Raw genomic sequence first — 57,457 nt, forward strand, 5'->3', positions numbered from 1 at the left:
TGGACTTGTGAAATGCAGACCACTTCAGCAAGAGGTGAAGTGGATCCTCATTCCGCTAAAATGACAAAAGCTGGTCTAAGAGGGGTGAAGCGGATCCTGGTTCCGCTAAAAGTACAAAATCAATGGAATATGGGGTTAAAAAAGGCAAATAACGGAATGACGATCCGAAGCTAAGCTCGAAACAAGGGATTTGTCACAAATAACGGAATGAGGATCCGTCTGGTCAGCTATGTGTGTGCTAGTTCCGCTTAGTGTTCCTTTCTGTAATATACTAATCCAGTTGTCTGGAATAGCGTAAGGAAACTTGTTTCTCTCCGGTGTCGGTAATTGAATTTTTTTCCTTTTGATACAGAAAGCCTCTTGCCTCATAAAAAGGGATACCCCGCTGATTTTCGTCCTGCACCGATACCCATTGCTCAGTTGCGCCACTGTCAATTTGCTGTTTCGTAAATACTTCCAGAAGACGTTTTCCTATTCCTTTATATCGATACGTCTCATCTACATAAAGGACAAATATCTCTCCCACATTAGGACCGGTCATAGCGCCACCAATTACTCCGACAGCTTCTGAGTTGAATAGTGCTACATGTGAATAAAGCCCGGCTTTTATGTCATGATAAACTTTTTCATGGTTATACCAAAAATCAACATTTTTCGTTTGGTACTCTTGGCTTAACTTTCCTTCTACTGTCTGTTTCCATCCCGCTGCACATATATCAGCAATTGCCGCTGTATACGTTGTATTTGCTTTTACGATTGATTGATTCAATATTCTACACCTCGATATTTAACATAAAATTATTCTAACATATAGCCCATAACAAATTATCAAAGAATTAATCGATTTTTTAAACATTTATTTATCTATAATTCTAGATAAGGAGGATGGAAGGAGGGAGTCGTCATATTGCCGCGCGGTTTCTTAAGATTGCAGCAGTATACTCTGTCTTAGGAGTTTGTTTAGGGCTTACAATGGGCATTACAGAAAATTTTAGTTTCACTTCTGTTCATGCACATTTAAATTTGTTAGGTTGGGTGTCACTCGCTTTATTCGGCAGTTAAGAAAGTATAAATACTTTCTTACTGCATAAGTGCAACTAAGGCTTGGCGATAAGCCAAGTTTTCTAAGAATTATTTATTATTGTTTTCCAAAGGCTGGTGAGACGAAAGTTAGCAACAATTCATTTTTGGCTGCATAATATCGGTTTACCACTCATGCAAGGTACACTCTTTATTATGCTATTAACATCTAACCATTCAATCATAGTTTTAACGATAATTAGATCTATTATGATTGTAGTCGGTGCGATTCTGTTTTTAATTAATGTATTTAAGAATGTAGGCTAAGAAAACATAAAAATTGCTCATTTATTAGTAAATAATCGTTCTTTTATTGAACGATTATTTTTTATAGAAAAAATTACAGAATTACTTATTTACTTTCCTGTATAATACAGTTTATTATCATATAAAGTTGTCTTTTAAAACGCAAGGAGACTTTCTAATGAATAAATTTTCAAAATTATTTAAAGTAAGTTACCTATCTACAATTAGACTAATCGTCTTGTTCTATTTGATAGCAGTTATATTTTCGATGTTATTACTGAGTATTCCTTTCTTTCATAATGAAGGTGTGGATTTAACGTTTATTGATATTTTGTTTACTTCTGTAAGTGCTGTCAGTGTTACAGGACTCACAGTTGTTTCAACTGCGGATACGTTTAATGCTGCTGGAAGTATTGCGCTTTCTGTAGTATTGCAGTTTGGCGGGATTGGGATAATGACCTTAGGAACTTTTATTTGGATTCTTCTCGGGAAAAAAGTTGGCCTAAGAGGTAGACAACTCATTCAGATTGACCAAAACCAAACAACTTTAGGAGGGCTCGTTCAATTATTGTTAAAAATCCTTAAGATTGTATTACTAATTGAATTAATAGGTACTATTATATTAAGTACATACTTTCTATCTTACTTTGACACATGGCAAGAAGCATTATTACAAGGATTTTTCGGTGCAGTTAGTGCTACGACGAATGCTGGTTTTGATATAACTGGCTCATCGCTTGTTCCTTTTGCTAATGACTATTTCGTTCAATTTATCAATATTATTTTATTAACCTTAGGGGCAATTGGATTCCCGGTATTACTGGAACTACAGGATTTTATAAGAGGAGATTATCATGAACGTAACCCAAAACATAGTTTCTCTTTATTTTCAAAACTTACCACGGTAACGTTCTTTGCACTTATCTTAGCCGGGTGGCTATTAATTTTAATTTTAGAACATAATTCATTGTTCTTTGCGGATAAAAGCTGGCATGAAAGAATATTTTATAGTCTATTTCAGTCGGTTACGACCAGAAATGGTGGTCTGGCAACAATGGATGTAAATGAATTTACTTCCCCGACTCTTATAATGATGTGCGTGTTAATGTTTATTGGTGCATCTCCAAGTAGTGTAGGAGGAGGTATTAGAACAACGACATTCGCTATAATGCTGTTAGCAATTTATAATTACGCTAAAGGAAGAACGAGTATTAAAGTGTTTGGGCGGGAGCTTGATAATGAAGAGGTCATACGTTCTTTTATTGTTATCACAACTGCAGCAATGTTATGTATAACTGCTATTATAGTATTGAATTATGTTGAACCCTTTCCATTGCTTTCAATTGCTTTTGAGGTCTCCTCAGCATTTGGAACTACCGGACTGTCAATGGGAATTACTCCTGATTTAAGTAATGCTGGTAAGGGTATAATTATTTTTCTAATGTTTGTAGGTAGGATTGGTATATTCTCATTTTTATTCCTTATTAGAGGAAAGGTAACAAAAGATAAATTCCATTATCCTAAGGAAAAAGTGATTATAGGATAGACTTTTTAAAAATCCTGGCAAAATTAAGGTGTAATTGATAGCGCCAGTTTCACTAAAACAAATATGTAACTTTTTTCATTTAAATACCGTCTGTGTTTTAAAGAGAAAAGGGGTGGTCAGGATTAGATATATATTCCGCGTTATCATGATTATTAGTATCAGTATCTTAATTACAGCCTGCAGCAATGAAGTGGGGGACAGTGAATCGAGTAGTGATCGAGCCAATGTGAATACGGAAGAGAAGTCGTCCCAGGAAAACAGCAGTGTTTCAAGTGGCGGTGATGATGCTATAAGTGAGGATGGCGGATCTCAAGAGGAAGATGCAGCATCCCAAAATGGGGAAGCCGGTGATGTAAATCGAAAAATAATTTATACAGCTAATCTCAGTATCGAAGTGAAGAATTATCAACAGGCAATAAATGATATTCAGAACCAGGTATCAAATCGTGGTGGTTATATTGTGGAATCAAACATGCATGGTGGCTCTGAAGATGGATCAACAAATGGACGGATAACAGCACGGATTCCCCAGGAGCAGTTTCGAGAATTTGTTCAATTAGTGGAAGACGGCAGCAGTGAGGTTTTGGAAAGTTCTATTTCCGGGCAGGACGTGACCGAGGAATACATAGACTTGGAGTCACGATTAAAATCAAAACGCGTTGTCGAGAAACGGTTACTTTCATTTATGGAGAAAGCAGAAAAGACAGAAGACCTCTTAACTATTTCAGATGATTTGGCTAAAACTCAAGGAGAGATTGAAGAAATAACAGGTCGAATGAATTATCTGCAAAATAAAGCCGACTTAGCAACGGTAACGATCCATATTCAAGAAAAAAATGTAACCATATCTAGTATTAATGAGGAAGATTTAAATACCTGGGAAAAAACAAAGCAACAGTTCATGAAAAGTATCAACGTACTTATATCAGCCTTCTCAAGTCTGGTCGTCTTCTTTATAGGAAATTTACCAGTACTCATTATCCTTGGTGCTGTTGGGCTGGCAATATTTTTTATTATTAAGAGAAGAAAGAGAAGCAGTCGGGAAGATTAATCAGTTATTTACCAAGGTGCAATTCCAATTGAATTGTACCTTTTTTAATCGTATTGTTATTCTATAAGGGTGGTGGCCAATTGGTTAATTTAGAAGAAAAAATCTCATATTTAAAAAATGCAAAAGCTATTGTGGAACTGAATAAAGGATTCTCGCATGACAAAAAATATGTAGTTGATAATAAATATCTTATCAGGATTTTTCCAATTAAGGATCAAGAAAGTAGAAAGATAGAATTTAATACATTAAATAAGCTAGCAGGATTTTCTAATTATGTGCCAAAAGGCTTCGAATTTGAATCCCTTATAAATGAAGGAATCGTATACATGGTCCTTGACTACCTGCCAGGTGCAGATGCTGAGGTGACACTGAAATACTTAACGGAACAGGAGCAATACGCTGCGGGATTTCACGCAGGTGAAGAATTATCTAAACTGCATCAATTTTCAGCGCCTGTAAATTATCCGTCCTGGTATTCTGTTAAAAGAGAAAAGAACAATAGATACCTCGAGCAGCTAAAGGAAATTAATCTAGATGAAAATATCATGGAAATGCTTACAATATATATAGAGAAGAATGAACATTTGATGAAGGACAGACCCAATACATTTCAGCATGATGATTTCCACCCTGCAAATCTCTTAATACAGGGTAAAACTTTTTCCGGAATCATCGATTTTCAACGGATGGATTGGGGAGATCCGATTCATGACTTACATAAGCTAGGATTTTTTTCAAAAAGAATTAGTATCGCTTTTACCAGAGGAATTATTGACGGGTATCGTACCAATACTGGCATTAATGAATCATTCTGGCAGTTATATGCTTTGTATAGTGCAATGCATATTGTCTCAGCGCTTGTTTGGGGGAAGAAACTTGGCAGTGAAAACTATGAAAGAATGCTGGCTTACTCATTAGATGTGATAGAAGATCATGATCATTTCAGACAATGTATTCCAAATTGGTATAAGTGAATTAAAATTTTGAAAAATAAATGGTACAATTGAAATAATAGTTTACTACTGGAGGGTAACGATGAAAATAAAAATAACGAGTGTTTTTGTGGAGGATCAGGAGAAAGCGTTGAGGTTTTATACGGATGTTTTGGGTTTTGTGAAAAAAACAGATACGCCAGCCGGAGATTTTAAATGGATTACTGTTGTTTCACCAGAAGAACCAGACTCAGTTGAATTGCTTTTAGAACCAAATGATAATCCAGCTGCAAAAACATACCAAAAAGCGATTTATAATGAGGGAACACCAACGACATCCTTTGCGGTAGATGATATTCAGCAAGAATACGAGCGGTTGAAAAAACGCGGTGTAGAATTCACAGCAGAACCAACAGAAATGGGACCTGTAACTTTTGCGATTTTTGATGATACATGCGGAAACCTAATTCAGATTTCTCAAGAAAAATAATACAAAACGGATGCGAGGAGAATTTATTATGAAGCTTTTTGAAGAACTACAGCAGGTGCTGGCGGCTGACCGAGTTACCATGAATGATACAATTTTGGATCAACACAGTTCAGATGAATCTTACCATAAACCACATTCACCTGACATTGTCGTTTTTCCGGAAAGTGCCGATGAAATGAGTAATATTATGAAACTAGCAAACAAGTATAAAATGCCTGTCACCCCATTTGGACTGGGTTCAAGCCTGGAAGGTAATGCTATCCCATATGAGGGTGGAATAAGCGTTGACTTCTCATTAATGAACAAAGTCCTTGAAGTACGACAAGATGACTTTCTAGTAAAGGTACAGCCTGGTGTTACAAGGTCCCAGCTTGATAAAGAGCTGAAAAAGTATGGACTGTTTTTCTCAGTTGACCCAGGTGCAGATGCTACATTAGGCGGAATGGCAGCAACAAATGCCAGCGGTACAACTGCAGTTAGATATGGGATCATGCGGGATCAGGTTCGTGATATGGAAGTTGTGCTTGCTGACGGAACAGTGATCCATACAGGAAACATGGCTGCAAAATCATCGTCAGGTTATCATTTGAATGGTCTATTTGTTGGTTCGGAAGGGACACTAGGATGTTTTACCGAATTAACGTTAAAAGTTATCGGTATTCCCGAGCATATTATGGCTGCCCGAGCAGAATTTGGGAGTGTCGATGATGCTGTTAACGGGGTGATTGCTATATTACAGGCAGGAATTCCTGTTGCAAGAGTTGAACTGGTCGATGAGCAGTCAATTAAACAGATGAATCATTTTAGTGACACCAATTACAATGAAGTACCTACTTTATTCCTGGAGTTTCACGGTAACGAGGCAGGCTTACAGCAAGATGTTGAATTTATGAAGGAAATTGTTGAGGATATTAACTGTCAAAAAATAGAGTTTGAGTCAGATACAGCTGCTAGAAATCAGCTATGGGAAGCCCGCCATAATGCTGCATACGCATATATTCATGGTCATCCGGGTAGAAAGCAGATGGTAACGGATGTCTGTGTTCCAATCTCTGAACTGGCCGGAGCTGTTAAAGATGCCAGAGAAGCCGTCGATGAATCCGGTCTTTCTGGCGGTATCGTTGGGCATGTCGGGGATGGGAATTATCATATTCTATTAATGATAGATGTCGATGATCCGGCAGAAATTGAAAAGGCTAATGTCGTAAATGAACGAATTGTTGATTATGCACTTGCAAGAGGTGGGACATGTACCGGTGAGCACGGTGTCGGCACAGGCAAACAAAAATACCAAGCAAGAGAACATGGTGAATCACTCGTTGTCATGCAAAAAATCAAACAAGCTCTTGATCCTGGTGGAGTGTTGAATCCTGGTAAAATAGTATAACGATATAGCTGTTTTATCGACTGGATATGGAGGATATCCCCTTATCCAATCAATCAAAAATTACCCGCTTCGACCTGAACATGAGTCGAGGCGGTTTTTTAGATATTTGGCGCCAATCATCCAAAATGCAGTTGCAGACTGAAATGGATCCGTATCTTATGCAGCAGATTATCGAGCGACAACGGACCCACTCGAGCGAAAAGGCCTCAAAGTCGAGCGGAAACGGACCAAAGTCGAGCGGAAACGCCCCCAAGTCGAGCGGAAAGGCCCCAAAGTCGAGCGACAACGGACCCAGTTCGAGCGACAACGCCTCAAAGTCGAGCGGAGATTAGACAATCGGAATAAATTATAGCTATATGTACTGTGTTTTAGATGTACAGCTTCTTTTTAAGTGGAAAGGATTTTTGATAAGCTTAAGGCTAACTTAATAATTAGCGAGTGATTCTATGATTTATCCTTACTTAATGATGGTTTTTGTTGTCATCTTCTATGCAGGAAATATTCTTCTGGGGAAAGCTATTAATGAACTGCCACCTTTCACAATTGCGTTTTTTCGGTTGATAGTAGCTTTTATGATCATTTTACCTTTTGGTTTAAAGAAGACTTGGACGTATCGCTTTAAAATGTGGGAATATAAAAAGCCATTTGTAATTATGACTTTAACAGGAATTACGTTCTTCAATACATTTATCTATGGCGCATTACAATTTACCACGTCAACAAATGTATCAGTGCTTGAAACGGTTATACCAGTTGTGACGGTCGTATTAAGTGCTGTACTTTTAAAAGAAAAGCTGTGGAACATACAAAAGGCTGGAGTCATATTATCCCTTGTCGGTGCTGTTTGGGTAGTTATGGACGGGAAGATATTTCAGTTGGTTGAAATGAGCTGGAATGTTGGAGACGGCATCATGATTGGAGCAATTGGCTGCTGGGCAGTCTATTCAATTACTGTAAAAGAATACATGCATCTATTTCCACAAAATGCTGCACTTCTAGTAATGAGTGGAATATCAATTATAGTCCTGTTCCCTTTTGTTGTTGCAGAGTGGATTATAACAGGGATACCTTCTTCCTTGTTGACACCTATGAATCTAAGCAGTCTAGTGTATCTTGGTATATTTCCATCTTTCTTCGCATTAATTTTCTATAATCGTGCAGTAAGAATACTTGGCGCATCACAGGCTTCCGTATTTTTGAACTTTTTGCCGATTGTTACCATGATTGGTGCCTATTTTTGGCTAGGTGAATCCATTACAATAATGAAAATTATTGGAGCTGTGGCGGTAATAAGTGGTGTAATCCTGACAACAAAAAGCAAATGATCTACTTCAACATGTCAATGATTAAGGAAATACTGTGTCCCATTACGATGTATATTTAAAAGTTTATCTAGTTGCTGGCTGCATTTTATTGTTTTATAATGTGCCAATCCATATTTCATACCAAGCTGAATCATTTCATCCTTTTTCATTGATATTGCTTCGATTAAATTATAGCGGAGTACTTCTTCTACCTGAATCATTATATTTACTTCCTTTCATTTATATTACAACTATATAGTAAATTAGTCTCGAACACATAAAAATTATTATGCCAATTTCCCTATCGGATATCAATAGTTTCAACAAAAGAAGTCATAACCTTACAAAATACGACATAATTATTATTTTATAGTAAAATAAAGATAATAAATTTAACCATTAGGAGGAATTTGGATGACATTACTAGATGAAATTTTGACACATAATGAAAAGTTTGTAGAAAACAAAGAATATGAAAAATATCAAAAAGGAAAGTTTCCCAACAAAAAACTCGTTATACTCTCGTGTATGGATACACGTTTGGTTGAACTGCTTCCGAAGTCGATGAATGTAGGCAACGGTGATGTGAAGATAGTTAAAAATGCTGGTGCGCTTATATCACATCCGTTTGGGAGCATCATGAGAAGTATTCTTGTTGGGGTTTATGAGCTTAAGGCTGATGAGGTATGTGTTGTGGGTCACCATGATTGCGGCATGTCCAGTTTGAAATCAGAGAGTATTATGAGCAAGATGACTGAGCGTGGCATAAGTGAAGAAAGATTGGACACACTGCAAAATGCCGGAGTGGATTTGAAACAATTTTTAAAGGGGTTTGATAGTGTCGAGGACAGTGTAAGGCAAAGTGTCTCAACAATTCAGAACCATCCTTTAATACCTAAGGATGTACCTGTTCACGGATTAGTAATTAATCCTGACACAGGGAAATTAGACGTTGTTTCTAAGGGTTATTAAATTGATAATTAACAAAAGAGTGTGGTGTACCTATTGGGTATGCCACATTTTTAAGTTCACTTACAAAAAATGAGCTTTTTGGGGCAAACTATAAATAACAGGACTTTTTGACAGGGGGTGAAATCATGATCTTAAATGGAAACATAATTTCTGGCGAGTTTGATGATTTAACAAATGAGTTTGTTTTACAAAGAATTAAACATTTTTCAACGGAGTCAATTATTAAAGAAAATCAATTAAACGACCTTTCTGAATATCTGAATAACCATAAACATGAAGCTAATGGACAAATTCTTACATTATATGACCAAATGCTTGTTCCGTTGAGTCGGAAGGAAATCATACACTTCCTAGAGGATCTGGATAAAGTAAGAGCTTTATATCATTAGATTTATAAGACAATTTTATTACATTTATTTACGAGTATTGGAGAAAATATTAACGAGGAGGTGTGAATTATGTCTAATCCATTTGAAGCAGTTTGGAACACACTGAAAACGTCAATGGATAATATGAATGAACCAAAATCCCCTCTGAATATAGTTGAAGCAGGTGACTGCTGGAAATACCTTACAATTATGGAAGAATTCATTCGTTATGAAGAATCTGGGTTAAACACAACAGCAGATGATGAGGTAAAAGAAATGCTCTTAGGATGTCATTAAATTGTGTGAATCCCAGGTGAAAAAATTAAGTAAGTTTATGAAAGAAGAGGGAATTCCGTTACCTGATGTGACGTCATCAAAACCAAATTCAGAACCGAACGAAATTCCTTTAGGAGTGAAGTTGACAGATAATGAAATTACAAATGGCGTTGCATTTAAGCTAGTAACATGTATGCAATCCTGTGCTAAAGGACAAGCGGATTCACTTAGAAGTGATATTGGTATGATATGGCTTGATTTTTATACAGATTGGATAACGTTTGGAACAACTTTAAAGACACTTATGCGTAAGCGTGGATGGATTAAAGTACCACCTTATTATTATCCACCAGGTTCTCCAAAACAATAGGGTTAAAAACCAACTCGAATGTATTAATTGAAATAATCATTGAGAGTGATTGAGGTTTAAATCAGTCCTCAATCAATAGGTATAGAAACTATCAAGCAGTATAGTAGGACTGTTTGACATTAAAATGTTCATTTAATAGATCATCAAGTTGTTGGCTGCATTCTATAGTGCGTTTATTAGCCAGTCCGTATTTCATACCTAATTCAATCATCTCTTTCTTTTTCATTAAAATCTCCTTAGGCAAATTATTTCGAGTTGGTTCAACTAATGCAATCATTTATCTTCTCCCTCTCTAGCGATTAAATAGTTAGGTCAAAAGTCTTAACACACAACGAAATCTATTATGACTACTTTTATAAAAATATTCAATAGATTCTACAAAGGAAGTCAAAAGTTTACATAATACGACAAAAAGAATAGATTAATAGAATATTTTTCGAGTAGGGGTGCTACTCGAATGTTAATGATCATCCTTCTTCCAGGTTGTCTCATCACCACTGACAGGACAGGCCGGGAAATTCTCATCCTCATTTAATTTTGCCTTTTCCCCGGATTGACATATATACTCCCCTTTTTCAGGTACACCTTGACCAGTTCGATACTCGCGATAATTTTTATCCATTGTCTATACCTCCAATACACTTTTCCTTTATCCTTAATATGTACGAAAGTTATATCATTAATCACCATCCTGAAACTATTTTAAATTGGCATCCGTCAAATGTTCGAATTACAGAGGCAGATTGGAGAAGCGGGGATTATGGATGAAAACAGAAATGAAATCATACTAGAGGAAATTATGGTTGAGTATGGAAATGACTTGGTACGACTGGCATTCAACTATGTAAAAGATAAAGAAACCGCTAAGGATGTTGTTCAAAACAGCTTCATTAAGTGTTATAAAAATCTGGATGATTTTCGTAATGAATCATCGCTAAAAACATGGCTATACCGTATTACTATTAATGAATCAAAGGATTACTTAAGAAGTTGGCATCATCGAAAGGTTCAAGCAAAAAGCTTTGTACAAGAAACTGCAAAATCAATCTTGCCGTCAGCTGAGGATAAAGTAATCAAGGAATCTGAAAATCAGGAAATTAGGCAACTTATTTTTTCTCTTCCCAAAAGTTATCGTGAAGTCATTTTTCTTTATTACTATAAGTCCCTAATTATGGACGAAATAGTGGAAGTTACTGGTCTTAACATAAGTACTGTAAAGACAAGGCTTAGAAGAGGAAAGCAAAAACTTAAAATAATGATGGAGGAGGCAAGTATTTATGAAGAATAAGAAGTTCGTTAAAGAACTGTTTGCCTACTTGGATGACGAAGAACTGAACTTTACGAAACAGGATCGGGAGGAAACTATAACCAAAATCCAAAAGAAGCATAATAGGAAAAGCAATTTCAAAGGCCTTTTTCAATCGATTGGACCAGTAACAGCAACTTTTCTAGTTATTATATTATCCATAGGTGTGTTATTACCCATTATCTATTCTGGGGATGAAAATGGTGATAACCAATTAGCATCACAGCAAAATAATAACTCTTTTTCTGTTTTACTGATGGGAGAAGAACCAAGAAGTAGAACTAGTTTAAACATACTACTAGCTTACAATAGCGATGATGAGAGTATGAAGGTTGTACCTGTCCCACGTGATACGTATGTCTCAATACTGGATGCGCAAGGCGAAACAATTAAAAAGGATAAATTATTACACGCAGGGGCATATGGTGCAGGACCTAAAACAGTAATGGCAACAGTTTCTCAGTTATTTGACATTCCTATTAATTATTATGCGACTATTCCAGCAGAAAACCTTGCCAAATCATTAGGCCTCACTAAAAATGACACCAATAGGAATAACTTCATGCACGAAGTAAAGGAAAATTTATCAATTTCCAAAATCAAAGAACTTGTGAAACAAAGCGAAACGAACATGACCAAAGATCAATTCAACATACTCGATAGTGATTCCACATCAGTTGAAATTATTGATTTGAGAGAAGGTTATAATGAAAAAATGATTGATGAAACTTATTATGTGGAGATTGAGGAAGAAAAGTTAGCCGAAACATCTAACGTGTTGCAAGAACACTTAGAATAACTGGAGGGTCAAAAAATCCTCCCATTTTAGTACAATAAAGAAAGCAAGCCTGTTAAAACAGACTTGCTTTTATCTATAAATCACAGCAGATTATCCGCGTCTTCCGCCTCTGCCACCTCGTTTTGATTCGGTACTGCGTTTTAGTGTATATAAATTTTCTTCACTACTCTTTAAAAAACGAGCCATTTTATCTTCAAAATTATCTTTTGATTTGAAATTTCCTTTTGGACCGGAATTTCTGTTACTTCCCTGGCGTGATGGGCGCTTAGAGTAAGATGAGGTTTGTCCTTCGGGTTTATCTATTGCTTTTTTGATGGACAAGGCAGTTTTTCCGTCCTTCTCACTAATCACTTTTACTTCAATTTGGTCTCCTACTGTGAGGTGGTCGTGAACATCTTTTACATAGCTATCCGCTACCTCACTAATATGCACGAGACCTGTTGTACCTCCAGGAATTTCTACAAATGCTCCAAAATTGGTGATGCCTGTTACTTTACCTTGTACCTTGCTGCCTACTTCAATTGACAAAAAAGTTCCCCCTAAATATTATTAAAACCAACTAATTATAACAAATTAAAGAAATAATAGCAATAAGCGTGTATAATGAACATAGTCAGATTTTGAATATGATAGCTCTCCTTAGAGAATCCTATATATAAGTCGGATAATACGAAAAAACGAGGGTTAGTACATGAGTAAACGTAATTTTGAGGATTATAATTTAAGTGACACAATTAAACGAGCGCTAGATGTTCTTAAATACGAAAATCCTACTGAAGTCCAACGTGAAGTAATACCAAGAGCAATGGAAAATGAAGATCTTGTCGTGAAATCACAAACAGGCACTGGTAAAACCGCATCCTTTGGTATACCTATTTGCCAAATGATTGAATGGGAAGAAAAAAATCCACAAGCCATTATTCTTACACCAACCAGGGAACTTGCAGTGCAGGTTCGCGAAGACGTAACAAACATAGGAAGGTTCAAACGGATCAAAGCTGCAGCGGTTTATGGAAAAGAACCTTTTGCCAGACAAAAAGAGGAATTGAAACAAAAAACACATGTAGTGGTTGGTACACCCGGACGAGTAATGGATCATATCGAAAGAGGGACACTTGCTTTAGATCAAATAAATTACCTCATAATAGATGAAGCAGATGAAATGCTAAATATGGGTTTTATTAACGAAGTAGAATCGATTATAAAAGAACTTCCTGCAAATAGAGCGACGATGGTGTTTTCAGCTACATTGCCAAAAGATGTTGAGAATCTTTGCTATAAATATATGAAGAATCCTACCCATATTGATATTGAAGATACCGGTATAACAACGAGTACTATTCAGCATAAACTAATTGAAGTGAAAAATGAAGAAAAAATTTCACTGCTAAAAGATGTAACGGTTGTTGAGAACCCAGATAGCTGCATCATTTTTTGCAGAACAAAAGAACACGTTGATATTGTCTTTACTGAATTAGATCAGGCCAATTATCCCTGTCAAAGACTTCATGGTGGGTTAGAACAAGACGATCGATTTGCAGTAATGGAAGGATTCAAAACGGGCGAATTCCGATATCTTGTGGCAACTGATGTAGCTGCTAGGGGAATCGATATCGACAATGTGACGCTTGTGATTAACTATGATGTCCCAATGGAAAAAGAGAGCTACGTTCATCGAACAGGAAGAACAGGTCGTGTCGGTAATAAAGGAAAAGCGATTACGTTTGCAAATCCTAATGAAGGAAAAAAACTTAATTCTATTGAAAGATACATTGGATTTGAGATACCTGTAATAGAGGCACCTAACCGTCAGGAAGTTGCAAGCACACAAGCCACTTTTGATGAGAAACTTAGTGGTCGCCGGATTGTTAAAAATAATAAAACAGAACGAATCAACAAAGATATCATGAAGCTTCACTTTAACGGTGGCAAAAAGAAGAAGATTCGTGCGGTAGATTTCGTTGGAACAATAGCTAAAATTCCTGGTGTATCAGCAGATGACATCGGGATTATAACAATTAAGGATAGTTTATCATATGTTGATATTCTTAATGGCAAAGGTTCAGTTGTTCTGCAAGCCATGGAGAATACGACAATTAAAGGGAAGAAGTTAAAAGTTAGCAAGGCAATCAAATAAAGTGCTAAATGAAAAAGTAATTGCTTATCATTAAATGAGGGCAGTTACTTTTTTTATTAAGGCAGGCACAATTTCATCGCCGATACAAGAACGTCCTGTTCGTCGAAGGAACAGTCTGAAGATCCCACGTACTGAGTACATTTTGCTCGCAAGAAGGCTGGGGCGTTCACCATGGAAAATTTCTGCTCAAATAGCGTGAAACAGTCACTCATCGAGGTTATGAGAACGCGAACGCTGTTCAAATAGCATGAAAAGTGTCTTCATCGAGGTTACGAGAACGCGAACGCTTTCCAAATAGCATGAAACGTGTCTTCATCGTTGTTATGAGAACACTTATCATGAAACATGTCTTCATCTGAGTTATGAGAACGCGGTAAAGTATTTTTCCGCATTGTGTCACAGTATTTCACGCAGTTATGAAATTAAACCAACTTTCATCCTGGATAAGTGTAACTATGATATCCACCACAAGTCTTGAAGAGTGCCAAGTTTCTAATCAACATCAATCTTTTTGAATACAGCCATTATTAAAAAGCTTATCTATACAATCAATTAGTTGTCTGTCATTATTAATGTCAGGAGTAAACTAAGGAGTTAATCAACATGTATTTGTCGAGAATACTAAGGCTATCAATTTTCTTGTATGGCATATTACACTTTGTCACGTTTTTTGTGGACAGCGAATTATTGGCTGATTTGCAGGCATTAAGCGGACTTCTAATATTGGTGTTTGCAGGGATAAATCTGACATTAAAACAATTTAAATTACCACTATTTCTTTTTCTGACAGGCTTAATCACCATTACGCTTGCCGGAGATTCGTTCTTTGAAAATATACAGAATGGTCTACTACAAATGAGCAGTATTATTGGACTATTAATTATTGTGCCAATGATTGGCTGGGTATTACGAGAAGAGCCATATATTGAAGAAATCATTGGTTTAGCACACAGAATGCTTGATACAAGTCGTAAATTTTACTTTGGAATGATCTTCTTCACTCATATTATTTCATATTTTTTATTATTTGGGTCAATCCCGCTTATGTATCGATTCGTTGATGACATTCTGAAAAATCAACAGGGCGAAGCATGGGAAAATTTTAAAGGGACAGCACTTTTGCGTGCTTTTGCACTGTCAACGTTATGGATAATCAGCATCCCAAGTTTCACTTTTGCTGTCGAGGCGTTGAACGCTTCGTTATGGGTAACCATTTTGCAAGGATTCGTGGTGACGGTTTGCGCCATTGCGATGGCTGTGATTTTTTCATATTTCGATGAGAAACGTTATGGTGTGAATTTAACATCTGAGATAAAAACAGAAATTGATAAGGTAGTCAGCCATTCTTCTAATAGAAAACAGCAAATTCGTAATTCTTTAGAATTCACTTTTCTGTTCATAACATTATTTGGCTCAATTTTTATATTATATGAAGTTCTTTCAATCCCGCTGATGGTACTTATTCCACTGGTTATTATTGTATGGACCAGTATTTATTTCATGATTAAAAAAAGCCCGATCAAACTGTTTAGGCAAACAACTGAATATTATAGAGAGGGGCTTGTTAGCCAGGGGTATCAATTCAGTATAATGCTGGCTGCTGGCGTAATGATATTGGGGATAAATCAAACCGGTCTTGGGGCGAATTTTATCGAAATGATCTATAACCTGCAGGAAATTATACCATTCTTTAATATGTTATATTTCCTTCCGTTTATCGTTATAATTCTTGGATTTATGGGGCTTGGTCCATTGACCGTAATGGTTTTAGTTGCAGGGATATTGGAAAGTATCTCACTTCCTTATCCGCCAGAATTGGTTGTCCTGTCGATAACTTCCGGAAGTGCTATTTCGATACTTCTTTCACCGTTAATTATGCCAGTTATTATATTGAGTGGTACGAATGGATTAAGCGGTTATAAAAATGGAATTAAGTTTAATCTGAAGTATGCAATTGCTTTATATGTGATGGTGCAGATTTATGTACAATTTGTCGTATATAATCTTTAGAATGGAGATCTGTAAATGAAAATTATTGTAGTAGCGGATACGCATATGCCCGGAAAAGGTAAACAGCTGCCATCCCGGCTTATTAAAGAATTAGAAAGTGCTGAATTGATTATTCATGCTGGCGATTGGAAATCGATGGAGGTTCACAGCATGCTCACTAAGTATGCAGAGGTGGAAGGTGTTTATGGAAATGTCGATGGTGACGATATAAAAGAAAACTTTGCTCTCAAGGAAATAATTGACGTGGCCGGACATAAAATCGGAGTAACCCACGGGCATGGGGATAAAAAGTCAACAGAAAAGCGGGCTATTGAAGCCTTTGAAGGTGAGGCTATGGATGTCATCATTTATGGCCATTCGCATATTCCAATGCTGAAGTACTTTAAGAAGACGCTATTATTCAATCCTGGATCGCCAACGGATAAACGGACACTCCCATATTATTCATTTGGAATCCTTGAAATCGATCAGGAGGTACGGTCTGAGATTATTTTTTTCAGTGATAAAAGCTAGTATATTATTTTGTTAAGATTATGGACAGTTAAATGGCTGTGAAGGAGGTCAAATGATGAAATGGATTCGACGTCTATTTATCGTTATTGCACTAATTATTCTTATTCCTGATATTATCATGTTAACAGCATCGACGTTTGATCGTGACATCCCAAAAGATATTCAAAAGCAGGTAGATAGTGGAGATGCAAAAATGATTGACCTGGACGAAGAAGTAACAATAGGTCAGGATGAAATTAGATTTAAACATCTTATACTTTCAGATGATGAAACAACATTAATATATGAAGTACATACGGAGGAATCAGGTTGGTCTTTTCCGAGTGGGGCCATCGATTTAATGGATGGGAAAGGAAACAGCTATAACGCTAGCAGCGGTTCATCGTCCGGTCAATCATGGGGAGAATTTATAATACATACATATAAGCCTTTAAAAGATGATGTCGATACGATTATAGCTGATTTTAGATGGTACGATAAATCTTTCCAAACGGAGTTTTCGTTAAACCAGGAGGATCATTAATATGACAAAAATTAACAAAAAGGCAATCACCGAATGGATTCTCGCTGCTCTTTTGATTTTCCTCATAGTTAGTGAATCTCCGTATCTAAACTACTATCATCTTTCTCCCATAAAAGCACATGAGCAGTCTGAGCGAACCTATTACTATGGACCATCCAAAGTTGTAGAAGATATCGACCTTGGAGATGTTCATATTTATCTTGGAAAATATAAAGATTGGTTTTCAGCGAATATGGTTGTGAGGCATGCCGGAATCTTCTGGCGCCCTGGTAGTGGAGTCGGAGGTGATGAAATTAAACAGGATCAGGACATAACCCATTCATGGGCAGGCTCAACGATTAAAGAAGATTATATGCTAATGAGATTTTATGGGATAGTAACAAATCCAGAAATTGCCGAGGTTGAGTTAGACGTTGTGGAAGGATATGACCGAGCAGAAAAAGTTAGTGAAGATCAAATTCGAACGTTTTCATATGAATTAGAGAATCATCGCATGTTCTTATTTCATTGGAATGAGCAGAAACATGAATATAGAAGGCTTTCGCTAAGAGGAATAGATGAGAGTGGTAATGTTGTTTATGAGAAGGATTTGAATTGATAGATTGTGAGAGACTCTGTTGAGAGAGGGATTTTATGAGGAGATTGTTGCTAGCTTTATTACTATTAAGCATCCCAGTTTTAATGGTGGGATGTAATAGTGATTCGGATGAAAGTACAGACGGAAATGACATAGGAAATCCTGATGCTGAACAGTTATTAGCTGCTAACAAGGATGCTGATATCTTTGCGACAATTGATGTTGTTTATATAAACGCTGAAAACGTTAGCTGGGTTAATGAACTGGAATTAAGTTTAGGTGATGAATACTTTGAAATTACAAAGCAATCGACAACTCCAAAGGAATTTGAAAGTGGTACAGCATCAAAGCTGCCGGTAGGAACAAAAATATATAACCCCGCAAAGGAAAATGGACCAATATTAATTGCGGTGATTAAGGGTAAGAAGATACCGTATTTAGGTGTTATTGAAGGTTAATATTTTTCCATTTGTAAGCCAATAAATTAATGGAAGAGGTTATGTTAGCTTTCAATTATGCTATGCTTTAATTCAATAAAAAATTGGAGGTTTTAGCAATGATAATATTCGTATAATTAGGAATACAGTTTGATATTATTTGTTATGTTCAAGCGATTCCTATTCTTAACTAGTAATAACATTAAAAATATACGTAATTTTGGAGGAATAGCTATGAACATAAATTTAAATTTAAAAAAGGTAATCTCAGATATTCAAAGTAAGGTTGATTTCTCAGGAGCGGTATATGTTAAGGACAAGGATAAGGTTTTAGTTGATGAAAGCTATGGGTTCGCTAATCGATCTGATCAATTAGAAAATAACTCCATGACTCGCTTTGGTATAGCATCTGGATGTAAGCTCTTTACTGCAATAGCGATTTGTCAACTAGTCGAAGAAGGTAAACTTTCATTTAAATCTAAGTTAAGCGATTGTCTTGCTATAGACTTTAAGCATTTCGATGATAAAGTTACAGTCCACCATATACTGACCCATACTTCGGGAATACCGGACTATTTTGATGAGGAAGTAATGGAGAATTTTGAGGAGTTGTGGGTTAAAAATCCTATGTATCACATACGTAAGTTAAGCGATTTTTTGCCGTTATTTCAAAATGAGTCAATGAAATTTCCAGCAGGAGAAAAATTTCATTACAATAATGCGGGTTATATTTTGCTAGGATTGATAGTGGAACAGGCTAGTAAATTGGAATTCTCTGAATATGTTCAGAAATACATTTTCAGTAAAGCTAACATGAAGAACTCAGGATATTTTTCCTTTGATTCTCTACCATCAAACACTGCCTTAGGCTATATCGATAACCCTGATGGAACCTGGAAAACAAATATTTATTCCCTGCCTGTAAAAGGTGGTTCAGATGGTGGCGCATATGTGACGGTTGATGATATGACTAAGCTATGGGAAGCGCTTCTGAATTATCAACTATTAAATGAATCGAACACAAAAAAGCTTTTATCAGCTCATGCACAAGTCAATGAAAGTAGCTTCTATGGTTATGGAACATGGATTAAAAAACGGGCGGAAAACAATGTCATTAAGTACCATGTGATGGGCTATGACCCTGGTGTCAGCTTTCATTCTGCCTATTATCCTGACTCATCAGTTAAGGTTGTTGTTTGTTCTAATAAGTCAGATGGGGCATTTGATATAATGAGTGGAATTGAAGAAGCATTACAAAGCACTAATACCTTGTAAACACAGAAATTCCTGCTAAGTGAGTAGGGGGTCATTTTTGGGAGAAAAAGCTTAAGGGGTTCAGAACCTGGATCCTCGTTCCGTTATTTGTCTTATTAACCCACATAATCCATTGATTTTGTACCTTTAGCGGAACCAGGATCCGATTTATCCCTTTTGGAACAGTTTTCTTCCATTTAACGGAATGAGGATCCACATTGCTTAGCCTGCCGGATCCTCATTCCTCTATTCCCTGCAATCCCTCGTTTGTAAATTCTGTACCCTTAACTCGTATGCGATTTTCTGCCTCCTGCTGAAACCGCTACTATCGGCAAGGGTCTTTTTTTAAGCAGTTAAGAAAGCATAATACTTTACTCTTTCACCGCCATAAAGGTTTAACGAAGGCCAAGTTCCCTAATAATCTGGGAGATTTTATTCAGGAAGGAAGGTTATTCAATTATTTTGTCGAAATCTAATTTGATGAATCTTATAGAAAGGAGAAAAGTTATTGAGCTTTAATCCAAAATTGGAACTAACTCAAAATGAAAAAGTCCAACTTAGAAGAGCAAAAATAAAGATAAGTGAAGTACATACGTATAGTGGAGAAGAATTAGCGCAAATTTTAGGTATTTCAGATGATAGAGCGCGAACTGTTAAAGCATTGGCTGAATTTCAGAAAGTGCCTTCTATTGGTTATGAACTAGCTGAGAAACTAGTACACCGCTTAGACATTTATTCCTTAAAAGAATTAAAAGATCAAAATGGTGCTGAGCTATTGGATGAATTGGAACAACGATTAGGTGTATGGACGGATCCTTGTGTCGAAGATCAAATTCGCTGTGTTGTATACTTTGCGAATGATCCAAGCAGTAGTAAGAAATGGTTTGATTTTACAAAAGAAAGAAAGGATTATCGTACAAAGATTGGGTATCCAGAAAATAGACCAAAGAAAGCATGGTATGAATAGAGGAGGAGGGAGATTAATGAAAACAAAACTAGCACATGTCAGAGCCAATGTTAAAGATTTAGACGAAGCAATTGATTGGTATAAGTCTACACTTGGGTTTAAAGTAGTTGCAACATGGCCACCTGAAAAACCTAATTACGCGCATTTTGAAGCGGATAATGGAGCAACCTTCGCTATAATGGAACATGAAAACTACCCATCTCTCGGCAGACTTAATTTTAATACAAACAATGTTGAACAATTATGGATAGAACTAAAAGATAACGTTAATGTCATTGAAGAATTGTTTTCAACACCGTATGGTACCCGAAAATTCACGATTACTGACTTAGATGGTAACGAATTAGGTTTTGTTCAAGACTGATAGTTCTTCAGATATTAATAATTAAGGAGGCAGCTATGGCTTACGATAAAAATTGTCCGTTTTGCAATCCAATGGATGATGATGAGCAGAATATGATATTTGAAAATGAGACGTGCTATTTTTTACAGCGCAATAGGGAACAGAATGTATTCGAAGGCTGCGGTCTCATAGTCCCAAAAAAGCACCATGCTAATGCGTTAGAATTAACAAAAGAAGAGTGGAATGATACATATGAACTTTTACAAGCTGCAACTAAGTATCTTGAATCGGAATATTCTCCTGATGGATACACACTCGGATGGAATGTCGGCGAAGTATCAGGTCAGTTTATATTTCATAGTCATTTTCACGTGATACCAAGGTATAATGATGAGACACATGCTGGAAAAGGTGTTCGTTACTGGTTGAAGCAGCCTGAAAATAAGAGGAAAATTCTAGAATAATAATAATAGAAAAGGAATGTTAACAATTGCCGTACATAAATACTGACAGACTAACCCTAGTTACATTTACAGTTGAGATGATGAAGGCGACTTTGATTGGTCAAAATCAATTGGGAAAAATAACAGACTATAAAGCGGCTGACGAATATCCGTTGGAGGATTATAAACAATTGCTTTCCTATAAAATAGATCGGTTTACACAGTACCCAGAAGAAAATGAATGGGAAGGTATTATCATTCATAAGAAAGATAATACGATTATGGGTGACATGGGATTTAAGGGTGGACCGAATGAAAAAGGAGAAATGGACTTGGGATATAGCATTGTTCCCAGTTATCAAGGTGAAGGATATGCGACAGAAATGACAATTGCTATGGTGAACTGGGGATTACAGCAACAGAATGTAAACAAAATCACAGCCAGTTGCTCAGAAAGTAATATTCCGTCTATCCGCGTTCTGGAAAAGACAGGATTTGAACAAATCAGAACGGAAGATAAAGAAATTTACTGGTCAATTTAGTAGTAAGAGGGGGAGTAACCTTATGAAATTTGTTCTAATCTTTGGAGCGCAAGCAGTGGGTAAAATGACTGTTGGACAGGAACTGGCAAAAATTACGGACTTAAAGCTATTACATAATCATATGACGATTGATCTTCTTGAACCATTTTACGGATTTACGCCGGAAATGTGGAGACTATCAAACCTGTTTCGAGAAGAAATATTCAAGTCATTTTCAAAAAGTGATAAGTATGGCATAATATTTACTTTTGTATGGGCTTTTAATGAAAAGGAAGATTGGGATGCTGTCGATAAGATGGCTAATATCTTTAGTTCTGAAGGTGAAATTTATTTCGTTGAATTAGAAGCTGATGTAGAAGAAAGGCTTAAACGGAATAAAACCCCCCATCGACTTGATCAAAAGCCAACGAAAAGAAACGTCGAACAATCGGAACAAGATTTACTAAGCACTTTAGACACGCTTAGATTAAATTCATACGAAGGCGAAATCGAGATGGAGAATTATATAAAAATAAATAACACAAATTTGAGTGCTGAAGAGGTAGCTCAAATGATAAAAAAAGCGTTTCAATTATAGGCTATTAGGAGGTTTTTTAATGGATAATTCATTCCGTAAGTTTCTTGATAACTTTTTAGACATTTGGAAAAGATCATCTTTAGAAGAGCTTAAATACATAATTTCAAATGACTATAAAGCCAGAGAAATATCAGGCGGCGAAGTAGTAGATTTCGGTTATGAAGAAGCAATAAATGGGTGGGAGCAGGGCTTTAATTTCGTGAAGGAAAACGATGCCCAATGGGAATTAAATGAAATTTCAATTCTGCCTTTACGCGATGATGAAACGATGGCGATAATGTCAGCTACTTTAGTTATTGAAGGGAAAAGTCTGGAAACCGTAAATTTATTTTTTGAAACATTCAAGAGAAATGAAGACAATAGTTGGATGTTGGTAAGAAGTTATATAGAAGCAGGAGTTGTTAAGGAGGAAATTGATGGGAAATTATTCTAATCCTATAAAGAGTCAGATTGGAACAGTATTCATTCATGTTGAAGATCTAAAAAAATCAGTGGAGTGGTACAGCAATATTTTTGGATTTGATTACGATTGGAATAGTGTAGAATCCCCCGTTTTTAACATTCCGATCGATGGTAAAACTGGGTTAACATTGGATGACCATAAATTTGATAAAAATTTTATACATAAACCTAGTCCTAACCCAGTTTGCAACCTTCTTGTGGAGGACATTGATGAAGCATACAATTTTATGGAAAATAATAATGTGGAAATTGTAAGGGAAATAGAAAGGATTGGAGAAGACTTTGCCTGGTTTAACTTTGTTGATCCTGACGGTAATGTACTGATGGCTTGTACTTGCTGATGCTTGAAAATCAAGGTGACTTCAAATTCTGCTTTAAGGAGTGAAATTTTGAAAAATAGACATCTATTTATATTTGGTGGGAGTCCACCGTTCAGTAAAAAATTTGGCGAAAAGTTTGCTGATCTTGCGCTTAGTAACAAAGGTAAGGTTGCTATCCTATTCATCGAGAGGGATGGCTGGGAAGAGTATATGCAAATATACACTAGTATACTGGAAGAATATTATGTAGAGAGATTTGTTTATTTACCGCTCTCGCCAAATACCAATCATTCTACTCTAGAGGAGTTAAGTTCTTGTACAGGAGTAATTATTTCGGGTGGAGAAACGGAGCTTTACCGTGACTATATAGTTGATACACCAATAGGCCAACATATCATAGAACTGTATGAAAATGGAGCCCCAGTTGCAGGGTTTTCAGCAGGAGCTTTAATTAGTCCTTCGAATTGCGTCATACCACCTATAGATAATTCCAGGAATGAGCATCTCTTCCTCAACGGATTGGGACTTATAAAAGATTGTGTAATAAGTGTTCACTTCTCTAAATGGGAAGAAGAAGAAAATTTAAAGGCAGCGTTAGCAAGAGTGAATGCTCCAATTGGTTACGGAATTGATGACGATGAAGGATTATATTTTGAAAATGAAGTCCTTTCAGAAACAGCAGGAGATAATTACTATATTTTTAAGTAACAAAAGCGCAAGCGCCTGTTCAGCGCCGTATGGACTGGACTGACCCGTGGGAGATAAAGGATACACGAAGAGCGTAAGCGATTCGATGTTGACTTATCGTAGACACGGGGAGGGAAGTCCACTAGGCGCTAGGCGCTGGAGCTGGACGTGGCTGATTCGGGAGTCCAGTTATCCACTGCACTTATATTTTATAGTTTCCTAAACAGCAAGAAAAATAGAGTTTTGTTAATAAGCTAGCAGTAAAGGGAGGAACATAAAATCGGTAATGTAGAATTGTCCTTAATAATAATTACAGGAATACTTATTCTTTTACTTAGTCTGCTATACTCCAGATATTTTCTAATAAATACTTTGGTTGTCTTCATCATCTTATCTGTAGAATTTGCCTTTGCCGTGTTTGTAGGTAATCGCCTGAGTTATATTTTTGGTGCGGATGGCTCTGGTTTAATTTTATTCCCAGCATTTGTTCTGATTATCTTCTGCTTATTACTTATCTTGAACATATTTTTCTTTCAGCCAAAAAATAAACATTAGTTTAATTATGACGTGTAGAGGGATGTTCATCTCTTTAACAAAAATTTAAAGTTGATCATCATATCTTCCTTAATAGTCTTATTTCTTGTTCTATATTTTTCAATGTCTTTTTCCAATCAATTAGTCATTCGTCGTACTATCTTTTTTAATGGCTATCCAATTAGTGCTATTACTGCTGATATACAAAATGAACATGACTCTCAAGATAAAACATATGGTGATTGTTACGTTATCCATAACCCTGAAGTGAGCGACGGTCCCGAAAAATCAGTGCCTAGTGTTTGTATGAAGAAAAGTAAGTTTGGATTCTATTATGACGTTATAATTGGCGTTCACTAAATTAGCCGTAATTAGGAATTCGTTACTTTCGAAATTAGAGTATATGTAAGAGGTGTGGACAATGGGAGAACTAAAAAAGCTAAGTCCAATTAAAGCGGCACAGACGTTTATAAATATGCAATTTCCAAATTGTGATGGAGGTTTATTGGCTGGCAGTGTGGTTCGTGGTGAAGCAACAGAAACATCAGATCTTGACATTGTAATATTTGATGATAACTTCAGTTCTTCATATAGAGAATCGCTAATTGATTTAGGCTGGAAAATAGAAATATTTGCTCATAACCTAATCTCTTATAAAGCGTTTTTTAAAAGTGACTATGAAAGAGCTAGACCTTCCATGCCTAGAATGGTATCAGAAGGTATTGTTTTAAAAGATAATGGGGTAGTCGAGGCCATAAAAAACGAGGCAAATGAATTAATAGCTAAAGGTCCAGAACAATGGTTAACAGAAACAATAGAGACAAAACGATACTTTATTACTGATACACTCGATGATTTTATCGGTTGCGATAGTAGAGCAGAAGGAATATTTATAGCCAATACGCTTGCTGAATTGGTAAGCGAATTTGTACTTAGGACAAATCATAGGTGGATTGGTGCGTCTAAATGGATTGTACGTTCATTAAGAGATTATGATGTTGAGTTTGCAGAACGTTTTGTTAAGGCATTTGATGATTTTTATAAAACTGGTGAAAAAAAGCAACTAATCCAGTTTGTTGACATTGTGCTATTACCTTACGGTGGACGTCTGTTTGATGGCTTTTCATTAGGAAAGAATGATCCTTGTCCATAATTTATTTTTGCTGTCATAAACTGTTCTAGTTATTGTTTCATTATTTATTATGTTTTTTAAAAGAAACAAGCGATGAAGCAGAGTAGAAGAAAAACTAGATAAGTTACTGTCCGAAAAAGAAAAGTAAACTTATTAAAAATTAATGTAAAGGAGCTAATTTATATGACTAAACCACTATTAGGAGGCATGGAGGGAGTATTCATTCCAGTAAAAGACCCGAAATTATCAGCCAAATGGTATGAAGAAAAACTAGGCCTTACACTTAACTACATTGAAGAAGAAGCCGCTGTTATGAATATTTCAGCAGCGTCTCAAACAGTAATATGTCTTGTAAGAACATTAGATTATCAGCCAATGAAGTTTCCTGATAATAATTTTGGTGTAGGTAAATATTATAATTTCATTTCTAATGGAGATATTGAAGAAACCTATCAATTGTTGTGTGAAAAGAATGTCAACGTTAATGACATTGGCGGAGAAGGAAACACTAAATATTTTACTTTTTATGATTTAGATGGCAATCCACTAGGCGTTTGCCAATAGTGAGTAAGGGCTATATGTTATGTTATTTCAGAATGATAGCTTAAGAGTTCGCGAAATAGAAGAAAAAGATAAACATATATTAGCAAAGTGGCTTTCCGACCCACAAGTTCTTGAGTTTTATGAGGGACGGGATAAACCTTTTGATTTAGACAAAATTAAGAAAGAGTTTTATACCTCAGAAAATGATGCTGTTAAATGTATTGTAGAGTTTAAAGGAACTAGAATTGGATATATTCAATTTTATCAACTGGATGGTGAAACGAAAAAGATCTATGGCAATCATAATGAAGAGGAGAATATTTACGGGATAGACCAGTTCATAGGCGAAGTAGACTACTGGAATAAGGGAATCGGGACGTTACTTGTTTCGTCTATGGTTACCTATTTAGTCAAGGATAAAAAGGCGGACCGAGTAGTAATGGACCCTCAAACAAGAAATGTTAGAGCTATAAAGTGTTATGAAAAATGTGGCTTTAAAAAAATTAAAGTTCTCCCTAAGCGTGAATTTCATGAGGGAGTACATCAGGATTGCTGGCTGATGGAAATTGAATGTTGTTAGGGGGGGTGACTTTATGAAAATACAAAATAAAATGCCAGAGGCTGATGAACAATTACATTTAAACCTAGTCAATAACGACTGGATTCCCATGAAAGAACCTAAGAGTGTTTGGGCTGCTACAGTATTATCTATTCCTTTCATGCTTTTAAATGCCATAATTAGCATTAGTATATTAAATGTCTTTTCAACTATTACCTTGAGCGAATTTGGGTTGTCATCAGATTCCATATCAATAACAATCAATTTAGATGTAATTATATGGATATTTTCACTTATCATCTTACACGAACTGCTTCATTTGACGTTCATACCGAACTTTATTAAATCTCAGAAAACGTTTATTGGACTTACACCGTTTGGTGGTTATGTACTAACCGAAGAAGAAATATTAAAATCAAGATATATAGTAGTCACTATTGCCCCATTCGTTTTAATTTCAATCATTTTGCCAATTGTTTTAAGTCTAATCGGAATTTTAACACCTACAATAAAAATTCTTATATTGTTAAATGCTATGGCATCTTCAGTGGATATACTTAATGTCGTTCTTTTATTAACTCAAGTGCCAAGAAAAACAATTTTAACAAATAACGGAACAAAGACTTATTGGAAAAAGACGACGTAATTTGATAGAAGGAGCTCAATTATGAATAAAACTGAAAAAGAGAAGATGTTGAGTGGCGAACTTTATAACCCCGATGATTCTGAATTAGTAAGAGAAAGATTGAATGCCAGAAGGTTAACAAGGTTATATAATGAATCAATTGAAACGGATGACAACAGAAGAACCGAATTATTAAAAGAGCTGTTTGGTAAAACAGGAAACAAATTTTACATAGAGCCAACGTTTCGTTGTGATTATGGTTACAATATACATGTTGGCGAAAATTTTTATGCTAACTTTAACTGTGTATTGTTGGATGTCTGTGAAATTCGAATAGGTGAAAACTGCTTTATTGCGCCGGGTGTACATATATATACAGCGACACATCCATTAAATGCCTATGAGAGAATATCAGGTTTAGAATATGGAATACCTGTTATTATCGGTCACAATGTCTGGATAGGTGGAGGAGCTATTATAAATCCTGGAGTTAAAATAGGTGATAATGTTGTTGTCGCTTCAGGCGCAGTTGTTACAAAAGATGTGCCAGATAACGTTGTGACAGGTGGAAATCCTGCGAAAATAATAAAGGAAATTGAAAATGGATGACTGTTAATTATCAATAAAGCATACTCTGATCCTACTAAGGAGGTTATTTTATTAGTTATAAAGACACGTTCATTATAATTTCTGAGGATTCAACAGTTGATTCTGCTATTATACCTCTCCCAAGAAACGGAAAGCCTACTGTCGCTTCCATCGAATATGATTTAATCAAAAATAATCCTTACAAATATACTCAAGAAGATGTACAATTTAAAACTTATTTGATCAAGAAACAAATCGGATTAACTAATCTAGATGAACTACGTAAGCAATTTTTTTCAAAACCTAAAGCCTGTTTCAGAGCTTCTCCATTAGTAAAAAAATATGGATGGGGAATACATTATGACGGTCAAGGGAAAATCGCGATGTTTGAAGTGAATAGTTATAAATATAATGAACTTCTTAATTCGAATAATATTTCTTTGTTAAAAGGAATGCGTTCAAAAAGAAAATAAACAATTCTTTTAGCGGAATGAGATTCTTTGCTTACTTGCCGGAACCTCATTCCGCTAAATGTTTTTTTAATCCCAATACTCTACTGATTTTAAAGGTTCCGCTTCCTCCCTCTTGGAACAGCCTTCCTCTCTCTAGCGGAATAAGGATTCACATTGCTTACTTTGCGCGCGTCTTAAACTTATTCCAGGTTAATTCATTATTCACGAGTCATTATTCTTTTGTCACCACTTTGTCATAGACTTATTGCATCAAAAATCCTTACTTTCATCAAACTTTCACATAGAAATTGTAATCTGTGATTAGAAAGATTCAAATTCGTCATGTATCGGCTGGGTAAATAAGCATGACAAAGCGATTCAGATGCTAATATGAAGTGAAACCATACATAGAAGGATTAACTTTTTTATTTCCTTATATCTAAATCGTAACTAGCAATTATATTATTGGATCTTAACTTATTGTTGTTTCACTATAATTTTCTAAATAAACATTCTTAAACACAGAAAGAGGGATTTTAATGCTGGGAATTGAAGCTGACACAATGTTAATCGCAGGAATGTTTTTAGCGATAGGAGCAGGAGCACTATCTTTTTTGTCACCTTGTGTTTTACCAATTTTTCCTGCTTATCTATCGTATATCACCGGGATAAGTGTTAAAGAGTTACAAGGAAATCAGAACACTAAAATACGTCGTCAGTTATTGAGTCATTCTGCTTTCTTTTTACTAGGGGTTTCGTTAGTATTTATCAGCTTGGGTGCAGGCGCTTCATTTTTGGGTCAATGGATTCAAGATTTACTACTAGGTGATTCTGGATTGTTTCTTCAACGTATTGCAGGGGTTTTCATTATTATAATGGGATTATTTATTGCAGGGTGGATTAGTCCAACTGCATTAATGAAGGAAAGGCGTTTTAATTATTCCAAAAAGCCGGCTGGATATTTGGGGACTTTCTTTGTTGGTCTTGGGTTCGCTGCTGGGTGGACGCCGTGTATAGGTCCAATTTTTGGATCAATTCTGCTATTAGCTGCAAGTAACCCTGGTCAAGGTGTATTCTACACTGTTATGTATGTTATAGGCTTTGCGTTACCATTTATTATTCTAACTTTCTTCCTTGGGTCCACAAAATGGATCGTCCGTCATAGTCAAGTGATTATGAAAGTAGGCGGGGTGATTATGATCATCATGGGCTTGGTCTTATTTTTTGGTCTAATGCCACGTATTACAGGATTTCTACTTGATTTAATACAAGGAACATGGTTATCAAAATTAGGATAATAGGAGGTGCATTCAAATGAAAAAATTGATTGTTATCGTACTTGCAATAGGAATGATTGGGTGGGCCGTTTATGATTTTGCAATTGCAAATGATGATACATCCGTTCAAGAAGAAGATGGTAATATCTCTGGAAATTCTATCTCAGCACCGATGGATGAAGAGGAAAATGCGGAAGAAGAGGTTGTTAATTCTGATGAAGTTGGGCTTGAAGAAGGACAGATTGCCCCTGATTTTGAATTGAAAACACTTGAAGGAAAAACAGTAAAATTATCTGACTTCAGAGGAGAACGAGTCTTAGTAAATTTCTGGGCTACATGGTGTCCTCCATGCAGAGAGGAAATGCCGGATATGCAAAAATTTTATGAAAATAAAGATTTAGAGATTTTAGCCGTTAATTTAACAGAAACTGAAAATAGTGAAGAAGATGTCACAGAATTTGTAGAAGACTTTGAGCTGACATTCCCAATATTGATGGATGAAAATTCTGATGTAGCTAATGCTTATCAAGTTCGAGCATATCCAACTTCCTACATGATTGATTCAAATGGTCGTATACAGTTTATTGCGATGGGGGCAATGAATTACGAAATGATGGTAGAAGAATTGGCAAAAATGGAATAACATTTTTCTCTTGGGTTAAACAATACATGTATCGTGAATAATGAATGTATAAACCTTTTGGTAGTAAAGGAGATGCAAGTGATGTCAGATAAACGATTTAACCCGAATAAAGCAGATAAACTCTTAAGTGAGGAAAGAAAAGAAAGTCTAAAACCTAATAAAATCATTGATAAGATTGGTATTCGTGAACGGGATAGAGTTGCCGATCTTGGCGCTGGTAATGGATTTTTTACCATCCCAATAGCAGAAAGAACAAATGAAGTGGTTTATGCTGTCGATATCGAGTCCCAAATGCTTAAATTGCTGGAAAAACGTGCAGATGAACAACAAATTGAAAATATTCAATACATCGTTAGTGATTTAGAAGGCATTAATTTGAAAGATGATTCAGTGAACAAGGTTTTGGTGGCATTTGTTATTCATGAAGTTGAGAGTATTAAAAATGCACTTAATGAAATTAAACGAATTTTAAAGCCTGGTGGAGAAATCATGATTATTGAATGGGAGGCCATTGAAACCAAATCAGGTCCGCCTCTTAATCATCGTATTTCTTCTACTAAAATGATGGATATACTACGGAATAATGACTTTAAGGCAGATCTTATTCCTTTAAATGATACTAATTATGCTGTTAAAGCTGCTCTTGCATAATCAAATTTCATGACTTGAAAAAAGAGGGAAATGGAAATCTTTTGGAAGTTTTGAAAGTATAACTACTTTCTTACCGGCGATAAGCCAGTTTTCTAAAATAGATTCCGCTTCCCTCTTTTTTAGCAGATAAGAAAGAATAACTACTTCCTTACTGCATAAGAAGGCACTCGCCATTAAGGCTTGGCGAATGCCAAGTTTTCTAATAATTTTTATATAGCGCAGCGATTTGGACCAACTTCCATTTCGCGCCTTTCATCATGATCTGGATTCTTTTTGCCCATGTTAGTGTATCGAATTTCTTCATGGCTGTTTGGCTGTGGTGGTAAATTATCTGTTACAAGGTGCCGGAACTCTTTTTCACTTTCTACATTTAAGCGATCATTCTTCTGATATAGTTCTTCTAGCTTTGCTTGAACCGTGCCATCCTCATTAATTTCTTCCATTGCTCCAAAATGAGCTGGTAACACAATTAAATCTTGTGATAAGCTTTGGTAGCGGTCATATAATGTCTTTCGTAAATCATCTACCCAATCCTCTGCTTTTCCTGCCAAATCCGGACGACCAATGGATTCTATGAATAAGATATCCCCTGTCATCAAGTATTTATTGTCTACAATAAAACTAGTACTACCAATAGTGTGTCCAGGAGAATAGAAGGAAGAAATTGCAATGGAATCACCAACTGTGATCTTTGTGCCATCTTCTAGTTTATTATAATCAAACGTCAGGCCTTCATCATCTTTTGTTGGGAAATAATATTGGGCTTTTGTATGTTTTGCTAAAGTCTTTCCACCTGAAATATGGTCTGCATGAAGATGCGTATCCAAAACATATTTTATGGCTGCATTTTTTTCCTCGGCAAAGTTTTTGTATGTTTCAGTCATCCTTGTAGCGTCAATAACTGTCGCTTCACCATCGGCAATGACCATGTAAGAAAGGCAGCCTTTTCCGATTCGAAGGAATTGATAAAGCTCTCCACCATTAGAGAGGTCGCCAATCTTCATTGGCTCCATATGTTCACTCCATGCTGTCATACCACCCTTTAAATAGGTGATATTTTTCACTCCGGCATCTTCCAGCACTTCGACACCTTTTTGAGAAGAGATTCCTTTTGCACAAACAACGTAAATCGTTTGATCCTCTGGAAGTTGCTCTTTTACATCCTCAGCTCCATTTTCTAGCTGTTTATATGGGATGTTCAGACTTTGAACATTTCGTCCTTGAATAGCCCAATCGTTATAATCTTCTTCTTTTCGAATATCTAGTAAGAAGACTTTTTCATTTGCAAGAATTTTTTGAGCTAGCTCTCTTACTGTTATTGCTTGTAATGCCAATTTAACCACTCCATTCTTATGAAGAATATTTTGTAAGCCTGAGATTTCTTTTCGGTTAGGCGCTACTTGCTATAAGTTTTCCACTAATTTTTCCTTTTACACTTCCTGTTTATACAATTACCCCTATGTGTATTTTTCTAAACTGGTCGTGAAGGTAGCAACATTTCAGATAGAACAAAGGCGCGGGAGCTGGACGTGGCTGATTCTGGAGTCCAGTTATCCACAGCACTTAAATTTTATAGTTTCCTAAACAGTAAAAAAGAAGGACTACCCTTATATCAGTGGGTAGTCCTTCTACTTTATTAAAATACTTTAGTTGTCCAGTCTTCACAATTCCAAACGTCTGTGACGATGTCCTGGTAAAATTCTGGTTCGTGTGAGATCAATAGAACACTGCCTTTGTAATCTTTCAAGGCACGTTTCAGCTCTGCTTTTGCATCAACGTCCAAGTGATTTGTGGGCTCGTCGAGTATAAGCAGGTTAGTCTCTTTATTAATTAATTTACATAGACGAACTTTTGCCTTTTCGCCTCCACTTAATACACGAACTTTACTTTCAATATGCTTTTTGGTAAGTCCGCATCTGGCTAGAGAGCTGCGTACTTCATGTTGTGTGAAATGAGGGAATTCGTCCCATATTTCATCGATACATGTTTTATCGGTAGTTTCTTTTAATTCTTGTTCAAAATACCCGATATGAAGATGATCTCCTAATTGGACAGAGCCGGAAACAGGTGTGATTTCTCCTAAAATACTTCGTAATAGGGTTGTTTTCCCGATTCCGTTTGCTCCTGATAATGCTAACTTCTGACCACGTTCCATTTCCAGACTAAGAGGTCTTGAGAGAGGTTCATCGTAACCAATGACAAGTTCATTTGTTTCGAACAAGTATCTTCCAGCTGTCCGTGCTTCTTTAAAATGGAACTTCGGTTTTGGTTTTTCAGAATCCAACTCAATAACATCCATCTTATCGAGTTTCTTTTGCCGTGATGTTGCCAGTTTACTTGTTGCTGCATTTGCTTTGTTTTTCGCTACAAAGGTTTTTAAACTGGAAATTTCTTTTTGTTGCTTATTATAAGCAGATTCTAGCTGCTGTTTTCTCATTTCATACACGCGAAGAAATTCATTGTAATCTCCCGGATAACGCGTAAGCTGCTGATTTTCCATGTGATAAATCAAGTTAACGACACTATTTAAAAATGTAATGTCATGTGAAATTAAAATGAATGCATGGTCATATTCCAGCAAGTACTTTCTTAGCCATTCGATATGCTCAACGTCTAGGAAATTCGTCGGCTCATCAAGCAATAATATATCTGGTTTTTCTAGGAGAAGCTTTGCAAGCAAAACTTTAGTCCGCTGGCCGCCACTCAATTCATCAACGCCGCGGTCTAAACCAATTTCATCTAGACCAAGGCCATTGGCGACTTCTTCAACTTTGGCATCAATGATGTAAAAATCGTTACTCGTTAGAGAATCTTGAAGTCGACCGGTTTCTTCAAGCAATTCTTCCAGCTCATCTGTACCAACTTCACCCATTTTGGCAAAAAGTCCATTCATCTCTGCTTCCATATCAAACAGATATTGAAAAGCCGTCCTGAGTACATCACGCATTGTCATTCCTTCACTTAAATCTGCGTTCTGGTCTAAATAGCCAATGCGAGCATGCTTGGACCAGGTGATTGTTCCTGCGTCAGGTTCTAATTTACCTGTAATTATATTCATAAAGGAGGACTTACCTTCACCATTGGCACCAATAAGGCCAATATGTTCTCCTTTTAATAAACGAAATGAAACGTCTTCAAATATAGCACGGTCTCCGAAACCGTGAGTCAAATCTTTAACTGTGAGTAAACTCATGTAAAACACCTTTTCCTTCTATAAGTTCCGCTTACCTATTATAAAGGTCTTTGGCCAAAAGTGATAGGGGTTAATAGCGGATTTCAAAAATGATTTAAATTTAGGGTAAACACATAGATATTTTTAATCAATTATTCGCCTATGAATGAATAGTCTATTAAAAAGATGGGGGGTTAAATATATGATTCAAATAGCAGGGAAGCCATTTCAGCAGAGTGATATATGGCATACAGGTAATGATGAAAAAATGATTATTCATGTAATGAATGAGTCCCCGACAGTTTATTCCTATCAAACCCCAGATGAATTAGCATTTGAACTAAAGCTGCGCAAGAACATCATGTTAGGTGCGAGGGCAATGAATCAAAGCAGGGCACGATTCGCAGTATTTGAAGACTCCCGCTGTAATCCTCAATATTGGATATTAACACAAGTAGGAGGATTTCAGCTCAGGCAAGGTGTAGAACCTTCTGAAGCAATTAGAGACATTTACAGGAATAGTTCTTTATATGCGTTTGAATGTGCAGGGGCAATGCTTATTATCTACTATCATTCGGTCTTAAATGTAATCGGTGAATTATCCTTCAATAAATTATTCTCAAACATCTATATTTACAGCTGGCATGCTGACACAGACCTTGGGTTAACAAATTTTTATTCCGAAGAATTCATACCTGGAGATGTTGTCTATTTTAACAATCCGGACTTTGATCCAAGAGCCTCTTATTCAAGAGGAGAAAATGCAGTATTTCTTGGGAATGGTCTTTATTTTGGACATGGACCAGGAATCCTGACCGAAGGAAAAATGATTCGAAAATTGAACAGTCGAAGAAAGCGAGGAGCTTCACAATCAGCTTATTTGATGAATTTAATTATAAGACCATCATTTAAAAAGTTGGCAGAGTACGCAATGCCATCGCGAGATCACTTTGTTCGTAAGCTACAATCTGTTATTATTGAGCACAATGAAAGTTCAATTCCATTTGATCGATACAGATATTTACTGAACGGATTCTAACGAATAAGCAGAGCTTCAGCAGCTCTGCTTTATTAATTTACCACGGTATTTTTATATTGAGCTTTATATTTATACATTCTGTCATCGGCAATTTTTAAGTAATGCTCAATGTTCAGTTTTTCAGGTTGTTCAACCAAAGGCAAGTTTATGATTCCATATGATAATGAAACCTTGGAATTAAATTTGCTTATTTCACTATTCAATCTCATTCCAATTTCCTCGGCGTTTTCCTCATTACAATTAGGTGCGATTATAACGAATTCATCCCCACCAAAACGGAAGACACTATCAAAGTTAGATCTGACTTTCGTAACGCTTTGAGCAAAGTGCTCTAACAACTTGTCTCCTTCATTATGTCCATATTCATCATTTATTTCTTTAAGGTTGTTTAAGTCAATTAGCATTAAGGTAATAGGGTGGCAGGTTCGATAGGCTTTTGTCATTTCTTTTACGATACATTTATAAAAATATCTACGGTTATAAAGGCCTGTAAGCGGGTCAGTAATACTTTGATTTTTTAGCATGTCATTTTGTTTATATATATAGCCTTCAGAAAAGGAATTTTGTCTGGTGTTCGTTAATTCAAAGAACCGTTCAATAATCATGGATGTGTTTGGCTGTATTTTGAATTCATTTAGAGCATTAAGCATGTGACGAATACAACACATTCGAGTGCTATGGGTCAGTTGTAAAATTAGTTCGACAGTAAAATAATTTGTTTCTGCAAATGCTATTCCTAATTTGAAAGCTGTTGTATTAGACGCTTTTATGAAGTTTTGATATTCAACTTCTGGTAAAAAGAATGCTTCACAATGTCTGGTGAATGTATCAGCTAATTCATTTAAATAGTTTGGATTGTTCTGAAAATACAAGTTAAACTCATCAATAGTTTTCATTTCATCATGGTGCTCTTCAACTATTGCTGATATAACACTTAATAAAAGTGGGTAGTATTCATCTTTTAACGAACTATAATTCATGAATTATTCACCATCATTTCTCGAGAAGTTTATAATAAAATTATACTATATTAAATGGAATTATTTTGCAATTATTAGAAATTGGACAGCTAAGTATTTTGGAAAAAGATATTGACTTTTATTTTTTATCCCACTAGAATTCATTAAGAATTTGTTTCAATCGGATTGGAGTGTCATGCCAATGTATCAATTATATAAATATACTGTGCTGTTTGTATTTTCAATTGTATTAGGATTCTCATTTAATATGTTTTTGCTCCCCCATGAAGTGTTGTCAGGTGGAGTTACAGGTCTTGCTATGATTTTTGGACTTCTTTCCCCAATAAACTCTGGGATTTGGCTGGTCATTTTGAACATTCCTGTTTTCATTATTGGCTGGATGAGGTTAGGGAAGCAATTTATTCTGAACAGTGTATTTTCTGTTTTTATCACCTCAGTTTCGATGCAGTATATCCCGGTTGTAAAGGTAACTGATGACGCATTACTCTCTGCGGTCTTTGGTGGTGTCATTGTAGGTGTAGGAATTGGATTTATTGTTCGCTTTTATGGATCAACCGGAGGGGCTGATATCATTGGACTTGTTGTCACCCAAAAACACGATATTCCTTTGGGTGGGTTAATTTTCGGTTTAAATAGTATTGTTGTGTTTGTCTCCGGGTTTTTCTTTTCTTGGGATCTCGCATTATATACAATGGCTTCGATATACATTACCGGAATCGTTATCGACCGCATTCATACCCGCCATATAAAATTAAATCTGATGGTGGTAACAAGTCAGGGAGATGCGCTTAAGAATGAGCTTATTGCAAATTTGATCCGTGGTATTACCGTTATGAACGGGTATGGGGCCTATTCTAATAATGAAAATAAAGTACTCTATACAGTTATTACCCGTTATGAACTGGCATTAGTAAAATCACTAATTAAAAAAGTTGACCCGCAAGCGTTTGTTAGTATCAGTGAAACGGCTGAGGTGTTGGGGAACTTCAGGAGATCGTAGCGTAAAAAACGGCAATAGTATATGTGAAGTGACTATCAAATTAGTTGATAGTCATTTTTTTATTGAATGGGGAATTCTGAATATTTTGTGTTAAAATGTACCCAGAGATTTTGAAAAAGTATACGTGAAGTGATGGAGCTCCATCGATATGAATCCTCGTTCCGCTAAATGGGAGAAAAGCGGCTCAAAGAGGGGTGAAGCGGATCCTCGTTCCGTTAATAGCACAAAATTAATGGAATATAGGGTCTAAACAGACATATAGCGGAATGAGGATCCGTCAACAAGCCCAAACGAGCAATTTATATGAAATAACGGAACGAGAATCCGCCAACAAGTATTGACTAAAGGAAACAAGGAGTTTGAACTGTAAGAAGTCTCTCTTTTCGTTACAAGAGGTTGGAAATGCCATATTCAGTTGATCTATGTGCATCTATAAAATAAAGAAGCAAGAGATAGAATTCAAAAAAGCTGCTAATAGACTAATTAGATTTATTAAATTTTACCTGGTGATTTATTCAAAAATTGATATAAATCCGCTAAAGGAACGGGGTTTAGGAATGAATTTGTACGAAAACTCCCTATTTTTATTACTAACTAGTCCTAATAAAATTGTAGCGAATTAATTGTTAATTTTTTTTTAATAAACTGCCACCAGTTACTTTAAAGTCGTGCTTTATAGTAAGGACAAGCATTATTATACTAAAAATTGATGATAAAATGGTACTTGCTATAAGTAAGGCGATTATAACATCTAACTTATTTTTCATATAAACACTCCTAGAATTACTTTGAAGATAGTTTATGCAGATTGTATATAATTAATTCAGTAGCATTGTAAAATTGCTCACCATTCAAATGATGGTTTTTAAGAAACCTTTTTTTGCTCATGACCGTAGTTAGGGTGTAAACGTTTTGAAAAACATTATGGGAGACCCAAAATATGCGTAAGGGATTAAAGATCTACGGATGTGATTACAGGCAAGGATATTGAATTATACTCATATACTGCTGTTTAGTTAGCAATAATGTGCCTTTAAAAGGCTTACATGAACTGAAGAATACATTCGCGAGAGGAGAATAGTGGTAACAAGTCAGGGAGATGCGCTTAAGAATGAGCTTATTGCAAATTTGATCCGTGGTATTACCGTTATGAACGGGTATGGGGCCTATTCTAATAATAAAAATAGAGTACTATATACAGTTATTACCCGTTATGAACTGGCATTAGTAAAATCACTAATTAAAAAAGTTGACCCGCAAGCGTTTGTTAGTATCAGTGAAACGGCTGAGGTGTTGGGGAACTTCAGGAGATCGTAACATGAAGTTAGCTTAGGAAAAACGTCAAAAAGTGACTATCAATTAGTATTGGTAGTCCTTTTTATTAGGAGTTGGAAAATAAATAACTTTGCTTGTTAAATGAGGAATTCTGAATATTTTGTGTTAAAATGTACGCAGGGATTGTGAAAAAGTATACGTGAAGTGATGGAGCCAGCGATATGAATTCTCGTTCCGCTAAATGGAAGAAAAGCGGCCCAAAGAGGGGTGAGGCGGATCCTCATTCCGTTAAAAGCACAAAATCAATGGAATTTAAGTCTAAATAGACATATAGTGGAACGAGGATCCGCCAATAGGTTTTAGTGAAAGAAAACAAAGGTTCCGCCAGTATTTCGGAGGTTTGTAGATACCACAACAGATATGCTGGAGACTTTGAAAAAGATTACTAGCCTTCTTGCAATTTTAATTGGTATTATATTAGACACTCATAAACTTTATGGAGCTGTATTATGGATGAGGACACCCATTTGAGTATCCAATAATTATATTATTATTTTTAACCGTCTAACAGTTCTAAAGCATTTGCAGTTTTTCGTGCAAATACTAATGGGGGTTCTATTGACTGAAAATGGACATACATTAACCTTGGGTCATCGAATAACCAGTGGTTGTGAAATGCAGTAAATTGAATATTTTGTTCTACTAATCTTTCAACAAATGAATTAATTTCATGTTGCAAAATGACTGTTTCTCCTAAATTGAGAGTATTTCCTTCATCATCAAAGTTCTCAAATGAAAAAAACTGTGGAAATACTAGAGGTGAATTGGTTTCACGACCCATAATGCTTGCTTCAAGGTCCCTAACACGAGAAGCAACACAAACTCCATTTGTAACGTCAGGTTCTGCATCTAAAATTTCGGCAAAACGTTCACAAATACTCTCTATATCATTTGTCTGATCATTCATATGCCTTTGTTTGTTTTTTTGTCTAGCGTTTCTAACATCATTATAGCTTCGAAGTCTATCCCGTGACCTGTCTTTATTTGACATATTATAGCACCTCCTTTTTTCTCTTATTTCAACAGTATGTAAGTTAAATTAGTTTCGAATGAGTTAATACCTATTATGAGAACAATTGGTTGAATAGCTGCTGTTTGTTTTTAAGAAAATCAATCGAAAAGATGGACTGGTATAATTGAAAAACAGTATGGCAAGGAAAAGATATTAATCTTAATAACAAATGAAACAGGTGTAATTATGCAAAAATCTAGTTTGCTGGAAGCATGTTTATTTTTACCTACATATTTAAACAAAGAGAATCTCAGAAACGAACTTAAAGGAAGGACTATCCTGATTACTGGTGCGAGTTCTGGTATTGGCGAAGCGTTAGCCTATTACCTAGCAAATCAAGATAGTCATTTGATTTTAGTGGCCAGAAGAGAGGAAAAGCTTTTGGCTATGAAACGTGAAATCGAAAATAAAGCTGCTAGCGTAAGTATTTATAGTGCAGACCTTCGAAATGAGAAAGAAATGGATGGCTTACTAACATTTGTACACCAACTGCCGGGTGGGTTGGATATACTTGTCAGTAATGCTGGACTATCTATCAGACGTTCGATCCAGGATTCGCTGGATCGTTATCATGATTTCACCCGAACAATGGCGATCAATTATTTTGTGCCGGTGAGGCTGTTGTTATCACTCATTCCTCTTCTTGAAAAAAATCACGGACAAGTCATTAATATATCTACAGTAAACGCATTGCTAGCACCAGTACCATACTTTGCTGCGTATCAAGCATCTAAGTCAGCTTTTGATGTGTGGCTACGATCAGCAGCCCCGGAATTGAAAAAAGCAGGAGTGTCAACATCAACATTGTATCTCCCATTAGTAAGAACTCCAATGATTCGACCAACAGCTTCTTATCGTAATGTCCCTGCTATGTCAGCCGAACAAATCGCCAGTATCATCAGCAAGCTCATGTATACAAAGAGGAAAAAATATCAGCCCTGGTGGTTAATATTTGGGCAATTAGCGTCGGTCTTTCTCAGAAGTCTGCCGGATTTATCAGCTAAAAGAAAAAGAGGGAAGTAACTTGAGGATAATAAAACTAGTTTATGTATTACATAAAATTAAATTGCTATCACCTCTAGGGTTGTATAGGTTGATTGTTGCCACATTTAATTGTGGAATAAATCTGATGACCCTTCTCTATTTTGCGGAAAAGAAGTATTCTGACAAAATTGCGCTAGTTGATGACAATCAGGAAATAAGTTATAAGCAGCTCCTGGCACAATCCACAAGGCTTGCTTTGGATTTGAAGGAAAATGTTCATCTTGAAAGTGGGCAAAAGGCAGCTTTATTATGTAAAAACCATGCATCGATGGTGAAGTCTCTTTTTGCTGTTTCCAGGTTAGGAGCAGATGTATACTTACTAAATGCTGAAATAAGTAAGAGCCAATTTAATGAACTGATTGACCGCCATGATTTTGATGTTCTTATCTATGACGCTGAATTAAATTCCCTTGTTGAACAATCCCATTATTCTAATGATAAGATTTTAAGCTATCATGATCACTTACCGGCCATTAATAACCTCCTTCATTCAAATGGTCATGAAAAACAAGGACTACCCAGAACTTCCACGAGTAAAATTGTGCTGCAAACAAGTGGTACCACTGGAGTTTCTAAAGATGCAGCGCATAAGGCATCATTATTTAATTATTTGAATCCATTTGTAGCTTTTATCAGTAGGTTAAGGCTTTTAGACTATAATACTGCCTATATTGGGACTCCAATCTACCATGGTTATGGATTAGCAGTATTGCTTTTATTCATTCCTTTAGGGAAGAAAGCAGTAATAAGCAGTGGATTTAATGCTAAAAAAGCCTGCAATTTGATTCGTGAACATCAAGTTGAAGTAGTCACAGTTGTTCCGCTAATGCTGCAGCGAATGTTAAAAACGAATGCAGAAGATTTGAGGAGCCTCCACTGTATTGCATCAGGAGGTGCAAAGCTCAGTACAAAACTTGTAGATGAGACATATAATCAACTGGGGGATGTCTTGTACAACCTATACGGGACCTCGGAAGCTGGTTTGAATTTCATCGCAACACCACAGGATTTAAACTATTCAGCATCTACCGTTGGCAAAAAAATAAATGGCATGCGATTAAAGGTTCTGGATGAACGTATGAATGAAGTTGAGACTGGTGAAATTGGACAATTTTGTGTCAGGAATGACTGGTCGATGAGTAACAGAAACAGCTCCTGGATTGAAACAGGTGATTTAGGATACAGAGATGAAAATGGGTACTATTTTTTGTGTGGCAGAAAGGACGATATGGTCATTTCAGGAGGAGAGAATGTTTACCCAATAGAAGTTGAACAGATACTAATCAAGCATTCCGCGGTTGAAGATGTGGCTGTTATTGGAATAAATGACGAACAATTTGGCCAACGATTAACAGCATTTGTGCAGTTAGTGGAAAATGCTAGTGCAACAGAAGAGGAGCTTCTTGAATGGCTAAGTTCTAAGGTTGCTAGATACCAGGTGCCAAAAGAAATAACATTCGTTACACATATGCCATATACATCTATAGGCAAACTTGATAAAAAGCAGCTTGATAAAGTGTAATCGTTCCACTAACTAAGTGGAACGATTATTTTTTTGGCAGTTAATAAACCAACATGGCTGCCAAGTGTACAGCCACCATCTATCATGAAAATTTGAGATTTTTGCGGACACCAGAGACCTTATTTGTTACAAATACCATCTATTAACCATGATATATGTGAAATAAGGGCTTCTGTGGCCGGATAACTTCGAAAAGACGACTTTTCTATAGAAATAGCGTCTCCTGTGTCCGCTAAAAAATAAAAGGCTTAGAAAGAATTTCGTTAAGCCTTTTATTAGCAGTTAAACCTCCGTGGATCCGAAATGTGCAGTCACCATCTATCATGAAAATGAATTTTTAATCGAGCTAGAGAGGTATTTTCATACAAAAGTATAAATCCTTTCTTATTGCATAAATGCAACTAAGGCATGGCGATATACCAAGTTTTCTAATAAATAATAATTCTATTATGTATAAATAGTCTGAAAATAGGTGATGCTAGTGACGAAAATTAAAAGAAGTTGAGGTGGTTTTTTTGAATAAAACTATATATCTTAGTTTACTAGGAATAATCTTTTTGGGAGGACTTGTATTTGCATTAAATACAGGTCAAGACAACAATGAATTACAGGATCAGGAGAATCAAGATCCTTTCCAACAAGAGGCAGTTGAAGTAACAGAGGAGACGGTTGAAGTCGTAGCTTCGGATGATGGAAGTATCAATGCGAATAACTTGTTCATACCGTGGACAATCAACAAGAGTGGCAATAATTTTTTCTTAAGTCAACGTGATGGGTCCGTGATTCAAATTGATGGAGATCTTGGTTTAGTAGAAGTTCAGGATGTTGAAGTATCAGAAGATATTCTCCATGAGGGTCAAGGCGGATTTCTTGGCTTTACTTTAGCGCCAGATTTTAATACTTCTAAAATGGCATTTGCTTACCATACTTATCAGGAAGATGGTGAAATCCTTAATAGAATTATCTCGATGTCACTCAAAAATAATATTTGGACGGAAGAGGATGTTCTCCTTGAGGGCATACCAGGTGGCGAAATAAATACTGGTGGCAGAATTCAAATCGGTCCAGATGAGATGCTATATGCAACTACAGGTGATACTGGTCAAGCTGAAAAAGCTCAAGAACTTGATAATTTAGCGGGTAAGATTTTAAGAATGGAATTAAATGGCGAAGTTCCAGAGGACAACCCTTTTGATAATTCCTACATTTACTCGTTTGGTCATCGAAATCCACAGGGGTTAGCTTGGGACTACGAAGGAAATTTTTATAGTTCGGAGCATGGTGAGTCCGGTCATGATGAGATCAATCTTATCAAAGCAGGGCAGAACTATGGTTGGCCTGTAATCGAGGGTGACGAAGAAGCATCTGACATGATTGAGCCTATTCATCATTCTGGTGATGACACTTGGGCACCGTCTGGAATGGCCTTTAATGATGGACAATTATTTGTAGCGTCATTAGCCGGTTCCAATATTTTCACTTATGATATAGCGAGCAGTGAAGTCAGTGAATTTTTTGGAGATGCAGGAAGGTTAAGAGATATTATGATTGAGGACGAGGCATTGTTTACGATCACCAATAATCATGATGATCGTGGCGAGCCAAGTGAAAAGGATGATCGGTTAATTCAAATTCCATTAACAGAAAAAGCATCCACAGATTAACATAAAAAGGTAGTTGTCCTGGAAAATGGACAACTACCTTTTTAATTTTTATCCTTCTTCTTCAGAAAGGCTCCTGATGTATTCTGTTACAGCTTTAATTTCTTCTTCTGTTAACGTACCTTCAAATCCAGGCATGTTGCCGCCTCCGTTTTTAATCTGTTGAATAATTTGTTCTGTATTCATGTTGATGTTTTGTAAATTTGGTCCATTGTGACCGCCTGCACCTTCTGCACCATGGCAGGATAAGCAATTGTTTTCATACACTTTTAGTCCTTCGTCCACGGAAACTTCATTTTTGTCTTCCTGTTTGCCTTGATTGAAGTCCATTTCTTCTTTTGCAGGTGATACCGTAACGTCGTCCTCAGGAATATCTTCCAGGGATTCATATTTTCCTTCTAATGAGAAAGTGTAGATCTTATCTCCATGCTGTGTTCCGGCAAGTGAATTTCCGGCTGAGAATATGGAGATATATTGCTTCCCATCGACTTTATAAGTGATTGGTGGGGCATTTGCTCCTGCGTCCGTTTTGAATTGCCACACTTTCTCCCCATTGGTGGCATCATACGCGATAATTCTTCCGTCATTATGTCCAGTGAAGATCAGGTTCCCGGCAGTTGTTAAAATTCCACTATATGCAATAGTATCCCAGTCATTCTGCCAAACAATTTTATTCGTTTTAATATCGATTGCAGTTACCGTGCCTCGACTAGGTGACTTTTCTACAGGCTGCCAGATACTTCCCAGCCATTCTTTACCCACTTCAAATTTATTCTCCTCATCTTCTGCATAATGGGCATATGAAAAATAATTATCATTACCCAGCACATAAAAAAGTTCTGTGTTTGGGTTGTAGGCAGAAGGTGGCCAATTTGCTCCACCTTGAGGTGACGGCTTCACGGTTACTGGTTCATCCCAAAATGGTGTGAATATATTTCCGAACTTTCCATCAAATTCCTTAGGTAAGTCTCGTTCTATATCTTCTTTCGTAATTTTTTGCGGTACAAAGGAATCCCCAATTGGGAACGGCTGAGTAGGTGATGTTTTTTGATTTTTATTTTGTGGTACAGGTTTTTCCTCAATACCAACGAGAGGCTCCCCGTTTGTTCTATCCAGTAGATATACCCATCCAGTCTTACCGGCTTGAGCTATCCCCTTTTTCGTTTCGCCATTCATTTTGACATCATATAAAACAACCGGATTAGCTGGGTCATAATCCCAAATATCGTGATGTACTTCCTGGAAATGCCATTCATATTCGCCTGTATCCGCATTTAAAGCCATTACAGAGTCTGTATATAGGTTATCTCCTTTACGATTACTTCCATCTAAATCAGGTGACGAATTCCCAGTTGCAAAATAAATGAGCCCTAATTCCGGATCAACTGCAGGTGTTTGCCAGACAGGTGCTCCACCTGTTAACCAGTTTTCACTATCCTCCGGCCATGTTTCTGATCCCTTTGCACCTGGCTCTGGGAGAGTGTAGGTTCTCCAGACTTGTCTGCCAATGTCTGCATCATATGCCGCAACGTAACCTCTTATTCCGTATTCCCCACCTGCAATACCGGTATAAACCTTTCCATCATAAAAGAGTGGAGCACTTGTGATGGTATATCCCTTTTCCCATTCATCAACTACCGTTTCCCATAATACTTCACCGGTTTTCTGGTCCAAGGCAACTAGTCTTGCGTCCAGCAAACCAATAAACACCTTACCATCTCCTAGTGCAACACCACGGTTTGCCCATCCGCAACAAAGCGTATCCAATCCTTTCGGGAGTTTAGGCTTATACTCCCAAATGAATTCTCCTGTTGTTGCATCGATTGCTGCAACATGGTTTTCTCCAGTTACATTAAACATCACGCCATCATACACAAGTGGGGTAGATTCCCCGGAGTATTTGAATTCGTGGCCAGTTCCCATACTAGTAATCCATTCTGCTTTTAGATCACTGACATTGGAAGTATCAATTTTGTTTAATGGGGAGTACCGACCATTATATATATTTCCACCGTTCGTTAACCAATTACCTGAAGGAGGCTTTATTAGTTCTTCAGGAGAAAAATCGGGCGTAACCTCTCCCGGATATTCCTTATGTTGGACTGAGAAGTGTTCTTTACCATTAGGATTTTTTTGCTTTTCGACGTTAGTTTCATCTTGGTTGTCGTTCTGTAAACCTTGTTCAGGATCCGCCGTGTCACTATCAGGATTTTCGTATTGAAATGAGAAAATACCAACACCTATTAACAGTAAAATTCCCAGTGTTACTAACCATACATTTTTATTTCGCATGCAAAACACCTTTCTTTCACGATAGTTATGGTCTAATTATTTTGTAATTTGCCCGTAAACTTGGGAAATAGTCTTTTGGGAAGAAAAAGTTGGGTGGGAAATATAGGTAAAATTGGTTGAAAAATAAAAAGCATGAAAACGAGCGTTTCCATGCCTTAAGTGTAATTATTTTTTTATCATAAAAAATACGCTTTTACATTTCATTCATCTTTATTTCATATACTTTATCCGTTCCATCTTTAAAAGTAACTTGTAATACGGCTTTTAAGAAATTGTCAGGTATACTAAACGCCTTAAGAGATGTTGCAATAGCTTCTTCATCTGTCATGTCTTGCTTCAGTTCCAGGTCTTTCACAATTGGAAATATGGCATCAAAAGCATCTGCCCCGCGTTCATCTACACTGTTAAATGGATCATAAAACTCGGATTCCACTAAATTATTATCTTTCTCGATTTCACCTTCAAATTCTTGATCATCATATATGACATCAAAGTCAATTGAAGTATAGTCAAGCTCTTCCATTCTTTTAACCATGTCATTCATCGTACTCATAGCTTCTTGGCTTTTAACATCTTCATTAGATTGGTTAGAATTTTCCTTTGAGTTTTCATCTTCACCTCCACAAGCAGTCATCACCATAGCTGAAACAAGTAATATAGTTAATAATACTAGTTTCTTCATATATATCACCTCCATAATTTTTCATTATAGTTGGCATTATGCCCAAAATCTTAAATATATATTCGCGATTTTCATAGAGAAGCTGCTATTTTCACAGATTCATGCTCAAGAAAATTCAATCGAGTACTTAGGTTGGTTATGAATAATTTCATTATTCATAACTATTATCGTTTCTAGAGGTGTAAAAGTGGCATCAATTTGATATGTTATCAAGATTTAATATATCCTATTGGGTTTCCAAAACTTCTATAAAATGTCATTTTGTAGTAGCATTGTAAAATATGACAAAATGCTGGGAATTATGGGGGAACTACTATGGAAATAATTAATCATTGGACAAAAGAAACTAGCGAATTTATAAAAAAGAAGGTAATAGACCACAACATGGAGCAGCTGCCAGACCATCTTAAAACTCCTAATAAGAACATTGGTTTTACACTAAAAGATGATATTGGAAATATTAAGGGTGGCATTACCGGAAACATGTTTTGGAATCATATAATAATTGATTTCCTGTGGGTTGATGAAAGTTATAGAAAAGAGGGATATGGAAGTATTTTGCTGAAGAAATTAGAGAAGTATGCGCAAGAGAATGATTGCAGATTGATATACTTGGATACATTTAGCTTTCAGGCTCCTGAGTTTTATCAAAAAAACGGGTACGAAATTTTTGGCGTCATTGAAGATCATCCCAAAGGTTTTGATCAATACTTTTTGCAAAAGAGATTTATGTGATTTAATTAAGTTTCTTTTAGCACGAGGACTGTATCCTAAGGGGGGTCTTATTTTTGCCAGTTAAGAAAGAAATACTTACTGCATAAGCGCAACTAAGGCATTCGCTATTAAAGCTTGGCCATAAGCCAAGTTCTCTAGATTAAACTATTCGAAAAATTAAAATATATAAATGTTATTTTATGTTAAAATAATTACAAATGTATAATCGTAAAATTAAAGATGAAATCGCTCTCTTAATAAGTGGTTATCTCGAAGTTAAAATCCTTATCTTCGACGAGACGCGGTGAGATAGTTTGACAAGATAAGCCTATTACTTATTGGATAAATTTTATTAGAAAGGCTGTGGATTATGTGTTTTGGTTTTTGGTCCAGCTTGGTATAGCATCAATCCTGCTGTTGTTTTCCACTGCTGCAACTTGGTACGAAGGTAGTGCGATTCTAAATGACCCTTGGGAGTGGAAGCATTCAACACCATTTTCTCAATTGTTCTATGACGAAGTTCAAAGCAGTAATCAAATATCACAACTTGACCATTTTATATATGCTGCTAAATTTCTACCCACTTTTCCCGTAATTATGGTAATAAGTAGTATATATTTGTTAATTCTTATTGGATACCACTTTTTTAGGAGACGACATAAATGGTTTGCGTATTATCTCTCTTTTTTAGGTGGAGGATTATTTCTACTTAGTTATTTTATCTATAACTCCCCCACTACAGGAGGAAAGATCTTTTTTTATATTTGGTTATTAAGCGGTGTTTGTTGCGCTGTAGCTGCAATAATAAGTTATTTTCAAACCTTAGATCGTAATACAAATGAAGTTATAAATTAAGTTTTAAGTTAAAGGGTACACATCATCTATAAGTTAGTTGCTAACTTTCTTATTTTGTACTAAAAAAGTGGAAAATATGTACGTTAATAAACTTTAAATCTATTTTAAAATTTCTACAATACTCGCTTCACTTGCAACAATAATATTATTTCTGTTGGGAATTCAAACAGGTATAAAACTTACTCACGCACGATTTTAACTCTAGGAGGGAAAAATTGAAAAACATATTATTAATTACATTGCTGGGTTTAAGTATTATTATGGTTGGCTGTGTATCCAGCGATGCTAAAAATAGTGTGGAAAATTATTACACTGCTTTAGTTAATGAAAATTACGACGAGGCTTTTAATCAGTTACTGATTTTCGATGAGCATTACGATAAGGAGACAACGCTAAGTGAATCGGAAGCCAAGGAGAGATTTACGGAAAAAATAAGTTATTTAGAAGAAAAAGGATATCAACTAAATGATTTTGAGATTCAGGATGTTCGAACCGACGATGTTGGCCCTCCACTGGTGGAAAGTGTTTTAACAATTGAAGTTAATGGTGATGAAAAAAAGGTGAAAGAACTTATTCAAGTTACGGAAGACGGTCTTTTTATAGATTTATCTGAAGAAGATAAATATGCTCATTACCGTGATGGGAAGATGAGTATTAGTATTAAAGACTAGATACAGTCATAATATGTTAAACATGATTTCGTACGGGAGAGAATTACAGTGATAGTAAGAGAAATTAAGACTTCAGATGCAGAAAAGCTTTCACATCTTACGCAGCAAGTTGAGGGAAATTCAGAATATATGCTGTGGGAGGCTGGCGAGAGAAATAGTCTGCCAGCACAACAACGAAAGATGATAGAGAGTATTGAAGAAGAGGGGAACTCTACTATACTTGTTGCTGAAACAGGCAACAAATTAGTTGGTTTTTTAATGGCTTTTGGCGGTAAGGCGAGAAGAAATAAACATTCCGCTTATATTGTTATTGGAATATTAAAGGAATATAGGGGACAGGGAATAGGTTCAAAGCTATTGGAAGAGTTGGAACGATGGGCACTCTGTAACAATATTCATCGCCTGGAACTTACAGTAGTGACACAAAACGAATCAGGTTTATCTCTGTATCGAAAAATGGGCTTTACAACAGAAGGAACTAAAAAACACTCATTGTTTATAGATGGTGATTTTGTTGACGAATACTACATGTCAAAGCTTTTATAATACCTAATAGTACTGTTGTTAAGTCTGAAGATGAATCAGTCAGCATAGGGAATAAGTGAATAAATAATTCGTAAAAGTGCATTTAACTTATAAAGTAATGCACTTTTTCATTTGGAACATTCGTTATTTTTTAGAACCAAATTTCCATAGTGTCGTCTAAATAGGATATTATCTGAGGAAGGGAAGTACCTATGGGGAATCAGTATGAACAATGCAAAGATGAATTACTGGAGTTTTTAATGAATGAATATGGTCAGAGTATAACTAGACTAGCATTTACTTAAATTAAGGAGAAACAATTAGCTGAAGATACTGCCCAAATTGTTTTAGGTGAAAATTACGCTTACTTAATGCTAATGTTAAGGTGAAATCAGAGTTTAAAAGTCCTTTGTATGTTAGAGCATCATATAAACAGTGATTAAAAAAAGGAGTGAGGATATGTCGTGTTTAAACAACCATGCAATTCTTGTCAACGGGGCTAATCGAGGACAGGGGAAAGCTATTGCTCAGCATCTTGCCACGTTGGGGGCTATGGTAGGGGTTGGTGCCAGAAACTATGATGAGGCTAAGGTGTGGCTAGGATGATTGGCGAAGACCACGCCATTCCAGTTCAGTTAGATGTCACAAAAGAATTAGAGTGGAAATCAGCGGTTGATAAGGTCATACATAAATTCGGTAAGCTTGATATGTTAGTGAATAATGCTGGAGCTCTAAAACGTAAACCATTTACAGAGACGACCATAGATGATTATCAACAGTTGATTAATGTTAATCAACTTGGTGTTTTTATGGGGATGCAGGCAGTTATTCCACAAATGGAAAAGCAGCAAAAAGGCTCCATTATAAACAATGTGTCGATCTCTGCATTTGCTCCAATTAGCCAATCCTCTGTTTATGCTGCGACTAAAGCATCTGTGGTTGCAATGTCAAAAGCTGCAGCTATTGAATTAGGACCAAAAGGAATTCGAGTAAATATGGTTCATCATGGTGGAGTCGAAACTGAAATGGCTACTCATGGCAAACATGTTCCTACTTATTATGATTCAGTACCTTTAGGACGTATTGGACAACCAATTGAAATTGCTCGAACTGTAGCATTCCTTGCCTCTGATGAAAGCTCTTATTGTACGGGTACAGAAATTGTTGTAGACGGTGGAATGACACTGGGTACTTCAGTTGAGTAAATAAAATTATTAGTAGATAGATTTTAAGATATGAATTAGTACACTTTAATTAAAGGCTGCGTTAATTGAAGAAGTAAAAAAGGTTTCCGAAAGGGAGAGGTTATGTGAATTTAAAAATATTGGCATCAGATATAGCAAATATCTATGAACAAAATCCAAAAGTTGAAGCCGTTTTATTAGGAGGTTCCGTATCACGAAATTGGCATGATGAATATTCGGATATTGAACTATTTGTTTTTTGGAAGGGAGCCCCTTCTGACGAGGAAAGGAAGGGTCCAATCGTAGAATTAAATGGTAATATTATTGACTTTCACCCATATGAAGATGAGGAATGGTCAGAAACATTCATAACTCAGGGTGTAAAATTAGAAATAAGCAATTTTCTAACAGAAACAATTAACAAAGTTATAAGTGACGTGATCATATCTTATGATACGGATTTAGATAAGCAATGTATTGTAGCTGCGGTTTATAACGGAGTTACACTCAGCGGTGATTTAGTTATTAATAGTTTGAAAGAGAAAGTAAGTAAATACCCTTATGAATTAAGTGTGGCTATGGTAAAGGAGAACATTTTTTTAGGAAACAGATGGAATAATCGTGAGGCTTTACTTGAGCGAAAAGATTGGTTAATGCTTTATAAAGTGATAGTAGCCGTTCAAACCAATTTAATGGGAGTATTGTTCGGTTTAAACCGTCAATTCGTACACCATCCAGCCTTTAAGTGGCAAAAATATACACTTAGTTCAATGGAAATCACTCCTGAAAATATATCAAATCGCTTAGAGTCTATTTTTCTTGATGACCCAAAGGTTTCTATAAGAGAATTAGAGGTAATAATTGAGGAAATGTACGAACTAATACAACGTGAACTTCCACAAATAGACTTATCTTTAGTTCTTGATAAATCGTTATTCTTAAGACCAAAAAATAAAATAAATTAGAAATCTTGTTCTGGTACAATTGTCCAACTATAGGAGCAGCTTAGTGAAAGAATCCTTATACTAAGTAAAGGATTTCGATTCAAATGAAAAGAATGTGTATAATAATGAAAAACAAGAAAGGAAGGTTGATTTTACAATGGATACACAGGTAACTACAAAAATGAAAATACGTAAGTCAGTTAATGAGGTATTTGAAGCTATAGTAGACCCTGTAAAAATCGGGAACTATTGGTTTTCATCAAGTTCTGAAAGATGGGAACAAGGCAAGTCGGTTACATTGAGATATGATGAATACGAAGCAGAAGGGGTTATAAATATATTAGAAGTGGAGGAAAGTAAGAAAATCGTGTTTTCATGGGGAGCGGAACATGGTGAAGAATCGGTTGTTACAATTACACTAAAAAAGTTGGATGATAAGAGTACAATTATTGAAGTAACAGAATCAGGTTTGAGAGAAGATGACCCTGAAATAGTAAACAAAATGATTGGTCAAAAAGAAGGTTGGGTCTATATGTTATCTTGTTTAAAGGGTTATTTGGAATATGGCGTTAAAGATTTGAGAGCTTCTTTAATACATTAGTTATAATACTTCATTTTGAAAACAAGAACCTTCATTATTTCTTTTAGAAAAAAACGTTATCTTGTACATTTAACGGGTGCAATAGTTAAATAAGCAGACTGACTTAAGGTCGGTCTTTTCTTTTATTGTCCAGAAATTTTCGATTATGAATTGGAATATTATGTTAAGGTTAGAAGAGAGAGTAAGTTATTGACCTAATATCAGAATTATTGAATAAGAGAAATGGCAATTCTAATGAAGGGAAGAGGAAAAGTGACAACAAAATATGTGAATTGGGGAGACGCAAAAGTAAAATTAACTTGGAAGCCTGATACACAACTTCCTCCAAGAGAATTGATTACAAGCGTTCACGGATTTTGTTTTAGAGATGATAAGCTACTCTTAGTTAATCTAAACCATAGAGGGTGGGATTTTCCTGGTGGTCATATTAAATATGAAGAGACTCCTGAACAATGTATGAAGCGTGAAGCATATGAGGAGGGTTATGTTACGGGGAAATCACTTCTTTTAGGTCATATAGTAGTTGACCACAATGAGAACCCGGAATGGCACGAAAGTAGTGCTTATCCAAAAGTAGGCTATCAGGTGATCTATCGTATGGAAATTGACCAATTACATGACTTTGAAGCCAAGTATGAAGCGGAAGAAAGAGTTCTCATAAATCCAGGTGAAGTAATAGAATATTATCACGACTGGAACGAACTTTATCAAGAAATACTTGATTATTCTACAAGATAACAGTAACTTATTTCTTCTGTTAAAAGGGTTCTTTAGTTCAATAGGTTCAACGAAGAGGGTTTGTTGAATAGTAAGTTAGTATTGGAAGAAGCTAACGCTGAGGTGAGTATAGTGAAAAAGTTGACTATAACCAGCATTTGCTTAATTCTATTTCTTGGTCTAACACCGAATGAATATAATGCCCAAACTGGAGACGATACTGAAGATGATCTTTTAGAGTCTTATGCTGCGGCAGAAGAGATTATATTATACATAATTAAGCCCGACGTTGAGCAAATATTACGTGATAAGTATAGTGAGAGATTTATTCTTTGGCATTATGCTAATAAGGAAATAGTTAATTTAAAGCTAGTACACAAGAAGCTTGACCCTAGATGGTTTGAGATTACTGTATCAGTTATATATAATTTCAAGAATACTGAAGGTGAAATTACTGATGGTCAAGCTCATATAAAATTAAAAGTGTTACCGACGGTCTTTTCCCGTCATAATAAAGAAACAGAAATTAAATTAATTAACATATTCAACATAGCCGAAAGAGTTAAGTAGAATTAACTATATATGTCTCTTTCCATTAACGAGTCTAAGATTGGTCAAGAAGGTCGACATTATAATCGGTCTTTTTATTTTGTTAACTATTTCAGAAAATTATGATATTAGATAACTTCAAATTGAAACTTTAAAATATGTGTAACCGTATGTATATTGTATAAGAAAAATTATTTAAAAATTCTGGGGGATTACTTTGAAAAACTATTATTATCTTTAAGTGTAGTATTTGTTCTATTCGGTTGTACAACCGATGAAAATAATGATAACGAAGGAAGTGAAAATGCAACACAAGAAAATCAATCCTTAGAAGAACAAATTAAAAACATCGTAAAAGAAAATAGTTATAATCCAAAAGATATTGTTGATTATGACCTTAAAGGAAATTACATTTATGTATATTCTTATAGCACTAGGAACGGCTTAACTTCTATGCTGATAAAAAATAACTCAAATGGGCTGGAATGGGTTACTAGTTGGGTATCCATACAAACCAGTTCTCTTGGTCATAAAGGGACGGCCCCTATTGTTACGATTATTCAACCAGAAGACACTGATGTTAAAGATGTTCGAGTGTTTGGAAAACCCGCAAAACTAACTCAAACTACAATTGAATTTACGGAGGATTTTTCACAGGAAGTAAAGTTTTGGGTTTACTATTCTGATAACAAAGAGGAAGTTCTTGATGGTTTTGATGAAGATATAGAATACATTAAATAGTAAAGTTCGATATTACCCTTCTTTCGTTAACGGGTGTTTTTCTTGAATAAGGAATTGCGCTTCTTGTTCCACTAATAGCTGGAAATTGTAAGAACGGTAGTTGTTTATCGTAATCGGATCATTTTGTTCAATAGTTTATCTAAAAATTGAATTAGGTATTAAGCTTTTTAGGGGGTTAATGTGTTGGAAGGTAAAGAGAATACTGGTTACTTTAAGGCGAATAACGCTGAAGAATTGCTATTCGCATTAAAGAATAAAGAATCTCATATTATAATTCAGTAAGACTATAAAAAAGAATTTGAGGAAAACACGCAGCTGTCGCTTACTGAAAGCGAACAAATGGGATTTTTTCTGGGATTCCGTGGTACAGCAGGTATTTGGGGAGAAATTATTTTTCAATTTATCAATGGATTTAGTAAGGGAAGTAACAGCAAAAGAAAATTGACAGCAAGATTCGCAAATACAGCATAAAAAATTGAGTGAACAAGAGATTCACTTGTATTTGCGTCAATTGGAGTATTAAATTATAGGGTAGCTTTAATTTAACAATAGGTATTAGAAAAATGGCTCGGATATTTCACCAAAGCCATTTTTTACTGTGAATTTAATTGTGATAATAGGCTTGGCGAGTGCAAGCTTACTAGTATTTATTAATAAATAAAGAGAGGGGAGTAGTCTATATGTTTTATAGAAGGAAGTTATATATTGTAAAAAAGGAATTCGTGGATATTTTTAATGCTCATTTTAATAACACAAACTTACCGAATCAATTAAAATATGGCGCTCGTTTAACAGGGCGGTGGATGAAGGAAAATGCTGATAATACCGTAGAAATCTTTGCTATATGGGAATATGACAGTTATGAGGAATACTTAGAAGTTGAATCAAAAGTAAGAGGCGACATGGCTCACGTCAAACGAGTTCAGGACTGGTATCAGAAAAATGGTGGGAAAGAACATGTGTATGAGAATTATATATTAGAAGTCAGAAATGAAGAACTGAAATCAACTGTAAAATAAAAACAGTCTTGCTAGGTAACTTCCTAAAATGAATCTTTTTATTGGTGGGCAACGTAAGAGGATTAACTGGTTTATTCAAACAAGCAGTGGGGATAGGAGGTGGCTAGTGGATGAGATTACTTTTGCACATAGAAGGTGCTGCAGTTTTAGCACTAAGCCTTTTCTTTTATGGGTATAGCGAATTTAGCTGGATATTGTTTCTAATCCTGTTATTAGTACCTGATATTTCAATGCTTGGGTATCTATTAAATAATAAGGTTGGTTCAATTCTTTATAATTTTTTTCATACATATACTATACCGATAGCTATTATTACCTGTGGTTTCATAGTATCTAATCAGACTGTTCTGGCAATTGGTTTAATATGGTCAGCCCATATTGGAATGGATAGGATGGTTGGATATGGATTAAAGTATCCAACAGAATTTAAGGATACTCATTTGAATCGTGTCTAATTCTGTGTTCCGGGTTCTAGTACGAAGTGAAACGAAGGGTTGGTTTAGTAAAACATTACACCGAACGTTCACTACTTTATTATTCCAGAGTAACAGGGATTTCGTTTCTGCTTATGGCTGTGCTTGCCAGAAAAACCAGAAATAGAAAACTTTAATTGCGGACAAGATAAATTAGTTAGGATTATTCAAATCTCGAACCTGCAGGCTTGATCCAGGCATCCACTATTTTCCCAGGAAGGTCTTATGGAGGAAAAAGGGTGCACTGAATCATTATATAGGTGGTAGCAACAACTGAAGGAGTTCCTGGAAGTAATTAACCCTTGGGGCATTTAAACCGCATGTAACGGTCGTAAGCTTATGCGGTGGAGATCATTTCCTTATTCGTTCGTTAGTAAGATGTGTAATGGAATGAATAAAAAATGTTGTTATGTGCAAAATTTCTCGACATTTTTCAGTTACAATGACAGTACAGCAGATGAAAAGGGGTGATGACATGCATGTTATAGGATATGAAATTTTACTGACCAGTGGGTATTATGGTCATCATATGGATAAAATTAGTTGTTTTGGCGTTCGTAAATGCTTAGCTAATTATTTTTTTAACTTTATAAATACCCCTAATGGTATAAAATTTAAGGAGATGATTGTATGATGGGCAATATGACAGGTGGCGGTGGCTTTTATGGATTTGGATTCTTTACAATTCTGATTATCCTGGCTATTATTATCATTTCTGTATGGATGTTCAAAGGTCCGGATAATGGATCTTTCCGTTCATCTGGTGATAAGTCACTGGAGACCCTGAAAGAACGATTGGCAAAGGGAGAGATATCAGAAGAGGAGTATGACAGACTTAAACGGAAACTGAAAGAGTGAATAGATAAAAAACAGAAAGGTGACAAATTGTGTACAGAAAAATAATTGGTTCAATTTTAATAGGTGCGCTTGCTGTTATTTGGAGTGGCTTCTATTTCAATTCTGATTTTGGTATTTTTCAGAGTGAGACATCAGATGATGACATTGACGGGCGCACAAGTATCCTGGAAGTTAGTGCGCAAGAAGCGGGTGACCGCCCTGTACGAACTTTTGATCTAACCGCCCAGGAAACGGAGTGGGAGATCGATCAGGAAAAGACAGTTGATGCCTGGACCTATAACGGGAGTGTCCCGGGTGAGGCACTACGTGTCAAGGAAGGCGATTTCGTCCGTGTTCATCTAAAGAATGAACTGAATGTCCCTGTCACCATTCATTGGCATGGGATGATACTGCCCAACAGAATGGATGGTGTTCCTGGTCTGACACAGGATGCGGTTCAACCTGGGGAATCATTCACGTATGAATTCATTGCTAACGACGCTGGCACCTATTGGTATCACTCGCATCAGCACAGCTCAGAACAGGTTGACAAAGGATTGTATGGATCGCTGATTATTGAAGAGAAGCAGACTGAGAAACAAAATGACTTTGATCAAGACAAAGTTTTCATATTGGATGAATGGACAACTGACCAAGCCCAAAATCAGGGAATGGGTGGAATGATGGGAGCTGTATCTGGTGATGCTGAGGCTGATACAAAACAGGCATACGATACATTCACAATCAATGGTAAATCTGGTCAAGCAATCGAATCTTTAGTTATGACCGAGGGCCAGACTGCACGTATGCGATTTGTCAATGCAGGCTATCAGCAGCACCAACTTGTTTTTCCGAAAGGATCCATGGAGGTGATTGCCAACGATGGAGAAGAAGTCGATGGCTCAAAAGGTTCGTCAAATGTACTGGAGATTGCCCCGGGTGAAAGAATTGATATTGCCTTCACA

At 36.0% G+C, this 57,457-nt stretch carries 68 protein-coding genes and 2 pseudogenes (2 of these 70 cut by a window edge); 58 read left to right on the plus strand and 12 right to left on the minus strand.

Annotation, left to right across the window (positions count from 1 at the left end):
- On the plus strand, positions 1-174 hold the 3' portion of the coding sequence (locus BLS02_RS12290; protein WP_092493336.1) for a hypothetical protein. Its footprint begins 9 nt before the window's first position; 174 of the gene's 183 nt are visible here — the last part of the coding sequence; its start codon lies beyond the left edge, outside the window; it ends in the stop codon at positions 172-174.
- Between the two features lie 97 nt (positions 175-271).
- Here BLS02_RS12290 and BLS02_RS12295 read toward each other — a convergent pair whose 3' ends face one another.
- The gene (locus BLS02_RS12295) at positions 272-769 is read right to left on the minus strand and encodes a GNAT family N-acetyltransferase (RefSeq protein ID WP_092493337.1); all 498 of its coding nucleotides are present in this window, start codon (positions 767-769) and stop codon (positions 272-274) included.
- Positions 770-885: 116 nt separating this feature from the next.
- Here BLS02_RS12295 and BLS02_RS19190 point away from each other — a divergent pair, with 116 nt between their 5' ends.
- The 7 genes from BLS02_RS19190 (at position 886) to BLS02_RS12330 (ending at position 8,057) form a co-directional block, all read left to right on the plus strand.
- Complete coding sequence (locus BLS02_RS19190; protein WP_175476851.1) at positions 886-1,062, plus strand: hypothetical protein; 177 nt, start codon at positions 886-888, stop codon at positions 1,060-1,062.
- 442 nt (positions 1,063-1,504) lie between these two features.
- The gene (locus BLS02_RS12305; RefSeq protein ID WP_092493338.1) at positions 1,505-2,872 is read left to right on the plus strand and encodes a TrkH family potassium uptake protein; all 1,368 of its coding nucleotides are present in this window, start codon (positions 1,505-1,507) and stop codon (positions 2,870-2,872) included.
- Between the two features lie 112 nt (positions 2,873-2,984).
- Positions 2,985-3,923, plus strand: a complete 939-nt coding sequence (locus BLS02_RS12310) for a DUF4349 domain-containing protein (protein ID WP_139180793.1) — start codon at positions 2,985-2,987, stop codon at positions 3,921-3,923.
- Positions 3,924-4,003: 80 nt separating this feature from the next.
- Positions 4,004-4,897 carry an aminoglycoside phosphotransferase family protein gene (locus tag BLS02_RS12315; protein ID WP_092493340.1) on the plus strand — a complete coding sequence of 298 codons (894 nt, stop codon included), beginning with the start codon at positions 4,004-4,006 and terminating at the stop codon, positions 4,895-4,897.
- A 61-nt stretch (positions 4,898-4,958) separates the two neighbouring features.
- Positions 4,959-5,345, plus strand: coding sequence for a VOC family protein (locus tag BLS02_RS12320; RefSeq protein ID WP_092493341.1), 387 nt, complete (start codon positions 4,959-4,961; stop codon positions 5,343-5,345).
- A 28-nt stretch (positions 5,346-5,373) separates the two neighbouring features.
- Complete coding sequence (locus tag BLS02_RS12325) at positions 5,374-6,732, plus strand: FAD-binding oxidoreductase (protein WP_092493342.1); 1,359 nt, start codon at positions 5,374-5,376, stop codon at positions 6,730-6,732.
- A 446-nt stretch (positions 6,733-7,178) separates the two neighbouring features.
- The gene (locus tag BLS02_RS12330; protein WP_092493343.1) at positions 7,179-8,057 is read left to right on the plus strand and encodes a DMT family transporter; all 879 of its coding nucleotides are present in this window, start codon (positions 7,179-7,181) and stop codon (positions 8,055-8,057) included.
- Positions 8,058-8,071: 14 nt separating this feature from the next.
- Here BLS02_RS12330 and BLS02_RS12335 read toward each other — a convergent pair whose 3' ends face one another.
- Positions 8,072-8,257, minus strand: coding sequence for an aspartyl-phosphate phosphatase Spo0E family protein (locus BLS02_RS12335; RefSeq protein ID WP_092493344.1), 186 nt, complete (start codon positions 8,255-8,257; stop codon positions 8,072-8,074).
- Between the two features lie 193 nt (positions 8,258-8,450).
- Between BLS02_RS12335 and BLS02_RS12340 the strand changes: the two genes are divergently transcribed.
- The 4 genes from BLS02_RS12340 to BLS02_RS19200 all read left to right on the plus strand — a co-directional run bounded on the left by BLS02_RS12340 (position 8,451) and on the right by BLS02_RS19200 (position 10,022).
- Complete coding sequence (locus BLS02_RS12340) at positions 8,451-9,008, plus strand: beta-class carbonic anhydrase (RefSeq protein ID WP_092493345.1); 558 nt, start codon at positions 8,451-8,453, stop codon at positions 9,006-9,008.
- A gap of 125 nt (positions 9,009-9,133) precedes the next feature.
- Complete coding sequence (locus BLS02_RS12345; RefSeq protein WP_092493346.1) at positions 9,134-9,397, plus strand: hypothetical protein; 264 nt, start codon at positions 9,134-9,136, stop codon at positions 9,395-9,397.
- A gap of 69 nt (positions 9,398-9,466) precedes the next feature.
- Positions 9,467-9,673 carry a hypothetical protein gene (locus BLS02_RS19195; RefSeq protein WP_254788767.1) on the plus strand — a complete coding sequence of 69 codons (207 nt, stop codon included), beginning with the start codon at positions 9,467-9,469 and terminating at the stop codon, positions 9,671-9,673.
- A gap of 1 nt (position 9,674) precedes the next feature.
- Positions 9,675-10,022: a DUF3231 family protein gene (locus BLS02_RS19200; RefSeq protein WP_254788768.1), complete on the plus strand. Its 348-nt coding sequence runs from the start codon at positions 9,675-9,677 to the stop codon at positions 10,020-10,022.
- Between the two features lie 91 nt (positions 10,023-10,113).
- Here the strand turns inward: BLS02_RS19200 and BLS02_RS12355 are convergent, their stop codons facing one another.
- Both BLS02_RS12355 and BLS02_RS18990 read right to left on the minus strand, forming a co-directional pair.
- Positions 10,114-10,299 carry an aspartyl-phosphate phosphatase Spo0E family protein gene (locus tag BLS02_RS12355; protein ID WP_092493347.1) on the minus strand — a complete coding sequence of 62 codons (186 nt, stop codon included), beginning with the start codon at positions 10,297-10,299 and terminating at the stop codon, positions 10,114-10,116.
- Positions 10,300-10,482: 183 nt separating this feature from the next.
- Positions 10,483-10,644, minus strand: a complete 162-nt coding sequence (locus tag BLS02_RS18990) for a hypothetical protein (protein ID WP_175476849.1) — start codon at positions 10,642-10,644, stop codon at positions 10,483-10,485.
- Positions 10,645-10,782: 138 nt separating this feature from the next.
- Between BLS02_RS18990 and BLS02_RS12360 the strand changes: the two genes are divergently transcribed.
- A complete protein-coding gene (locus BLS02_RS12360) occupies positions 10,783-11,310 on the plus strand; it encodes a sigma-70 family RNA polymerase sigma factor (protein ID WP_092493348.1) in 528 nt (175 codons plus the stop codon).
- Positions 11,300-12,127, plus strand: a complete 828-nt coding sequence (locus BLS02_RS12365; protein ID WP_092493349.1) for an LCP family protein — start codon at positions 11,300-11,302, stop codon at positions 12,125-12,127. The genes BLS02_RS12360 and BLS02_RS12365 overlap by 11 nt, the downstream gene beginning before the upstream one ends.
- A gap of 90 nt (positions 12,128-12,217) precedes the next feature.
- Here BLS02_RS12365 and BLS02_RS12370 read toward each other — a convergent pair whose 3' ends face one another.
- Positions 12,218-12,655 (minus strand): S1 domain-containing RNA-binding protein, encoded by a 438-nt coding sequence (locus BLS02_RS12370; protein ID WP_092493350.1) that lies wholly within the window; start codon positions 12,653-12,655, stop codon positions 12,218-12,220.
- A gap of 163 nt (positions 12,656-12,818) precedes the next feature.
- On the opposite strand from BLS02_RS12370, the gene BLS02_RS12375 reads away from it, so the two are divergent.
- The 24 genes from BLS02_RS12375 to BLS02_RS12490 all read left to right on the plus strand — a co-directional run bounded on the left by BLS02_RS12375 (position 12,819) and on the right by BLS02_RS12490 (position 30,923).
- The gene (locus BLS02_RS12375; protein WP_092493351.1) at positions 12,819-14,264 is read left to right on the plus strand and encodes a DEAD/DEAH box helicase; all 1,446 of its coding nucleotides are present in this window, start codon (positions 12,819-12,821) and stop codon (positions 14,262-14,264) included.
- 603 nt (positions 14,265-14,867) lie between these two features.
- Positions 14,868-16,274, plus strand: a complete 1,407-nt coding sequence (locus BLS02_RS12380) for a hypothetical protein (RefSeq protein ID WP_092493352.1) — start codon at positions 14,868-14,870, stop codon at positions 16,272-16,274.
- A 15-nt stretch (positions 16,275-16,289) separates the two neighbouring features.
- Positions 16,290-16,787: a metallophosphoesterase family protein gene (locus BLS02_RS12385; protein ID WP_092493353.1), complete on the plus strand. Its 498-nt coding sequence runs from the start codon at positions 16,290-16,292 to the stop codon at positions 16,785-16,787.
- Positions 16,788-16,839: 52 nt separating this feature from the next.
- Entirely contained in the window at positions 16,840-17,310 is a 471-nt protein-coding gene (locus BLS02_RS12390; RefSeq protein ID WP_139180794.1) for a hypothetical protein, read from the plus strand.
- 1 nt (position 17,311) lies between these two features.
- Positions 17,312-17,908, plus strand: a complete 597-nt coding sequence (locus tag BLS02_RS12395; protein WP_092493355.1) for a DUF5044 domain-containing protein — start codon at positions 17,312-17,314, stop codon at positions 17,906-17,908.
- Between the two features lie 35 nt (positions 17,909-17,943).
- Positions 17,944-18,345: a hypothetical protein gene (locus BLS02_RS12400; RefSeq protein WP_139180795.1), complete on the plus strand. Its 402-nt coding sequence runs from the start codon at positions 17,944-17,946 to the stop codon at positions 18,343-18,345.
- A gap of 213 nt (positions 18,346-18,558) precedes the next feature.
- On the plus strand, positions 18,559-19,599 hold the full coding sequence (locus BLS02_RS12405) for a serine hydrolase domain-containing protein (RefSeq protein ID WP_175559491.1): 1,041 nt from the start codon (positions 18,559-18,561) through the stop codon (positions 19,597-19,599).
- 487 nt (positions 19,600-20,086) lie between these two features.
- Positions 20,087-20,545, plus strand: coding sequence for a helix-hairpin-helix domain-containing protein (locus BLS02_RS12410; protein WP_092493357.1), 459 nt, complete (start codon positions 20,087-20,089; stop codon positions 20,543-20,545).
- Positions 20,546-20,561: 16 nt separating this feature from the next.
- Positions 20,562-20,909 carry a VOC family protein gene (locus BLS02_RS12415; protein ID WP_175476847.1) on the plus strand — a complete coding sequence of 116 codons (348 nt, stop codon included), beginning with the start codon at positions 20,562-20,564 and terminating at the stop codon, positions 20,907-20,909.
- Positions 20,910-20,944: 35 nt separating this feature from the next.
- Positions 20,945-21,352: an HIT family protein gene (locus tag BLS02_RS12420; protein ID WP_092493359.1), complete on the plus strand. Its 408-nt coding sequence runs from the start codon at positions 20,945-20,947 to the stop codon at positions 21,350-21,352.
- Positions 21,353-21,378: 26 nt separating this feature from the next.
- A complete protein-coding gene (locus tag BLS02_RS12425; protein ID WP_092493360.1) occupies positions 21,379-21,873 on the plus strand; it encodes a GNAT family N-acetyltransferase in 495 nt (164 codons plus the stop codon).
- Between the two features lie 22 nt (positions 21,874-21,895).
- Entirely contained in the window at positions 21,896-22,450 is a 555-nt protein-coding gene (locus BLS02_RS12430; RefSeq protein WP_092493361.1) for an AAA family ATPase, read from the plus strand.
- A gap of 19 nt (positions 22,451-22,469) precedes the next feature.
- The gene (locus BLS02_RS12435) at positions 22,470-22,883 is read left to right on the plus strand and encodes a flavoprotein (RefSeq protein WP_092493362.1); all 414 of its coding nucleotides are present in this window, start codon (positions 22,470-22,472) and stop codon (positions 22,881-22,883) included.
- Positions 22,867-23,253 (plus strand): VOC family protein, encoded by a 387-nt coding sequence (locus BLS02_RS12440; RefSeq protein WP_092493363.1) that lies wholly within the window; start codon positions 22,867-22,869, stop codon positions 23,251-23,253. The genes BLS02_RS12435 and BLS02_RS12440 overlap by 17 nt, the downstream gene beginning before the upstream one ends.
- A gap of 48 nt (positions 23,254-23,301) precedes the next feature.
- Complete coding sequence (locus BLS02_RS12445) at positions 23,302-23,940, plus strand: Type 1 glutamine amidotransferase-like domain-containing protein (RefSeq protein ID WP_092493364.1); 639 nt, start codon at positions 23,302-23,304, stop codon at positions 23,938-23,940.
- 934 nt (positions 23,941-24,874) lie between these two features.
- On the plus strand, positions 24,875-25,606 hold the full coding sequence (locus BLS02_RS12450; RefSeq protein ID WP_092493365.1) for a nucleotidyltransferase domain-containing protein: 732 nt from the start codon (positions 24,875-24,877) through the stop codon (positions 25,604-25,606).
- A gap of 162 nt (positions 25,607-25,768) precedes the next feature.
- Positions 25,769-26,149 (plus strand): VOC family protein, encoded by a 381-nt coding sequence (locus BLS02_RS12455; RefSeq protein WP_092493366.1) that lies wholly within the window; start codon positions 25,769-25,771, stop codon positions 26,147-26,149.
- Positions 26,150-26,168: 19 nt separating this feature from the next.
- The gene (locus BLS02_RS12460; RefSeq protein WP_092493367.1) at positions 26,169-26,708 is read left to right on the plus strand and encodes a GNAT family N-acetyltransferase; all 540 of its coding nucleotides are present in this window, start codon (positions 26,169-26,171) and stop codon (positions 26,706-26,708) included.
- A 13-nt stretch (positions 26,709-26,721) separates the two neighbouring features.
- A complete protein-coding gene (locus BLS02_RS12465; protein ID WP_092493368.1) occupies positions 26,722-27,333 on the plus strand; it encodes a DUF3267 domain-containing protein in 612 nt (203 codons plus the stop codon).
- Between the two features lie 21 nt (positions 27,334-27,354).
- Positions 27,355-27,921, plus strand: a complete 567-nt coding sequence (locus BLS02_RS12470; RefSeq protein ID WP_092493369.1) for a maltose acetyltransferase domain-containing protein — start codon at positions 27,355-27,357, stop codon at positions 27,919-27,921.
- 50 nt (positions 27,922-27,971) lie between these two features.
- The gene (locus BLS02_RS19205; RefSeq protein WP_092493370.1) at positions 27,972-28,373 is read left to right on the plus strand and encodes a DUF6157 family protein; all 402 of its coding nucleotides are present in this window, start codon (positions 27,972-27,974) and stop codon (positions 28,371-28,373) included.
- Between the two features lie 518 nt (positions 28,374-28,891).
- Positions 28,892-29,650 (plus strand): cytochrome c biogenesis CcdA family protein, encoded by a 759-nt coding sequence (locus BLS02_RS12480; protein ID WP_092493371.1) that lies wholly within the window; start codon positions 28,892-28,894, stop codon positions 29,648-29,650.
- Between the two features lie 16 nt (positions 29,651-29,666).
- Positions 29,667-30,272 (plus strand): peroxiredoxin family protein, encoded by a 606-nt coding sequence (locus BLS02_RS12485; protein ID WP_092493372.1) that lies wholly within the window; start codon positions 29,667-29,669, stop codon positions 30,270-30,272.
- Positions 30,273-30,353: 81 nt separating this feature from the next.
- Complete coding sequence (locus BLS02_RS12490) at positions 30,354-30,923, plus strand: class I SAM-dependent methyltransferase (protein ID WP_254788769.1); 570 nt, start codon at positions 30,354-30,356, stop codon at positions 30,921-30,923.
- Between the two features lie 209 nt (positions 30,924-31,132).
- Here BLS02_RS12490 and BLS02_RS12495 read toward each other — a convergent pair whose 3' ends face one another.
- Together BLS02_RS12495 and BLS02_RS12500 are read right to left on the minus strand one after the other, a co-directional pair.
- On the minus strand, positions 31,133-32,257 hold the full coding sequence (locus BLS02_RS12495; protein ID WP_092493374.1) for an MBL fold metallo-hydrolase: 1,125 nt from the start codon (positions 32,255-32,257) through the stop codon (positions 31,133-31,135).
- 302 nt (positions 32,258-32,559) lie between these two features.
- Positions 32,560-34,116, minus strand: coding sequence for an ABC-F family ATP-binding cassette domain-containing protein (locus tag BLS02_RS12500; RefSeq protein ID WP_092493375.1), 1,557 nt, complete (start codon positions 34,114-34,116; stop codon positions 32,560-32,562).
- 181 nt (positions 34,117-34,297) lie between these two features.
- Here BLS02_RS12500 and BLS02_RS12505 point away from each other — a divergent pair, with 181 nt between their 5' ends.
- A complete protein-coding gene (locus tag BLS02_RS12505) occupies positions 34,298-35,134 on the plus strand; it encodes a protein-glutamine gamma-glutamyltransferase (protein WP_092493376.1) in 837 nt (278 codons plus the stop codon).
- A 32-nt stretch (positions 35,135-35,166) separates the two neighbouring features.
- Here BLS02_RS12505 and BLS02_RS12510 read toward each other — a convergent pair whose 3' ends face one another.
- On the minus strand, positions 35,167-36,114 hold the full coding sequence (locus BLS02_RS12510; protein ID WP_092493377.1) for a GGDEF domain-containing protein: 948 nt from the start codon (positions 36,112-36,114) through the stop codon (positions 35,167-35,169).
- Between the two features lie 181 nt (positions 36,115-36,295).
- On the opposite strand from BLS02_RS12510, the gene BLS02_RS12515 reads away from it, so the two are divergent.
- Positions 36,296-37,114, plus strand: a complete 819-nt coding sequence (locus BLS02_RS12515; RefSeq protein WP_092493378.1) for a YitT family protein — start codon at positions 36,296-36,298, stop codon at positions 37,112-37,114.
- Positions 37,115-37,740: 626 nt separating this feature from the next.
- Here BLS02_RS12515 and BLS02_RS18995 read toward each other — a convergent pair.
- Positions 37,741-37,881, minus strand: coding sequence for a hypothetical protein (locus tag BLS02_RS18995; RefSeq protein WP_175559492.1), 141 nt, complete (start codon positions 37,879-37,881; stop codon positions 37,741-37,743).
- A 310-nt stretch (positions 37,882-38,191) separates the two neighbouring features.
- Here BLS02_RS18995 and BLS02_RS12525 point away from each other — a divergent pair.
- Positions 38,192-38,431: pseudogene (locus BLS02_RS12525) on the plus strand (YitT family protein); the annotation flags it as partial.
- A 514-nt stretch (positions 38,432-38,945) separates the two neighbouring features.
- Here BLS02_RS12525 and BLS02_RS12530 read toward each other — a convergent pair.
- On the minus strand, positions 38,946-39,440 hold the full coding sequence (locus tag BLS02_RS12530; RefSeq protein WP_245736139.1) for a DUF1259 domain-containing protein: 495 nt from the start codon (positions 39,438-39,440) through the stop codon (positions 38,946-38,948).
- Between the two features lie 207 nt (positions 39,441-39,647).
- Between BLS02_RS12530 and BLS02_RS12535 the strand changes: the two genes are divergently transcribed.
- From BLS02_RS12535 to BLS02_RS12545, 3 genes are all read left to right on the plus strand, one after another.
- The gene (locus BLS02_RS12535) at positions 39,648-40,484 is read left to right on the plus strand and encodes an SDR family NAD(P)-dependent oxidoreductase (protein WP_092493380.1); all 837 of its coding nucleotides are present in this window, start codon (positions 39,648-39,650) and stop codon (positions 40,482-40,484) included.
- A 1-nt stretch (position 40,485) separates the two neighbouring features.
- A complete protein-coding gene (locus tag BLS02_RS12540) occupies positions 40,486-42,027 on the plus strand; it encodes an AMP-binding protein (RefSeq protein ID WP_217633962.1) in 1,542 nt (513 codons plus the stop codon).
- A gap of 506 nt (positions 42,028-42,533) precedes the next feature.
- On the plus strand, positions 42,534-43,691 hold the full coding sequence (locus BLS02_RS12545; RefSeq protein WP_439144718.1) for a PQQ-dependent sugar dehydrogenase: 1,158 nt from the start codon (positions 42,534-42,536) through the stop codon (positions 43,689-43,691).
- 48 nt (positions 43,692-43,739) lie between these two features.
- On the opposite strand, the gene BLS02_RS12550 is transcribed toward BLS02_RS12545, so the two are convergent.
- On the minus strand, positions 43,740-45,980 hold the full coding sequence (locus BLS02_RS12550) for an outer membrane protein assembly factor BamB family protein (protein ID WP_092493382.1): 2,241 nt from the start codon (positions 45,978-45,980) through the stop codon (positions 43,740-43,742).
- Positions 45,981-46,173: 193 nt separating this feature from the next.
- Positions 46,174-46,662, minus strand: a complete 489-nt coding sequence (locus BLS02_RS12555; protein ID WP_092493383.1) for a YusW family protein — start codon at positions 46,660-46,662, stop codon at positions 46,174-46,176.
- Between the two features lie 315 nt (positions 46,663-46,977).
- Between BLS02_RS12555 and BLS02_RS12560 the strand changes: the two genes are divergently transcribed.
- The 14 genes and pseudogenes from BLS02_RS12560 to BLS02_RS12630 form a co-directional block, all read left to right on the plus strand.
- Positions 46,978-47,397: a GNAT family N-acetyltransferase gene (locus BLS02_RS12560; RefSeq protein WP_092493384.1), complete on the plus strand. Its 420-nt coding sequence runs from the start codon at positions 46,978-46,980 to the stop codon at positions 47,395-47,397.
- A 351-nt stretch (positions 47,398-47,748) separates the two neighbouring features.
- Entirely contained in the window at positions 47,749-48,231 is a 483-nt protein-coding gene (locus tag BLS02_RS12565; protein ID WP_092493385.1) for a YjdJ family protein, read from the plus strand.
- A gap of 215 nt (positions 48,232-48,446) precedes the next feature.
- Complete coding sequence (locus BLS02_RS12570) at positions 48,447-48,902, plus strand: hypothetical protein (protein ID WP_092493386.1); 456 nt, start codon at positions 48,447-48,449, stop codon at positions 48,900-48,902.
- A gap of 48 nt (positions 48,903-48,950) precedes the next feature.
- Entirely contained in the window at positions 48,951-49,448 is a 498-nt protein-coding gene (locus BLS02_RS12575; protein ID WP_092493387.1) for a GNAT family N-acetyltransferase, read from the plus strand.
- Between the two features lie 438 nt (positions 49,449-49,886).
- Positions 49,887-50,632 (plus strand): annotated as a pseudogene (locus BLS02_RS12580) (SDR family NAD(P)-dependent oxidoreductase).
- Positions 50,633-50,736: 104 nt separating this feature from the next.
- Positions 50,737-51,576 carry a DUF4037 domain-containing protein gene (locus tag BLS02_RS12585; protein WP_092493388.1) on the plus strand — a complete coding sequence of 280 codons (840 nt, stop codon included), beginning with the start codon at positions 50,737-50,739 and terminating at the stop codon, positions 51,574-51,576.
- A 136-nt stretch (positions 51,577-51,712) separates the two neighbouring features.
- Positions 51,713-52,156 carry an SRPBCC family protein gene (locus BLS02_RS12590; RefSeq protein WP_092493389.1) on the plus strand — a complete coding sequence of 148 codons (444 nt, stop codon included), beginning with the start codon at positions 51,713-51,715 and terminating at the stop codon, positions 52,154-52,156.
- A gap of 252 nt (positions 52,157-52,408) precedes the next feature.
- The gene (locus BLS02_RS12595; protein WP_092493390.1) at positions 52,409-52,894 is read left to right on the plus strand and encodes an NUDIX hydrolase; all 486 of its coding nucleotides are present in this window, start codon (positions 52,409-52,411) and stop codon (positions 52,892-52,894) included.
- 63 nt (positions 52,895-52,957) lie between these two features.
- On the plus strand, positions 52,958-53,443 hold the full coding sequence (locus BLS02_RS12600) for a hypothetical protein (RefSeq protein WP_092493391.1): 486 nt from the start codon (positions 52,958-52,960) through the stop codon (positions 53,441-53,443).
- 156 nt (positions 53,444-53,599) lie between these two features.
- Positions 53,600-54,163, plus strand: coding sequence for a hypothetical protein (locus tag BLS02_RS12605; protein ID WP_092493392.1), 564 nt, complete (start codon positions 53,600-53,602; stop codon positions 54,161-54,163).
- 680 nt (positions 54,164-54,843) lie between these two features.
- A complete protein-coding gene (locus BLS02_RS12615) occupies positions 54,844-55,182 on the plus strand; it encodes an NIPSNAP family protein (RefSeq protein WP_092493393.1) in 339 nt (112 codons plus the stop codon).
- A gap of 110 nt (positions 55,183-55,292) precedes the next feature.
- Complete coding sequence (locus tag BLS02_RS12620) at positions 55,293-55,637, plus strand: DUF4260 domain-containing protein (RefSeq protein ID WP_092493394.1); 345 nt, start codon at positions 55,293-55,295, stop codon at positions 55,635-55,637.
- A 648-nt stretch (positions 55,638-56,285) separates the two neighbouring features.
- Positions 56,286-56,513 carry an SHOCT domain-containing protein gene (locus BLS02_RS12625; protein ID WP_092493395.1) on the plus strand — a complete coding sequence of 76 codons (228 nt, stop codon included), beginning with the start codon at positions 56,286-56,288 and terminating at the stop codon, positions 56,511-56,513.
- A gap of 29 nt (positions 56,514-56,542) precedes the next feature.
- Positions 56,543-57,457 carry the 5' portion of a multicopper oxidase family protein gene (locus tag BLS02_RS12630; protein ID WP_092493396.1) on the plus strand. It continues 615 nt past the right edge of the window, so 915 of the gene's 1,530 nt are visible here — the first part of the coding sequence; it begins with the start codon at positions 56,543-56,545; its stop codon lies beyond the right edge, outside the window.

It is taken from the genome of Virgibacillus salinus, from assembly GCF_900102415.1.
Lineage (GTDB): Bacteria > Bacillota > Bacilli > Bacillales > Amphibacillaceae > Lentibacillus > Lentibacillus subterraneus.

What these genes read in the sequence shown, in the direction of transcription:
- BLS02_RS12420 (WP_092493359.1), top strand. Translation starts at nt 20,945, where the DNA reads ATGGCTTACGATAAAAATTGTCCGTTTTGCAATCCAATGGATGATGAT.
- BLS02_RS12390 (WP_139180794.1), top strand. Translation starts at nt 16,840, where the DNA reads ATGATGAAATGGATTCGACGTCTATTTATCGTTATTGCACTAATTATT.
- BLS02_RS12460 (WP_092493367.1), top strand. Translation starts at nt 26,169, where the DNA reads ATGTTATTTCAGAATGATAGCTTAAGAGTTCGCGAAATAGAAGAAAAA.
- BLS02_RS12510 (WP_092493377.1), bottom strand. Translation starts at nt 36,114, where the DNA reads ATGAATTATAGTTCGTTAAAAGATGAATACTACCCACTTTTATTAAGT.
- BLS02_RS12615 (WP_092493393.1), top strand. Translation starts at nt 54,844, where the DNA reads ATGTTTTATAGAAGGAAGTTATATATTGTAAAAAAGGAATTCGTGGAT.
- BLS02_RS12490 (WP_254788769.1), top strand. Translation starts at nt 30,354, where the DNA reads ATGTCAGATAAACGATTTAACCCGAATAAAGCAGATAAACTCTTAAGT.
- BLS02_RS18990 (WP_175476849.1), bottom strand. Translation starts at nt 10,644, where the DNA reads ATGGATAAAAATTATCGCGAGTATCGAACTGGTCAAGGTGTACCTGAA.
- BLS02_RS12620 (WP_092493394.1), top strand. Translation starts at nt 55,293, where the DNA reads ATGAGATTACTTTTGCACATAGAAGGTGCTGCAGTTTTAGCACTAAGC.
- BLS02_RS12550 (WP_092493382.1), bottom strand. Translation starts at nt 45,980, where the DNA reads ATGCGAAATAAAAATGTATGGTTAGTAACACTGGGAATTTTACTGTTA.
- BLS02_RS12380 (WP_092493352.1), top strand. Translation starts at nt 14,868, where the DNA reads ATGTATTTGTCGAGAATACTAAGGCTATCAATTTTCTTGTATGGCATA.
- BLS02_RS12415 (WP_175476847.1), top strand. Translation starts at nt 20,562, where the DNA reads ATGAAAACAAAACTAGCACATGTCAGAGCCAATGTTAAAGATTTAGAC.
- BLS02_RS12560 (WP_092493384.1), top strand. Translation starts at nt 46,978, where the DNA reads ATGGAAATAATTAATCATTGGACAAAAGAAACTAGCGAATTTATAAAA.
- BLS02_RS12400 (WP_139180795.1), top strand. Translation starts at nt 17,944, where the DNA reads ATGAGGAGATTGTTGCTAGCTTTATTACTATTAAGCATCCCAGTTTTA.
- BLS02_RS12555 (WP_092493383.1), bottom strand. Translation starts at nt 46,662, where the DNA reads ATGAAGAAACTAGTATTATTAACTATATTACTTGTTTCAGCTATGGTG.
- BLS02_RS12625 (WP_092493395.1), top strand. Translation starts at nt 56,286, where the DNA reads ATGATGGGCAATATGACAGGTGGCGGTGGCTTTTATGGATTTGGATTC.
- BLS02_RS19195 (WP_254788767.1), top strand. Translation starts at nt 9,467, where the DNA reads ATGTCTAATCCATTTGAAGCAGTTTGGAACACACTGAAAACGTCAATG.
- BLS02_RS12375 (WP_092493351.1), top strand. Translation starts at nt 12,819, where the DNA reads ATGAGTAAACGTAATTTTGAGGATTATAATTTAAGTGACACAATTAAA.
- BLS02_RS12330 (WP_092493343.1), top strand. Translation starts at nt 7,179, where the DNA reads ATGATTTATCCTTACTTAATGATGGTTTTTGTTGTCATCTTCTATGCA.
- BLS02_RS12480 (WP_092493371.1), top strand. Translation starts at nt 28,892, where the DNA reads ATGCTGGGAATTGAAGCTGACACAATGTTAATCGCAGGAATGTTTTTA.
- BLS02_RS12345 (WP_092493346.1), top strand. Translation starts at nt 9,134, where the DNA reads ATGATCTTAAATGGAAACATAATTTCTGGCGAGTTTGATGATTTAACA.
- BLS02_RS12515 (WP_092493378.1), top strand. Translation starts at nt 36,296, where the DNA reads ATGTATCAATTATATAAATATACTGTGCTGTTTGTATTTTCAATTGTA.
- BLS02_RS12535 (WP_092493380.1), top strand. Translation starts at nt 39,648, where the DNA reads ATGCAAAAATCTAGTTTGCTGGAAGCATGTTTATTTTTACCTACATAT.
- BLS02_RS12440 (WP_092493363.1), top strand. Translation starts at nt 22,867, where the DNA reads ATGGGAAATTATTCTAATCCTATAAAGAGTCAGATTGGAACAGTATTC.
- BLS02_RS19190 (WP_175476851.1), top strand. Translation starts at nt 886, where the DNA reads ATGGAAGGAGGGAGTCGTCATATTGCCGCGCGGTTTCTTAAGATTGCA.
- BLS02_RS12470 (WP_092493369.1), top strand. Translation starts at nt 27,355, where the DNA reads ATGAATAAAACTGAAAAAGAGAAGATGTTGAGTGGCGAACTTTATAAC.
- BLS02_RS12320 (WP_092493341.1), top strand. Translation starts at nt 4,959, where the DNA reads ATGAAAATAAAAATAACGAGTGTTTTTGTGGAGGATCAGGAGAAAGCG.
- BLS02_RS12305 (WP_092493338.1), top strand. Translation starts at nt 1,505, where the DNA reads ATGAATAAATTTTCAAAATTATTTAAAGTAAGTTACCTATCTACAATT.
- BLS02_RS12465 (WP_092493368.1), top strand. Translation starts at nt 26,722, where the DNA reads ATGAAAATACAAAATAAAATGCCAGAGGCTGATGAACAATTACATTTA.
- BLS02_RS12340 (WP_092493345.1), top strand. Translation starts at nt 8,451, where the DNA reads ATGACATTACTAGATGAAATTTTGACACATAATGAAAAGTTTGTAGAA.
- BLS02_RS12335 (WP_092493344.1), bottom strand. Translation starts at nt 8,257, where the DNA reads ATGATTCAGGTAGAAGAAGTACTCCGCTATAATTTAATCGAAGCAATA.
- BLS02_RS12485 (WP_092493372.1), top strand. Translation starts at nt 29,667, where the DNA reads ATGAAAAAATTGATTGTTATCGTACTTGCAATAGGAATGATTGGGTGG.
- BLS02_RS12430 (WP_092493361.1), top strand. Translation starts at nt 21,896, where the DNA reads ATGAAATTTGTTCTAATCTTTGGAGCGCAAGCAGTGGGTAAAATGACT.
- BLS02_RS12450 (WP_092493365.1), top strand. Translation starts at nt 24,875, where the DNA reads ATGGGAGAACTAAAAAAGCTAAGTCCAATTAAAGCGGCACAGACGTTT.
- BLS02_RS12385 (WP_092493353.1), top strand. Translation starts at nt 16,290, where the DNA reads ATGAAAATTATTGTAGTAGCGGATACGCATATGCCCGGAAAAGGTAAA.
- BLS02_RS12505 (WP_092493376.1), top strand. Translation starts at nt 34,298, where the DNA reads ATGATTCAAATAGCAGGGAAGCCATTTCAGCAGAGTGATATATGGCAT.
- BLS02_RS12435 (WP_092493362.1), top strand. Translation starts at nt 22,470, where the DNA reads ATGGATAATTCATTCCGTAAGTTTCTTGATAACTTTTTAGACATTTGG.
- BLS02_RS12455 (WP_092493366.1), top strand. Translation starts at nt 25,769, where the DNA reads ATGACTAAACCACTATTAGGAGGCATGGAGGGAGTATTCATTCCAGTA.
- BLS02_RS12365 (WP_092493349.1), top strand. Translation starts at nt 11,300, where the DNA reads ATGAAGAATAAGAAGTTCGTTAAAGAACTGTTTGCCTACTTGGATGAC.
- BLS02_RS12500 (WP_092493375.1), bottom strand. Translation starts at nt 34,116, where the DNA reads ATGAGTTTACTCACAGTTAAAGATTTGACTCACGGTTTCGGAGACCGT.
- BLS02_RS12360 (WP_092493348.1), top strand. Translation starts at nt 10,783, where the DNA reads ATGGATGAAAACAGAAATGAAATCATACTAGAGGAAATTATGGTTGAG.
- BLS02_RS12405 (WP_175559491.1), top strand. Translation starts at nt 18,559, where the DNA reads ATGAACATAAATTTAAATTTAAAAAAGGTAATCTCAGATATTCAAAGT.
- BLS02_RS18995 (WP_175559492.1), bottom strand. Translation starts at nt 37,881, where the DNA reads ATGAAAAATAAGTTAGATGTTATAATCGCCTTACTTATAGCAAGTACC.
- BLS02_RS12355 (WP_092493347.1), bottom strand. Translation starts at nt 10,299, where the DNA reads ATGATTGCATTAGTTGAACCAACTCGAAATAATTTGCCTAAGGAGATT.
- BLS02_RS12590 (WP_092493389.1), top strand. Translation starts at nt 51,713, where the DNA reads ATGGATACACAGGTAACTACAAAAATGAAAATACGTAAGTCAGTTAAT.
- BLS02_RS12325 (WP_092493342.1), top strand. Translation starts at nt 5,374, where the DNA reads ATGAAGCTTTTTGAAGAACTACAGCAGGTGCTGGCGGCTGACCGAGTT.
- BLS02_RS12395 (WP_092493355.1), top strand. Translation starts at nt 17,312, where the DNA reads ATGACAAAAATTAACAAAAAGGCAATCACCGAATGGATTCTCGCTGCT.
- BLS02_RS12530 (WP_245736139.1), bottom strand. Translation starts at nt 39,440, where the DNA reads ATGTCAAATAAAGACAGGTCACGGGATAGACTTCGAAGCTATAATGAT.